We start from the raw sequence: 41100 nt of genomic DNA on the forward strand, positions 1-41100 counted from the left end.
CGACAGGCAACCTATGGCAGCAATGGCTACACGAAAGGACCGCGTTGGTTGGTTCAGGGCAGACGCTATCTGGCGTGGAGACCTCATTACCGTTCCCTGATCCGCTGCTGCCTCTGCTGCCCGTGTCTATTGAGTGCTCACCGGCCAGCCGCGCAAGTGTGTTCGCTTTGTGGCTGTTCACGGTGGCGGCTCTGATCGCTCTGGTCAGCTCGGCGTGGCAGAACAACAGACTGATACGTCAGGTCAGTGATGACCTGCATCGCTACACGTCCATTCCCGAGTCATTACATCGTAATCAGCGCGGCGCTTTCGCGCGGGAAGAGGCAGTGACGACACTTCGCCAGCACGCCACACGTCTGGACAGCCACTACCGATACGGTGAACCCCTTGGTCTTGGCTTGGGCCTGTATCGCGGCGAGCGTCTGCGTGTGCAGCTGTTGGACGTGCTTGCCCGTCACCGCGAGCCTGCGCCTGCGCCGATGAAGATTCAAGAGCCGGTGCGTTTGAACAGCCTGTCGCTATTCGCCATGGGCAGTGCCCAACTCAAGCCTGAGTCGACCAAGGTACTGATCAACGCGCTGGTCGATATCAAGGCACAACCGGGCTGGCTCATCGTTGTCACCGGGCATACCGATGCCACCGGCAACCCTGAGCAAAACCTTCAGCTGTCCCGTGACCGGGCTTCTGCAGTGCGTGACTGGATGCAACGCATGGGCGAGATCCCCGACAGCTGTTTTGCGGTTCAGGGCTTTGGTGCCAGCCAACCGATTGCCAGCAATGACACCGAAACAGGACGCGCAACCAACCGTCGCGTCGATATCCGTCTGGTTCCGGAAGTGGGGGCCTGCGTGCTGCTCACTGCGGGGCCGGACAGACAACCCCCGTCGCACACTGCGACATTCAATGACTGAGAAAAAGGAGCTTCACATGGCTATTCCCGTTTACCTGTGGCTGAAAGATGACGGCGGCGCGGAGATCAAGGGTTCCGTCAACGTGCAGTCGCGCGAAGGCACCATTGAGGTGGTCGCTCAGGACCACAGCCTGTACATCCCGACCGACAACAACACAGGAAAATTGACGGGTGCTCGCATCCACACGCCATTCCTGTTCACCAAGGAGATCGATTCCAGCAGCCCTTACCTCTACAAAGCCGTAAGCACTGGCCAGACGCTCAAGAGTGCGGAGTTCAAGTGGTACCGCATTGACGATGCGGGCCAGGAAGTCGAGTACTTCAACACCCTGCTGGAGAACGTCAAGGTGGTGAAGGTCGCGCCGAAGATGCATGACATCAAGGATCCGAGCAAAGAGAAGCACAACCACCTGGAAGAGATCGAACTGCGCTACGAGAAGATCACCTGGACCTACAAGGACGGCAACATCATCCACTCGGACGCCTGGAACGAACGCCAGAGCGCCTGACGTGACAAGGCCAGCAGACTGATTGCCATCTGCTGGCCCCCGGTGTGCCGGGTTGAGCGTCCGTTCGCGGGCGTTCAGCCAGACACATCGCGTTCAGGCCCAGCACTTACGCCTACTGACACGCCCAGAATCCACAACAAGGACGCCCTCTGCATGGTACAGAATCCCACTCGTTTACTTCGCCGCCTCAATCCCTACTGCGCACAGGCCCTGAGTACAGCGGCTTCGCTGTGCCAAAGTCGCGGCCATGCGCAGATCAGCATCGAGCACTGGCTGCTCAAGCTGCTGGGACGCGGCGAGGGCGATCTGACGCTGATCGCTCGCCGCTACGAATGGGATATCGACGCACTCTGGAGCGGGCTGCTCAACCATCTCGACACCCTGCCGCGCAGCGTGCAAGGCAAGCCGCAGTTGTGTGAAAAATTGCAGCAACTGATCAAGAACGCCTGGCTACGCGCATCGCTCGACGAAAATAACGACAACCTGCGCTCCGCACATTTGCTCGGCGCATTGTTAGAGACCCCGGGCCTGCTCGAATGCGAAGCTGCATGGCCTCTGTTGAGCATCAGTGAAACGCAGTTGCAGCATTTGCTGCCGTTACTGGATCAGCATTCCGTAGAGCGTGCGCAGGTGCAGCAGGAAACCATCTTGTACCCAACCGACGCGCCTGTAGATTTACTTGCAGCGCCTCCTTCCAGCAGCCAGCAAGATGCCGTGCTGGACAAGTTCACTCAGGACATCACCGCCAAGGCTAGGAACGGGCAGATTGACCCCGTGTTCGGTCGTGACGATGAAATCCGTCAAGTCATCGACATCCTCAGTCGTCGCCGCAAGAACAACCCGATCCTGGTCGGCGAACCGGGCGTGGGCAAGACCGCGCTGGTTGAAGGCCTGGCCTTGCGTATTGTCGAAGGTAATGTCCCCGACAGCCTCAAGTCGGTCAGCGTGCGCACCCTTGATTTGGGCTTGTTGCAAGCGGGGGCCGGGGTCAAAGGCGAATTCGAACAACGCTTGAAAAATGTCATCGATGCCGTGCAGCAGGCCGAAAACCCGGTGCTGTTGTTCATCGACGAAGCCCATACATTGATCGGTGCCGGCAATCAGGCCGGCGGCGGCGATGCCGCGAATCTGCTCAAACCCGCCCTGGCCCGTGGTGAGTTGCGCACCATCGCCGCCACCACTTGGAGCGAGTACAAACAATATTTCGAACGCGATGCCGCGCTGGAACGTCGCTTTCAAATGGTCAAGGTCGACGAACCGGACGACGCCAACGCCAGCCTCATGTTGCGAGGCCTGAAAGAGCGCTATGCCAGCCACCATGGTGTGCATATTCAGGACGCGGCGATCCAGTCAGCCGTGAGCTTGTCGCGCCGTTACCTGACCGGCCGAAAACTGCCGGACAAAGCCGTCGACCTGCTCGATACCGCCAGCGCGCGAGTGCGCATGAGCCTCGATTGCGAACCTCAGGCGCTGGTTCGTCTCAGAGCGCGCCAGACCGCACTGGAACTGGAGCGTCAGGCCCTTGAGGAAGATGCCTTGCTCAGCGGCGGTAATGCGGGCGAACGTCTGGCGATAATCGCTGTGCAACTTACCGACCTGCATCAGCAACAAACCCTACTGGACCAGCAATACCGGCGCGAACTCGACCTGACCCGGCAACTGCTTGACGCGCGCAAGGCCCTGCCCCTGCGGATGGACACCTGCGCACGGTTGCAACAGCAACTGGCCGAGACCCAAGGCAACCAGCCGCTGCTCTCCCTCGACGTTGACAGCCGCAGCGTGGCCGAAGTGATCGCCGACTGGACCGGTGTACCACTGGGCAGCCTGCTCAAGGACGAACACGCCAACCTGCTGGCGCTGGAACAACAATTGGCTGAGCGGGTCATGGGCCAGGACCCGGCCCTCAGCGCACTGGCCCAGCGCCTGCGCGCCGCCAAGACTGGCCTGACCGAAGAAAAGGCACCGCTGGGCGTTTTCCTGTTGGTCGGCACCAGCGGCGTCGGCAAGACCGAAACCGCCCTGGCCCTGGCCGACAGCCTGTTCGGCGGCGAGAAATCCTTGATCACCCTAAACTTTTCCGAGTACCAGGAAGCCCACACCGTCAGCCAACTCAAAGGCTCGCCGCCGGGCTACGTCGGTTACGGTCAGGGCGGCGTGCTGACTGAAGCCGTACGCCAGCGGCCTTACAGCGTCGTGTTGCTCGACGAAGTGGAAAAAGCCCACCGCGACGTACTAAATCTGTTCTATCAGGTCTTTGATCGCGGCTTCATGCGGGATGGCGAAGGGCGCGAAATCGACTTCCGCAACACCGTCATCATCATGACTTCCAACCTGGGCAGCGATGAACTGCAAGCCTGTTTGCAGGAACAGCCCGACGCCGCCGACAGCGACCTGCACGAAGTACTGCGGCCGATCCTGCGCGAGCACTTCCAGCCAGCCCTGCTGGCCCGCTTCCAGACCCTGATCTACCGCCCACTGCAAGCCGACGCCCTCAAAGGCATCGTCGCCCTCAAACTGGCCAAGGTCGGCAAACGCTTGCAGCGTCACTACGGCTTGACCTGCCAGATCGACGAGCGCCTCAACGACGCTTTGGTCGCCGCCTGCCTGCTGCCCGACACTGGCGCGCGCAACATCGACAGCCTGCTCAACCAGCAGATCCTGCCAGTGCTCAGCCAACAATTACTGCAACGACAAGCGGCCCAGCTGAAAACGCGCGGCGTGACCTTGGGTTATACCGACGAAGAAGGCATCACGCTGAGCTTCATCGATGCGCTTGATGCCACGGAGGCCTGACCATCATGGCTAACCCACTCAACCTCTTCTTCGACCACAGCCGCCACAAACTCGAAGTCCACAACCTCAAGGCGTCGCTCGACGTCCTCGCCTTCAAGGGCGAAGAGGGCCTGAGCCAGGTGTTCACCTACACCATCGAGTTCACCAGCAGCGACCACGACATTGCCGCTGAGCATATGCTCGGCAAGCGCGCCAATTTCATCCTCCACGGCATGCCGCCCAAGCGCCCCCGGCGCAGCGCTGATTTTCTCACCCTCATTCCCGAGCCGCCGTTGCGCACGTTGCATGGCGCGATTACCGGCTTCAAGCGCCTGTCGGGTTCCAACGACGAAGCGCGCTATGAAATCACCCTGCAACCCCGCCTGGCCCTGCTCGACAAAGGCAAACAATTTCGCATCTACCAGCACCAGTCGGTGCCACAGATCGTCGAGAGCATCCTGCGCAAGCGCCACAACTTCGAAGTGCAGGACTTTCGTTTCACGCTCGTGCGCGACTACCCTAAGCGCGAACAGGTCATGCAGTACGACGAAAGCGACTTTTCCTTTATCGCTCGCCTGCTGGCCGACGTCGGCATCTGGTACTGCTTCAGCAGCAACGAACAGCTGGATATCGACGTCGTTGAATTTCATGACGACCAGCGGCATTACCAGTTCGATATCGAACTACCCTACCGCCCGCAATCGGGGCTGGGCAGCAGCGGCCAGGACGGCGTGTGGAACCTGCAAGCCAGCCATGAAGTGGTGGAGAAAACCATCAACTTCCGCGCCTATCACCACCGTGACGCCAGGGCCTGGCTCGATGGCGAAGTGGATCAGACGCGGGGCGCCCAGACCACCTACGGCGAGGCCTACCACTACGCCGAACCCTACACCGTGCTCGGCGACCGCCTGCGCCAGGACGAAGACCTGCAAAGCGAAAGCGGTTTCTTCTATGCGCGCCTGCGTCACGAACGCTACCTCAACCAGCAGACCCGCCTCAGCGGCACCAGCAGCAGCGCCACCTTGGGCCTGGCCCAGGTCCTGACCATCTCCGGTGGCGCCCCGCAAGCCTTCGAACCCGGCGCCGTCATCACCCGGCTGACCACCCAGGCCAGCCGAGACAGCAGCTTTTTGGTCAACTTTGAGGCCATCCCCTATACGCACTTCGTGTGCTTCCGGCCGCCGCTCCTGCCCAAGCCGCAAATTGCCGGCACCGTCCCGGCCCGCGTCACCAGCCCCGAAGCCAACGACCCCTACGCCGAAATCGACCTGCAAGGGCGCTACCGGGTCCACTTCCTGTTCGACCTCGACACCTGGAAACCCGGCCTGGAAAGCATGTGGCTGCGCCTGGCCCGGCCCTACGCCGGCGACACCCACGGCCTGCACCTGCCACTGATCTGCGGCACCGAAGTGGCCATCGCTTTCGAACAAGGCGACCCCGACCGCCCCTACATCGCCCACGCCCTGCACGATAGCGAACACCCCGACCACGTCACCCTCGGCAAACGCGACTACACCCGCAACGTGCTGCGCACCCCGGCCAACAACAAACTGCGCATGGAAGACCGGCGCGGCGAAGAACACGTCAAGCTCAGCACCGAATACAGCGGCAAGAGCCAACTCAACCTCGGGCATCTGGTCGATGCGCAGAAGAAAAAGCGCGGCGAAGGGTTTGAGCTGCGTACTGACGGCTGGGGCGCGATTCGCTCAGGTAGAGGTCTCTTCATTAGTACCGATGTGCAACCCAAGGCGCAGGGCCAATCGTTAGAGATGAGCGCCGCGTTAGCTCAATTGACTAACGCCATGCAGTTGGTGAGTTCCCTGGCACAAAGCGCGAATGTATCTGGGGCGTTACCTGCGGATAAGGCGTCGCAGCAAGGCTTGCAAAATGCCCTGACCAGTCTCAAAGAGGCCGGGATACTTGCCTCGGCTCCTGCGGGTATCGCGTTGACGACCCCGGAAAACATTCAGCTGTCGGCCGGTCAGACCCTGACTGCAACGGCCGGAGACAGCGCTGATATCAGCGTATTGAAGCGCTTTAGCGTGGCAGCGGGTGACGCCATCAGCCTGTTCGCCCACAAATTGGGGGCCAAACTGTTTGCCGCCCGTGGCCCGGTGGAAATCCAGGCACAAACTGACGCCATGACCTTGCAAGCCGATAAAGCCCTGACGCTCAACAGCGTCAATGGCGAAATCACGCTTAACGCTGCGCAAGGCATCACTCTGGTCAGCCAGGGTGCCTACATCAAGATCAAGGATGGATCTATCGAGATCGGCGCACCGGGTGAGCTGCGGATCAAGAACGACCATATCGCTTGGGGTGGCTCGGCCTCGCTCGATAAGGCGCTGACGCCGATGATGCTGGAGGACCCTGTTTATAAAAAGCCCTTACGGGCTGGATTCCAGGTCATGAACAAACCGAACAGCGCCGCCAAACCCTTTCTGGCTTATCGCATGGAAGCCGCCGATGGCAGCGTTGTCCGTGGGGTTACCGATGAGAATGGCTACACCCAGAACCATCACGGTATCGATCCGCAAAACATCAAGTTGTTCTTCGAGGAGTAATCATGGAGTCCGAAAACATGAGCGAAGTCGAGGCCCACGTAGCCGAAAATCAGACGAGTAAAGAGGGCTCCATTGTTGTCGTGCACCATGAGTCGGCGCAGTGTTATTTCCGCCCGGAAACCGAAGAGTTAGTCTTCATTGCCGGCGACGAGGCAACCGCCTTCGAAAACCACTGGCGCGATATGGCGTTCACCATGGATGAATTTCATCAGGCCAATGCCAACTATTCCCGCGTGCTGGAAAACTATGCGCAGGCAGCTATAGCCGATGCGATGGCAGCCGTTGCGCAGATTAGGGAGGTGGATGCGGCGGAGAAAGAACTTGAGGACAAAAGAAAGAAGATACAAGACAAGCTGGCAGATCTTTCTCATAAAGGCTTGGGCTATAAGGATGTGGTCGAGCTTATTCCCGTTGGTGGGCAAGGGGCGAAGAATAAGGGCGGAGGTAAATCGCCTCGACTCGCCTATGTCAATAAAGGTTATTTCAGCCAAGCCAAGGATGGTCTCAAACTGCATACCATCTCTTTGAACGCTGATGAAAAGAAAGGGACCGCACAAAGCATCTACAGCAAAGATAAAAACGGTAACACCCTAATTGATACTGACAAGCTCACCAAAAAGTTGATGACGCTGAAACGTCCCAAGATCAAGCTTGATTTGAAAGATGCGCTTAAATGGGCAGGCATGGATGAGGCCCTGAAAAATCTAAAGGAGGACTACGTTCTATACGATTGGGCAGAGAGTTGGAATAACAGCCTGCATGGCGAGAAAGAGGGTTTTATTTTTTCCAACCTCGATGTTTCAGGCGCCGCACAGTTTATGCGTTTCGCTTCCAACGCCGGAGGCAGTGCTGAGTTTGACGTCGAAAAAAGGCAGCTTTCCATCAAGGGCGAATACAAGCGCACCCTGACCGTGGCCTCGGGAGTTGCCAACCTGACGTTATACGTCCCGGACCGCACGGGCTGGGGCCTTAAAATGAAAGTCGCGGATATGGGCACCGTTGACCTGGGCCTGCTCCGTCTCTGTCTTGACGTCCAGGCCAGCGGTTTCGTCGGCGGCTCGCTGCAGCTTGAAGCGCAACTGCAAGTGATGATGCAGGGTGACCAGCAAATGATCGCCGGGCAGCCGGGCGGACGTCTACCGCGTTTTAGTCAACGCAAAAACGACGTCGAGTTTTACCAGACCATGAAGAAGGAAGAGGAAGGCCTGCAAGCGACTGCCGAGTTCTTTCGCGGCGGTCGTGTGGAGGTGGCCCTTAAAGGGTCCCTGCAATGGATGAAACCAACGCCGCCGCCTGGCGATCCGGCGGCACCCACTGGAATATTGAAGTCCAGTGGCCAGTTCACTGACTTTTGCAGCATTGGCGGCAATATTGGAGGGATGGTTGGGATTGGCGCCGGGGGTAAGTTTCATTGCACCTTTATTAATGGGAAGTTCTGCTTTCATATTGCTGCAAGCCTGTGTTGGGGTTATGGGGCCAAGGGCGGACTGATTGCGGAAGTGGGGGCGGCTAATATTGTGGAGTTTGGGGCTTGGCTGGTTTATCAGTTGTATAGTCTGGATTATGGATTTTTTGAGATTGTTGATGAGCAAACATTTAAAGCTTATAGCCTGTATTGCGTTATGGCGATGGATAAAGTCGGTGAAAAAATTTATGCGGGGTTTGATAAGGCGCTAAAAACTCCGGAGGATGTCGCTGGCAGATTTGAGCGCTTTATGAAAGATATCGAGAGTGAAGCCAAGAAAGGCATGGAGGCTTCAAAGGGTCGCAATCGCCTGGCCAAAAATATCATCGAGTTCAAGCGGGACTTGTTGCAGCATACCCCCGAGGCGAAAGGTATTCTTCTTTACCTGCTGACGTGCCATGGCAAGCTTGATCATATTGATCCGGATAATAGAAGTCTTCTGGGTGATATCTATCGTGAGCGAAAAGAGGCGGTGATCTGCGTATTGACCAGTGTTCAGACGGTTGCCGAATGGAATAAGGTCATGTGCCGCATTACCGTGGATGGATCGAGTCTGCGCGGCGACGAGAGTGAGGCCCAGGTGGTGGAACAGCAGGTGCAGCATTTGGTGCACTTTCTTCAAGAGGGCTATAACCGTGATCAGGACCTGCATGATATTTATAAACGCTTGAAAAAGAATATTGCCTTCGGCTACGCCCTGGATATGAACGATACGCTATTTTATCGGCTGCATGATTTGCCCAATCCGCATTTCCCTCGGCGCTGCGAGTTCGGTCCCTGTGGCACGGATTCGGCTCAATTCGTCTAAGTACAAGAGGTTGATATGAATAAAATGATTTTGCTGCCGAGTATATTGGCCGTTTTGGCTATGTACGGCTGTGAGCAAACGCCGACACCGGTTGAGCCGGAGCCGCTCAATATTTCCCCGGAGCAATTGCAGGGTTTTATCCAGGCAATCAAGGCCAATCTGGTTTTTGTAGACGGTGGGGATTTTTTAATGGGTGACTTTGGGCCGCAGTATGGTGCCGAACGTCTGCCCTTTGACCGTGAGCCTCACAGCAAGCCTTTGCATCAGGTAGCGCTGACGGCCTATTCCATGGGCAAGTTCAAGGTGACCAATGCCGAATTTCAGTTTTATCTGAAATACAATGGGATGATGCTGAGGAAAGATGGCACGGCATACAAAAAAAATGGGATGATATAAATACTCCGCCTAATAATCCGGCGCATGTGGACTGGTATGAGGCTGAGCAATATTGTAACTGGCTTGGATCTGTCACCGAGCTGCCTTTTGCCCTGCCCACCGAAGCACAATGGGAATACGCCGCACGCAGTCGTGGTCAATTTCTGATTGTTGCCACGGATGATGGTACCTATAAAGCAGAACCTCGTAGCTTGCGCACCGAAACCTATTCACCAAAAGGTATAAATATTTCCAGCAGCGGAGATAGAGCAAGCTTCGCTAAGGAGATGGGCTGGAAGACGGAGTTTGGTACACCTCTTCCCGTAGATAGGTTTCCGCCTAATCCATTGGGAATGTATTCGATGTCAGATAACGGCTATGAGTGGGTCAAGGATTGGTATGATCCTGACTACTATAAATACTCTCCGTTAAAAGACCCGCAAGGGCCGGATAGTCCGGTGTTCAAGGATTCTTTCGGGCATTATACAAAAGTGGTTCGGGGGCAAGACAATGCTAACCCCTATTGGGGCGGAGGTGTCAATGTCTTTAGAAGAGCAATGGATCCATTGGGCCGTTTTACGGAGGACGGTGCGATTTTCCTGAGTAGCAAGACCACGCGTTGCGTGCTCAATAGTCCGGAACCTGTAGCGGTATCCTCATGATGAGCACTATGCCCGGCCCCTATGTTCCGCAGCGCTATGCTACGTTGATTTTTCTTTTTCTCCTGAAAGGAGTGAGGGTATGCTGAAAGATAATATCGGAAAATATATTCTTTGGGTTTTTGGTGCTGTTTGGCTCGTGGCCGGCTTTATGGCCTTTCGCGAATCCTTCCCATTTTTAATCAAAGGGGAACTTGCGTCAGGCAGGGTGTTTGAATTGGCGGTTGATCAGAGTGGCGGATCGTTGGTTTACAAGCCTGTCATACAGTTCGAAACACATGATGGTCAACTCGTTGAGTTCACATCCTCCGTCGGCAGTTTTCCAGCGTCGCATTCTGTAGGTGAGCGGGTGGAAGTTGTCTATATGCCATCCAATCCTGATAGCGCGAAAGTGAATAGTTTTTTTGAGCTGTGGGTAGGAGGGGCACTTTGTTTTGTGGCAGGCATTTCCATATGTGGTTTTATGTTCTGGTTGGAGCGGTCTGCAAAGCGGCAAAGGGAGAACCTGCTACAGAATGGGTTGGTTGTTGCGGCCCAGTTCCAGTCAGTGGAGTATGATTTAAATCTCTACAGCAAGGGACGTTATCCCTTTGTGATTGAGTGCTGTTGGGTAGATCCAGAAACTTCTGAAACTCATTTTTTCAAAAGCGAGCCTATCTGGTTTGATCCTACGGACTATATCGACTCAGAAACGCTCAAGGTCTTTGTTGAAAAGGACTGTCCCCAAATATATCACGTTGATATTTCCTTCCTTCCCAAGATGGCGCGTTAAACGCGGATCATTGTATTTAAACAGGAGGTGCCATGCGAGGCGTTATTCGCGAAGGCGATAAACTTTCATCGGGCGGTAGTGTGCAGGCCGGCGTCAGTGGCATGCAGTTTATGCGGCGTGCTGTTGCCTGCAAGGGCGATCCGGTCTTTTGTCCGTTGCCAGGGCATGGGGTCAATGAAATAGCCGAGGGTGACGAGGGCTCGCAGCATTTGGGCCGCCCGATTGCTCTGGATGGCCATCGCTGTGCCTGCGGTTGCACGTTGATTACTTCATTGGCCCAGGCTGGGAGGTCGTAACGTGCCTGTCGACCTCAAAGCCTTGCCAGAGAAACGCGCGCTACCTCAGCCACCTCATGCCTGGCGCTGGTGTCTGATCGTTCTTCTGTGTTCGTTGCTGGTGGGCGCTCTGGTCGTTTTGTTATGGCCGGGCGATAGCTGGCGACTCTCGCCGTGGTTCTGGTGTTGTGCGCTGGTACTGCCCTTGATGTCGGGGCTGGCGCTTTATGCATTGCGCCGACTGATCTATGAGAGGCGTTGCGAGTATCTGGATAGCTGGAACCAGACTCATGCAGAGCAAGAGCAAGTGCTTATTAAAAAAGGCCAGCGTGCCATTGCGTTATTGGCCACGTCCTATTGCTGCGGGGCCGGTTATAACCTGATCGCTCAGGCGCTGCTGCGGGGCAGTAAGCCCTTGCACCCGGTTTATATCAAGTCGAAAGCGCAAACACTGCGTTTAAGTCAACTGGAGCCTTCAGCGAGTCTTTATACCGAGGACGAATACACACAGCGGCTGACGACCTCTTTGCAGCAGGTGATGCGCGGTCTTGAACCGGAGATGGAGCGCTATAGGCGCAATAGACCTTTGTGCGTTCGCATCCGACATAACCAGGTGCTTGGCGATGAGCAGGTCCTGTCGTTATGGCGCTCTTGTCGAGGTAGTGAGCAGTCTGCTGATCAAGTGGTTTTTGCCACGCAGGACGACGGTCTTCTCTGGTTGGATACCTGGCTGGATGAGCATGAGCCAGATCAGTTGCTGCTGTCGCTAGAGTTCAATCTGTTCCTGGATCCTGTCGCGGAGCATGCCGAATCAATCTCGGCAGTATTACTGGCGCAACCTGACAGGCGCGCAAAGCAGCGTTTGACGCCAATAGCCTGGGTTCACCGGCCTGTGCCGATGACTGAGCCAGCGGGCGGTGTGCTGGACGCGCTTTTTTGGGGGCAGGTCGCCGCTGAGAACAACGAATTTTTTACCTGGCAAACCCAGTTACCCAGTGAATTGCGAGCTGATGTAACGGTCGCGATGAAGGCTGCCGGGCGTTCGCTTGATAGCGCCCGCTGTCACTCGCTGGATGGCTCGTTGGGTTTACCAGGGTGTGCGGTGGGCAACATGGCGTTGATTATCGCCAGTGAAAACGCCGCGATTGAAGGTCAGGCGCAACTGTTGATGTTGCAGGACGCTTCGCCGCAAGCCTGCGTTATTCAACCGGTTTGCAACGCTGAAGGGAGGGATTGATTGTGCAAAAGATGCGTACCAGTGGATGGGTTTTAGTGCTTTGCCTGCTGGTTATTGGCGGGATATTTATTTGGATCGATAACCCGATATTTCCGCAGGAATACGCGGCCGATAGATTCAAGTTGTCGGCTGGGTTATTGCTTGTTTGCCTGGCATTTCTGTTTATTGAAAGTATCGGTGGGCTGGTTGATAGAACGTTGGGGGCCATGGACTTTCTTTCATTCTGGAAGAAACAAGCTGGCATTCCGCGCAGTGATTTAGTTCACAACAAGACTGATCCTGGTGTTCTGGACACATGTAAAGGGCACCTTCGCGAACACTACGGCTTCTTCTGGCGCCGCCAGACCCGCCTGCTGCTGATCGTCGGCGAACCCGCGCAGATCGAAGCCATTGCCCCCGGCCTGACGGTCGAGCAACAGTGGCTGGACGTGCAGGGCACGTTGCTGCTGTGGGGTGGCAGTGTGCAAGGCAAGCTCAATGAGCCGCTGATTGAACAGTGCCGCGGGCTGTGTCGTTGGCGGGGCCTGGACGGCGTGGTGTGGGCGCTGGACAAAGACCAGAGCGCCAACACGGCGGCGATGAGTGCTGGTGTGACCCAGCTCAAGCAGCGGGCTCGTGGTCTGGGTTGGCAGTTGCCGCTGCACCTGTGGCAGGTTTGCGCCAGTACATGGCCGCAAACCGAGCGCCAGACCCAGCCGGTTGGCGTTGGTTTGTCGCCGCGCCTGAGCGCTGCGCAGGTGCAGACCCGCCTGGAGGAGCTGGTGCAACCTCTGCGCCAGCACGGTTGGGCGCAAGTGTTCGAGAATATTCCCCATGACTTTCTGTTGCGCCTATCCCGTGATTTGCATGTCGAGGGTATCGCCCGCTGGCGTCGGGCGTTGGCGCCCTTGTTGGGTGGTTCGGCCCGTGGTCTGCCGCTGCGCGGACTGTGGTTCAGCCCACCGTTGATCCGGCCTGAAAGCCAGTCGGCCTCCCATTGGCCGCTGGACCCGGCGTGGCAGGGTGTCGTCGATGACAAGAATGTACGCGCTCGCCGTTTGGGCTGGCCCGCCCCACGCATCGCTTATGCCGCGATCATGACCCTGGCCTTGCTCTGGGGGGCCGGCCTGCTGCTGTCCTTCACCAGCAACCGCGCACAGATCAGCCATCTACAAACCTCACTGGCCACTGTGCAGCAACCGGGCAACACGGATCAGCAACTGCTGGCCCTCAACGAACTGGCCCGTGAACTCGGCCGTCTGGATTACCGCGCCCAGCACGGCGCGCCGTGGTATCAGCGCTTTGGCCTGAACCGCAATGACGCACTGCTTGACGCCCTGTGGCCGCGTTATGTCGAGGCCAATCAGCGGCTGGTCCGTGACCCGGTGGCGGCGTTTTTGCAGGCGCAACTGCGGGCGTTAGTGGCACTCGAGCCCGGCAGCCCGGAGCGGGCCGACGCGGCGCGCAAGGCGTATGAGCCGCTCAAGGCTTACCTCATGATGGCCCGCCCGGAAAAGGCCGACACGGCTTTTCTGGTCAAGGCCCTGGCCAATGCCGCCCCCGTGCGCGATGGCGTGATGCCCATGCTGTGGCAGTTCTATGCCGAACAACTGGCCGCCCACCCGGCCTGGCGCATCACGGCCGACCCGGCACTGGTCGCGCAGGTCCGTCAGGTGCTGCTGGGGCAGATGGGCCAGCGCAATGCGGTCGCCAGCCAATACCGCAAGGTGCTCGACGCTGCGGCCCATCAGTACCCGGATCTGGACCTGCGGCAGATGGTCGGCGACACCGAGGCCTGGACGCTGTTTTCCACCACAGCCACGGTGCCGGGGGTGTTTACCCGGCAGGCCTGGGAAGGTCAGGTGCGCCAGGCCATCGATGACATCGCCAAGGCGCGCCGTGAGGAAATCGACTGGGTGCTCAGCGACAGCCGCACCGAGATCGCCAACGAGCTGACCCCGGACGCCCTCAAGGAACGCCTGACGGCGTTGTACTTTCAGGACTACAGCGACGCCTGGCTGGACTTCCTCAACAGCCTGCGCTGGCACCGCGCCAATGCCCTGGGCGACGTGATCGACCAGTTGACCCTGATGAGCGACGTGCGCCAGTCGCCGCTGATCGCCTTGATGAATACCCTGGCCTGGCAGGGCAAGGCCGGGACGCGCACACAGGCGTTGGCTGACTCATTGATTGACTCGGCGCAAAAGCTGATCGGCCAGGACAAGGCGCCGCTGATTGATCAACTGACGCAACTGCCTGCCAGTCCCCTGGACCCGACCTTCGGCCCGTTGCTGAGCCTGCTGGGCAAAGACCCCGAAGGCAAGAACACCAACGACAGCCTGAGCCTGCAGGCCTTTTTGACCCGGGTCACCCGCGTGCGCCTGAAGCTGCAACAAGTCAGCAGCGCCGCCGACCCCCAGGCCATGACCCAGGCCCTGGCGCAGACCGTATTCGAAGGCAAGAGCGCCGACCTCACCGAGACCCAGGCCTATGGCAGCCTGCTCGCCGCCAGCCTCGGCGCCGACTGGGCCGGGATCGGTCAGACCCTGTTCGTGCAGCCGCTGGACCAGGCCTGGCAACAGGTTTTGCAACCGTCGGCGCAGGGCCTCAACAGCCAGTGGCAACGCGCGGTGGTCAACCCCTGGGACAGCGCCTTCGCCAGCCGCTACCCGTTCGCCGCCACCGGCAGCGATGCGTCGTTGCCCATGCTCGGGCAGATGATCCGCGCCGAGTCCGGGCGCATCGAGCAGTTTCTGCACAGCCAACTGGGCGGTGTCCTGCGCAAGGAAGGCAGCCGCTGGGTGGCCGATCCCCGGCACAGCCAGGGCCTGCGCTTCAACCCACAGTTTCTTGCGGCGATCAACCAACTCAGCCAACTGGCCGACGTGCTCTACACCGACGGCGGCATGGGCCTGAGCTTCGAACTGCAAGGCAAGGCGGTACGCGACATTGTCGACACCACCTTCATCCTCAACGGTGAAAAGCACCACTACTTCAACCAACGGGAAAAATGGCAACGCTTCGACTGGCCGGGCCGTAGCGACCATCCGGGCGTCACCCTGACCTGGACCAGCGTCATCGCCAGCGAACGCCTATACGCCGACTACTCGGGCACTTGGGGCTTGATCCGCCTGCTGGAAAAAGCCCAGGCCACGCCCCTGGACGACGGCGACAGCCGCTACCGCCTGGAAATCAAGGCCCCTGATGGCCTGAACCTGACCTGGCACCTGCGCACCGAACTGGATGCCGGGCCGCTGGCGTTGCTCAAGTTGCGCGGCTTCAAGTTGCCCAAGCAGATTTTTCTCGAAGGTGGTGGGGCAGCCGAGCCCTATGCGCAGAACGGAGGTTATGAATGAGCCTGCACAGTTTGGTCACGCTGTGTTTGGGCGAGCGCGATGCTTTGGCGCTTGCCCGTGAGCAGTCGGCGAGCTGGTCGGATTGGTTGATGCCTATCAGCGGGGATTGCCCAGTGGGGCAGGACCCTGGTTACGACGATGACTTCCAGCGCATGCGTGAAGAGGTCAATAAATTGTCCGGCGCGGATGCCGATCAGGTCGTGCAGTTGGCGGAGAAACTGCTCAAACACAGCTGCAAGGATTTGCGGGTGGCGACCTATTACTTGTGGGCACGCTTGCACAAAGACGGTGAGGCGGGGTTGGCCGACGGCCTGAGTCTGCTGGCAGCCTTGGTTGCGCGTTATACCGGCGATGTGCTGCCGGTGAGGCCCAACAGCCGCAAGATGGCGCTGGAGTGGTTGGCCAGCAGCAAAGTGCTGGACAGTCTGTCGCTGTATCCCGAAGTGGTGAGGAGTGAGACTGAACGCACGGTGGCGGCGCTGGCCTGGCTGGAACATGGCCTGGAAGGTTGGCCACAGGATCAACGTCCGGCCTTGGGTGCGCTATATGGCGCGCTATCCGCCCGGTTGGCGCAGTCCGGTGGGGTGGATGCACTGGTACCGCAAAAAAGTGCCCATCATGAGTCGGGCGCGCAATCGGCTGCGCCGCCTGCCGCGAACATAAGGTCCGGACGCGATCTGTTGGATAGCGGCCGAACCCTAGCGGGTTATCTGCGCGAGCAACCTCAGGGCTGGCTGGCCGCCCACCGGCTGATGAAGAGCCTGCGTTGGGACACCGTGCATCAGCCGCCGCTTCAGGACGCCAGCGGCAAAACGCGTCTGGATCCTCCGCGTGGTGACTATCGGGTACAGCTCAAGCGGCTGTATCTGCAACAAAGCTGGGGTGAGTTGCTCGATCAGATCGAACGGATGTATGCCGAGGGCGTGAACCATTTCTGGCTGGATTTGCAGTGGTATTTGTATCAGGCATTGAGCAAACAACCCCCGCCTCAAGACGGCTGGGCCGATATTGCCAAGCGCGATTTGGGCATGTTCCTGGAGCGTCTGCCGGAGCTGGAAACGTTGTGTTGGAGCGATGGCAGCCCATTCGCTGACGAAACCACGCGCGAATGGATCTCCCAGCACGTCAGCGGCAATCGCCCTCAGCAATGGTTGCCTGCCCCTACGGCTGTAGTGACGAGCGCAGGTGATAGCGACATCCTCTCACTGGAAAGCGAAGCGCTGGCCCAGGCCGACAGCGACGGCGTCGAAGCAGCACTGGCCTGGCTGGCCGCGCGGCCCGGCGTCGAGACCGGGCGGCAGCGCTGGCTGCTGCGCCTGTTGATGGCCCGAGTCGCCGAGCAATACGGCAAGAGCGATCTGGCCGTGCATCTGCTGGGCGAACTGGATGCCACGGCGCAACGCCAGGCACTCGCCCAATGGGAGCCGGAGCTGAATTTCGAGGTCAAGGCGCGCCTGCTCAAGTTGCTGCGCGTGAAAGCCCAGCGCACCGATGCCGACAAAACCTCCCTGGCCCGGCGGATGGAAGAACTCTTGGCTGCGCTGGTCGCCCTTGACCCGGTACGCGCCGCAGTGCTCTGCGGCTAAACCCTATTTATCAGGATTCCTTTCATGAGTACCGACAACCTGACCCTGCGTTACTTCGACGCCGAGATGCGCTATCTGCGCGAGGCCGGCAAAGAGTTCGCCGAAGCCTTTCCGGACCGGGCGGCACAACTGAACCTGGACAAGCCGGGGGCGCAAGATCCTTATGTGGAGCGGCTGTTCGAAGGCTTTGCATTCTTGATGGGGCGGCTGCGCGAGAAGCTCGACGATGACCTGCCGGAGCTGACCGAAGGCCTGGTCAGCCTGCTATGGCCGCATTATCTGCGCACCATTCCATCGCTCTCGATTGTCGAGTTGGTCCCTGAGCTTGACCAGATGAAGCGCAGTGAGGTGATCGGCAAGGGCTTCGAAGTGCTGTCGCAGCCCATTGGGCCGCAACGTACCCGATGCAGCTACACCACCACCCAGGACCTGACGCTGCTGCCGCTCGCGCTGGATTCTCTGCGGCTGGCCCACGAGCCGGATGGTCGCTCTGTGTTGCGGCTGCGTTTTTCCCGTGGCGCGTTGACGGACTGGAGCCAGATTGACCTGAGCAGCATTGCGCTGTACCTGAATGCCGATGCGCCGTTGGCCAATGCGCTGCATCAGGCGCTGACCCTCAACACGCAGGCGCTCTATGTGCGTCTGCCAGGGCAGTCGGGGCGCCATGCCCTGGACGGTTATTTTTCGCCCAAGGGGTTCACGGATGACGATCGCCTGTGGCCCAAGGGAGACAGTGCTTTTAGCGGCTATCAGTTGCTGCTGGAGTATTTCACCTTTCGCGAGAAGTTCATGTTCGTGACCCTCCGTGGACTGGAGCAGATGAGCATTGAACCCGCCATGCCGTGGTTTGAGCTCGACGTGGTCTTGCGTCAGTCATGGCCCCACGAATTTGATCTGAAAGCCGAGCACCTTTGCCTGCACGCCGTTCCGGTGATCAATCTGTTCTCGCTGGATGCTGACCCGATGACGCTGGATCCCTTGCAAACCGACTATCTGCTGCGGCCCAAGCGTCTGCAAGACGGTCATACCGAGATTTATGCGGTGGATCGGGTTACGGCATTGAAGAATGCCGAGCGCGAGGACTATGTGCCGTTCACCAGCTTTCGGCACAAGGGCGGCATGCTGCGTGACGAGGCGCCGGAGCGTTATTTCCATACCCGTTTGAAGCGCGGCGCCAATGGTTTGCATGACATGTGGCTGGTCCTTGGAGGCGAAGGTTTCGACGATGATCGATTGCAGCAGAAAACCAGCCTGTCATTGCAGTTGACCGGCACCAACGGCCAACTCCCACGCAAGGCCCTGCAAAGCACGTTGCTCGATACGGTGGTGCAATCCACCCAGACCGGCTTGCGCGTGCGCAACCTGTGCGCCCCGACTTTGCCGTGCTATCCGCCGAATCGTGATCGGTTTCATTGGCGCGTGCTCAGCCATCTGGGCTCGAACTTCCTGCCAATGCTGGACAGCGCCGAGGTGCTGCGTGGCACGTTGGCGTTATACGACTGGGCGGGCACAGAACTGAACCGGCGTCGCCTGGAGGCGATAGTCGAAGTTCGCCATCACCTGGTCCAGCGTTTCGAGAAAGGCTTTCTGCTACGCGGGGTGGATATCGAAGTCACCCTGGACGCCAATGGCTTTTGCGGTGAAGGCGATATCAGCCTGTTCGGCGAGATGCTTCACCGTTTCTTCGGCTTGTACGCCGACATTCACCTGTTCAACCAACTCACGTTGATCCTGCAACCAACTGGAAAGTGCCTGCGATGGAACGAGAACCACAGTCAGCGAATTCCCGGTTGAAGACCGGCGGTTTACTGGAGGCGCTGGAGGGGCGGGTGGCCGAGGCCAATCTGTATCGCTTTTGCCAGTTGCTGGAGCAGTCCTTGCCCGATCATCCGCCCTTGGGTAGCACGGCGAGCCCGGCGGATGATCCGGTGCGCTTTCGACCCGACCCCGGCATGGGCTTTCCTGCCAGCGAATTGAAGGCTATCGAGATCGACGGGGAGCATCCGCACAAACCAGCGACGGTGCGCACGCGTTTGCTTGGCTTGTACGGTGTCGATTCGCCCCTGCCGACAGCTTATCTGGATGATATTGCCCAGCGTCGGGAGGGACATGAGGCGCTGGAGGGGTTTCTCGATATCTTCAACCATCGAATCTTTACCCAGTTCTACCGTATCTGGCGCAAGTATTCGTACCCGGCAACGTTCGAACCTGGCGGCAGCGATGCGACCTCGCAGTGCCTGTTAGGGCTGATCGGTCTGGGGATTCCGGGCACTGCCAAGCAGATCGCTACGCCGATGTCGCGCTTCCTGGCGCTGCTCAGCGTGATGCGCCTGCCGACCCGCAACGCCGAAGGCATTGTCGCGCTGGTCAAGCTGTTGGCGCCCAATACCCAGGCACGGGTAATACCGCACTGGCCGCAGAGAATCCCGCTCGCACACCCCGCCAGTTTGTCCGCGTGCCGCCCGGTGAGCTTGTCCCAAGGCATGCCGCTGGGTGGTGTCGGACACGATGCCAACAGCCAATTGCAACTGGCACTGTTTACCGAGGATCAGGGCGAGGCACGGGGTTGGTTGCCGGGTGCCCAACTGCACACCGACCTGCTGGTGTTGCTGCGTGTGTACCTGGGCTGGCGTTGCACCGCGAAACTGCAATTGTCGCTACCGGTGCGCAGCTTGCCCAAGCCGGTGCTGGGGCATACGCCGGTCATGCTTGGCATGACCGCTGCGCTGGGGCTGGGCGTCGATGCCCGACAGGAAGACGACACCATCACGATCAATCTGGGCCGCTATCAAGGCCTGCACTGCAATCCTCACGACAGAGAAATACACCATGTCACCTACCGTTTTTAATCCACTGATGCTGGCTGCGCTCACTGTGTTGCTTGGCGGCTGTGGGTTGACCCAAACCGTCGCCGACAGCACGACATCAGTCGCCAAAGCGGTTTTCTACAAGCAGATCAACACCCTGCATCTGGACGTGAGCAGCCGGGTGGCAATGAACACGGATGAGGTGGATATGAACGCCTTGTCGGTGCCGACCTTGGTGCGGGTCTACCAATTGCGCGACAGCCGAGCGATAGAGAGGGCGAGTTACGACAGCCTGTTGAACAATGATGACAGTAAGCTCAACAGTGATTTGTTGGACATGCGAGCCCTGCTGGTGAAACCGGGCGAAGGGGTGCAACTGAGCGTGCCCATGGACAAGGATGCCCGGTTCGTCGCGGTGGTGGGGTTGTTCCGTCAACCCGACATTCAGGCCGATACCTGGCGCCTGACATTGACGCGTGATGACCTGGACCCGGACCGCGCACGCCTGATCGAGCTGGGCGATAACCGACTGACCCTGCGAACTTTGGTCAAGGAGTGAGGATGACCGAGTTCAATCCTTCGCTCTACGAAACGCTCCTGCAGAACTTCGATGGCGAGTTGGATCTGTGTCAAGTCAATGAGGAGGACCAGCACACTTTATCGGTGCTGGACAACATGCAACGCATCCTCAACAGCCGGGCTGGCGCGCTCAGCCATCTGCCGGATTACGGGTTGACCGATATGAGCGTTGTTCTGCAAGGACTGCCCGCCACGGCGCACGATCTGATGACCACCATGACCACGACATTGCTCAAGTACGAACCGCGCCTGGAGGCGGTCAGCATCGAGTTGCTGCCGCAAACCTTGCCGGGGCATCTGGAGTACGCCTTGGACATGCAGCTCAAAGGCGGCCAGCGGGTTACTTTTGGCACGAGCATGAACCCTGAGGGCAAGGTGCTGGTGCGTCATTTGAAGCGGCAGAATTACCTGTCGAAACCAGGAAGGTCGTAATGGAAGGGATGTCGACGTTGTTTGAAATGCGTGTTCGGGTGGGTGGTGATCCGCGCGGTTTCAGTGAGTTCCAGGCGCTGGGCGATGAGCTGGCCAAGTTGAGCCACCCGGCGTGCCCCGATGTGGACTGGATCAAGATTGAGCAACTGTGCCTGACACTGTTCAACAAGAACGGAGCGGAACTGCAAACCGTGGCTGCCTACACACTGGCCCGCAGTCAACGCGATGGCCTGGCCGGCATGGCGGGCGGTGTGGCGCTGATAGAAGCACTGGTCGGTGAATGGCCGCGCTTGTGGCCCGCCATGGCGTCAGCGCGCCTGGATATCCTGGCCTGGTTGTTCGCTCAATTGCAGCCGCTATTACGTAGGCTGGAGATACAGGTCTGGAGTCTGCCGGCACTGCTCCAACTGGATGCCGGGCTGGAACGGTTGAGTGAACAATTGAATCGCCAGGCTCAGGTGCCGCTCGTCATGCTCGAGGTGCTGCGTCAGCAGGTCGGCAACCTGATCCAGCGTTTGCAGCGAACCAGTGCCCCAATTGAAACCACGCCGCCGAGGATGAGAGGGCCAGAACCGACCTTTATGCCGCCAGTGGTGATCCTGCCAAGCCCGCCGCCACTCGCAGCGTTCAAACCCAGGAAGCGGCGTATCGGCGCTTGGCTTTGCGCCACAGCGGCAGTCATTCTATTGGCCTGCGGATTAGGCTGGTGGGGCGGGTTGGTGGGGCCTGAGAGCGAGGGTGTGTATCGTCAGGCGAGCATTTTTCAGCGGGAGAAGATTCCCGAGCCCGTGCAACTGGACAACTTAAGGCTGTTCGATGCAGGCAGCGTCGAGCTCAAGCCAGGTTCGACCCGATTACTGATCAATGCTTTGGCCGAGATCAAGGCCCGACCGGATTGGCTGATTGTCATCACCGGGCACTCCGATACCACGGGCGATGCCGGGCAGAATCTGCAATTGTCACAAGCTCGTGCTGCCATAGTGCGGGACTGGATGCAACGCATGGGCGATATCCCCGACAGTTGCTTTGCTGTCCAGGGTGTCGCAGCCAGCCAACCCATCGCCAGCAACGAGACCGATGCCGGGCGAGCGGCTAACCGGCGTGTCGATATCCGCCTGGTACCGGAGGTGGGTGTTTGTGGGTAGGTTGCCGGACTATTCAGGCGTCGCCTGATCGGTAACACCGGCTGGTTAAATATTTTTTGGTTTCTTTAGATCGAAGAAATCGCCGGCCTCACCTGGTCTGGTAAGGCCGGTTAAAATAGTTAGCCCCGTGCACAAGGAGTTTTCACGGGGTATTCATTTGTTGTTTACCCGTAACCCGCGCACGCTTGGCACATCGAAAACCGTCCTGCATCCCGGGGCTTTTTCAACGTGCCGAGGTTCGTATCATGAAAGCCAAATCCCTATTGATGCTGCCGCTGTCAGGTCTGGTGGCTTTGCTCTGCGCCTGTGCCGGGCCGATGCCCAAAGCCGATCCGAACGAGGCCTGGATCGGTCTGCAGGAAGAGCCGTCCGCCACGCTGATGGCTCAAAGCCTGGACGGCAAACGCCTGGACGACGGCCGCTATTTCGACGTGAAACCCGGTTCGCACACACTGGATCTGAATCTGATTGTCGAAGGCAATGGTGATGACAACCCAATCAATTGTGAAACAGGCATCACCTTCAGCTCGTTCAAGGCGGGCCAACACTACACGCTGATCGAATCCAGCATCGGCGAGGAATACCGCGTCAAACTCGAAGACGCCCAAGGCAAACAACTGGGCCACAGCCACGATTTCACCTGCATGCCCGGTTAACAGAACGCTCCCTTGAACGGTCTTCGTTGAGCCCATGGTTAATGTCATGGGCTTTTTTTAAGTTAACTTGCGTCAAGGCTGCAAGTGTATGAATAAATGACCTTTGCTCACAGCAGGGTTTGGTTACGGCCAAAACATTGCGTTGGTGTACCGGCCTTGGATGTGTAAAGTAATTCATCGATGGCAACCTTTTGCCGCGCAATGACATTGTTGGTTTGGAATTCTATTTCTTCTTTGAATCTACCTGCATCTATATCTTTCCCGTTTTCGAAAAACCAGTTAACTCGGCTTGAGTAATAGGCTGCTAGATCGCGGGTTGCTCCATACATCCAGGGGGACGAGTCCACGGTCATATTCACCGTCCCGTATTGTGGGAATTCAGGGCAACCATCTTTACTGATTGCACTGCTTGCGAGTCCATTGTTCGCTATGAAACCATACAGTTCGCAAGAAGCAGGCGGGGCGTTATCCCACATCGGGCTTTTATCGCTGAAGGATGTGCTGCACGCTTCGCTGACGGCTTTGACACACTGGCTATCGTTCTGGGCGCAGGATTTATTGATGCCAATAATTGAGTTGGCGACTGCTTTACTCCCCAGCGAGGGTTTAATGACAAAAACTCTGGCGTAATAGCTATTTTTGTCCGAACCCTCTGCGGTTGGCGGGGTGCAATCTTTAGAGCGGGTAGAACTGTCCACGATACAACCCAGCAAGACCGGATGACGCCAGTTGAAAACGTCATAACCTTGGCTGTCCTCTTTTTTATTACTCAAGTCTGCGCATTGCTGATCAAGGTCTTGTAGCCCTGGCAGTCGTAAGTCCAGTTTTTGGTCTTTTATTTGAAGTTTTACTCTGCAAATATCCACCATTTGCCCCGCTCGGTCTTGTGCGTGATCGGCGATGATTATTTGCGGTACGCCTCGTCGAATCAACGCATAAACGCCCAGGTTCTCAGACTGGCCGCCGTCGGACAGGTGGATGTAGCTGGATTGACTTGTGTCTTTAAATCGCTGTCCGTAATACAGTGGAAAAGGGAGAAATTTATGGCTGTAGTAACTGGTATCGCCGATGTTTGGGTTTCTGTAGGACGTACCCCAACTGAACGTAGAGATCTTCATGAGTGCCGCAAATAAATTACGGACAGGAGGCGAACTCGTTGTTTTTTGTTGGTCATCAAAAAAGGCGGCAGCGGAGACAGTCGCTTCAGTCGGCGTGATGCCGTCAAGTTGTCCAGACCTATAACCGTATAGGCCAGACCCATATCCATAAGGTGTAAATTCGAATGAGGTGAAACGTATGTCTTTCTGCTTACCCTTGTCGAATACCGAGCGGTCTTCCCCGGCGGTCGTATTTATAATCCAAAGCGGCGCACGCTTCGCTTCATAGGCGCTTCTCAGATCGTCAAACGATAAGGTCTTGGCTTTGGCGATGTCGCCTTCTTTACGAATGTAATTTCCCGTGAACCATTGCGTTCGACACCCGTTACCGTTGCAAGAGGGAGGCGTGGCTCCGTAGGTACGCGCAATGCCTTTTGCATAGGCTGCGCGGGTAGGCGATACGTTTATTTCCCAATCGAAAATAAAATTTGGCAAGATATTTAAAACCATGGCGCCGGTCGTCAATACCAGTTGTTCAGGGATCTCACCGTTGATTTGATTGTCCGCGGTTGTAGGCTGGTAATTAAAAGCGTACCCGCCTGAAAGGCTATAGCCTGTGCTAAATAGATCCTGATAGGCCCGGAGGTAGTTTTGATAACGGTACGGATCATTATCTAAGCCGGCTCTTTGCAGACGGGTCGATTCATCACCTAAATAGTTGGCATAATTGTTACCTGCCGGGCATGGCGGAGGAGAAGGGTAGGTAGCAGATGCATACTTTTGATACTTTGCAGGTAGGCAGTCCGCAAAAAAACGTTTCGTATCGTTGGGGTCGTAAATTTTTTGACCGTTAGTATTTTCACGGGTGTCACGTGCTATTCGAGAAAAGTACCAATAACCCGCATATCCCCCGCCTGATACAGTCGAGATAATATCGACCTTAGGCATCAGTTCTGAGGTGGTTAGCCCCTGAAGGACCCCCATCGCGAACCCCGCTGCTTTTGTTCCACCTCCCGCTAAGGCGACCCCCAGTTGTGGGCTGCCTGGACGCAGGGCCGTCTCGCGCTCGTTCGGGAAAAGTGTTTTGAGATGCGCCGGCGAGTAATAACTCCCATGATTAATCAGGGTGCCGTTTTTTATCAATGTGTCATCTTTGGGCTGGGACGTATTACAACCGGCTATTAGCAGTGTCGTCATGCTTAGCGACCAATACCGGGTCGACTTTTGTTTTGAATTCATCAGGAACATACCCCCGCATGGAATGAGTATGAGCAGCGTAGGCTAATAAATACGCTTTGCGATGCGGGGTAAAAATATAAAAAGTGATTGGGTGTACGTAACTGTGGCGTCAGGGTTTTGCCGGGTAAAACGGTTTTTTCAACCCAGCGCCAGTACCTGCCGACACTCCAGTACCAGACTCGCGCCGCCGGAGGGGCTGGTGCCGATATGCAGTTTGAAACCGTGCAGGTTAACGATGGCCGCGACGATGGACAGGCCCAGGCCGAACCCGCTTTGCTGATTGCCGCTTTCGCTGCGGTAGAAGCGTTTGAACACCGCTTCGCGTTCGGCGGTGGGGATGCCGGGGCCGGTGTCCTGAACTTCGATGAAGGTCGCGTCGGCTTCGGCGCGGGCGATCATTGTGACGTTGCCACCGGGCGGGGTGAATTTGATCGAGTTACTCAGCAGGTTCGACAGCGCCTCGAACAGCAAGGCCCGATCCCCCACGAGTGGTGGCAAGTCCTCGGCTATTTTCAGCTCCAGTGACACACGACCTTCTTCGGCCAGGGGCAGGTAAAAGTCATAAAGCTCTTGCAGCAGCAGGCGCGGGTCGAGTCGATCAAAGGCCGACCGGCGTTGGTGGTCCTCCAGCTCGGAAATCCGCAGCAGCCCACGAAAGCGCGCCATCAGGGTGTCGGCGTCGGCGATCACCTGGGCCATTTGCTTGCCTTGCGGTGAATCTTCGGCTGACTGTTGTTGGATGCGATACAGCTGCGCCCGCAGACGAGTCAGGGGCGTGCGCAGGTCATGGGCGATGTTGTCGCACACGCCCTTGACCTCGTTCATCAGCCGCTCGATTCGATCGAGCATGGCGTTGACGATGTCCGCCAGCATGTCCAGTTCGTCGCGTCGGTCAGACACCGGCAGACGTCGGGTCAGGTCGCCGGTGACGATGGCCTCGGCGCTGGCCTGAATTGCGCGAATGCGCTGCAACGGACGGCGACGCAACAGGTGCCAGCCGGCGATGCCTGGAAGAATCGTCAGCGAAACGCCCCACAGCAAGGCGCGCAAAATCAAAGTGGTGACGGCAAATAGCGAGCCGTTGTCGCGCACCAGGATCAGCCAACGGTTATCCAGGGTATGAATCGCCACCGCATCACAACTGGCCCGTGGCAGGTCCGGGTCATCGGATTCGATGCAGGTGTCCAGCTCCTGAATCTGCCCGTTCAACTGTAGGCCGTCGGGCAGCGCGCGGATGGGTCCGCTGATGGGGTGCAGATCCTTGTCGAACAGGCCGTAGGCGTCCACCGAGCGCATGTCGAATTTGTCGCTGTTGGCCAGCGCATCATCGAGCTGTACGCCTTGAAAGCGCGAAAACAGCTGCTGGCGCTGCATCAATGAATGGCGGGCGAGGGTGTTCAGGTAGCTGGTGACTTCCCAGTACAGCACCCCCATGAGGATGCTGCTCCAGGCCACGAACAAGAAACTGTAGAGCGCCAGCAGGCGGCTGCTGGAAGAACGCCAGCCCTTAGACGGGTTCGGCAATGACATATCCTGAGCCTCGAACGGTTCGAATCAGGGGCGTCAGGGTAGGGGGATCGATTTTCTTGCGCAAGCGACCAATGTGTACGTCGATAAGGTTGGTGCCGGGATCAAAGTGATAACCCCAGACTTCCTCGAAAATCATCATGCGGGTGATGATCTGTCCGCTGTTGCGCATGAGGAATTCCAGCAACTTGTATTCGGTGGGCAGCAGGTTCAGCGGTTGTGCGGCACGACTGGCCTCGCGGGTGATCAGGTTCAACTCCAGATCGGCGACCCGGAGCATGGTTTCGGCCTGGGTGCCGGGGTTGCTGCGACGCAGTAACACTTCGACCCGGGCGGCCATTTCATCGGATGCGAACGGCTTTGACAGGTAGTCGTCGCCGCCAGCGCGCAGGCCACGTACGCGCTCATCGACGTCCGACAGGGCACTGATCATCAGGATCGGCGTGGAAATCCCCAGCGCACGCATCGTCGTGACAATGGCCAAGCCATCCACTTCGGGCAGCATGCGGTCCAGGGTGATCAGGTCGTAATCGCCACTGACCGCGCGTACCAAGCCTTCGCGGCCGTTATCGACCCAGTCCACTTGAAGACCATGGCTGCTTAACTCGGCCACGATTTCCTTCGCCGTTACGGCATCGTCTTCGATCGTCAGAATTCGGGTCATTGGGGTGCCTGAAGCAATTGCGACTGGAGGCGGTATTTTGCCTTTAAAAGTCGCGAGGATTCCTGAAAAAAAGTTTAAGAAGGGAGTGCTGTCGTGGTTTTAGCCCTGCAGGAGCGAACGTGTTGGCGAGAAATTGAGGCGTCGATTCAGGCCCGACGCCTCGCGAATAAATTCGCTCCTACAGAGGCGGTTGGCGTTACTGCTGGGGTAAGTGTTCCTTTTCGGTCGGGTTTTTTTTGTCGGGACTGTTTTTTTCCCTCTTCGGCGTGCTGCTTTCGCTGCGGATCTGCGCGTGGCTGATCAAGGCAAAGATAAAGCTGCCGCCAATGATGTTGCCGGCCAGGGTGGGGCCGGCGAAGACCAGCCAGAAATCCTTCCACGCCAGCTCTCCGGCGAACACCAGGTAGGAGACTTCCGCCGAGCCTACGACGATGTGAGTGAAATCCCCCAGCGCCATCAGGTAGGTGATCATCACGATGATTGCGACCTTGGCGCTCTCCATCGAGGCAATCATCCACACCATGGTGGCGATCATCCAGCCGGAAATAATGCCCTTGGAGAACATGGTGCCGATGTCGTTTTCCATGATCTTGCGGCCGATTTGCAGAAAGGCCAGATCAGTCTTGCTATCGAAAATCGGCAAATGCAGCATCACGTACGCCACCAGCAGCGTGCCACACAGGTTGCCGACCAGCACCACGGTCCACAGTCGAAACAGACGGCCGATGTTGCTCAGGGTGAACTTGGTCATGACCGGCAACACTGCCGTCAGGGTGTTTTCAGTGAACAGTTGTTGCCGCGCCAGAATCACCGCCAGAAAGCCCGCGCAGTAACCCAGGCTGGCGATGGCCTTGAAGCCTTCACCGTCTGGCAGCCTTGAATTGAGCAGCCCCATGGCCATCAACGACAATCCCATGGTCAAACCGGCGGCCAATGCCGACCACCAGAGCGCGGTCACGCTGCGTTCGAGTTCCTGATCACCCTGGGCACGAATGGTTTCGTGCAGCACGGCGGCCCGCGGCGGTTGATTTTCGTCGATGTCCCGTTCTTCCTTGGCGGTGAGTCCGGGGGTCTTGCCGTCTTGTTCCTGATGCTCCATGGGCATTCCTTAACGCTGGTCGTGAACGAAGAGGGTGGCGTCGCGTATTCAATGCTGCGCCGGGCTGTTGCTTGAGACACAATCGGTGCTGGGTCGTTCGCTGTTGGACGATGCCGTTTCGATCTCACACAGGAGAGCACGCGTGACCCTTCATATTCGTGACGCGACCAGGGCCGATGCCGCCGTGATTCTTGGTTTCATCACTGAACTGGCGATCTACGAAAAAGCCGAGCATGAGGTGTTGGCCAGCATTGCCGATATCGAGCGCAGTTTGTTTGACGAAGCCGACTCACCGGCCAAGGCATTGATGTGTTTGTTAAACGATGAGCCCATCGGTTTTGCCGTGTACTTCCTCAGCTATTCCACCTGGCTGGGGCGCAAGGGGGTGTATTTGGAGGACTTGTACGTCTCGCAGCAGCATCGCGGTGTTGGCGCAGGCAAGCGGTTGTTGCGGCATTTGGCGAACATCGCCGTCAATAGCGGTTGTGGGCGTTTAGAGTGGAGCGTGCTGGACTGGAATCAGCCGGCCATCGACTTCTATAAGTCTATTGGCGCCGAACCGCAGGATGAGTGGGTGCGGTATCGGATGGAGGGCGAGACACTGAGTGATTTCGCCGTTGGAAAGCGCTGATCCGTCATACGATGGCACGCCTCGCAAGATTTGAGTCTTCGCCAATTGCGAGTAAGGCGAACGACCTGTAAGCGAACTTGTTCGCGAAGCGTCCTGCCTGATGCACCACATTGACGGCGTAGGCGCCGGGCTTGCCCGCGAGCGGCGGGGAATCCGTCGTAAAACCTGCACCCGCGGTGTGACAGGCAAACCGCGCACACCGGGTTTACTGCCGCTGCGCGCCAGGTCGCGGGGCAAGCCGCACTCCTGCCCGCCACATTGAAGGCATACACCCTGCACAGCGGTGAAGCATTTGATACGGCCACGCTTTTCAGCAAAAAGCACCTGCCGAAAGCTTGACCGGGACCCGAGTATCTACAGGATTGTGTGCGTGCTGGATAAGCGGCGTTGACAGGTGATTTGTTAACGCAAGGCTGTTACAGCAACCCCGCGCTGTCGATCCGACCAACCCCAGCGGCCAGCATCTCTTTCCATGCCTTGTCGAGCGATCCACCCAGATCAATCGCTCGGCAGGCATCCTCGATCACCCACGTATTGAACCCGGCTGTCCGTGCATCCAGCGCCGACCAGGCCACGCAGAAATCCAGCGCCAGGCCGACCATGAATACACTGTCGATGCCGCGCTCCTTGAGATACCCCGCCAAACCTGTGTGTGTCGTGCGATCACCTTCGACGAACGCCGAGTAGCTGTCGATCCCGGTATTACAGCCTTTGCGCAGGATCAACTGCGCATGAGGCAGGTGTAAATCGGCGTGCAGCTCGGCGCCATGGGTAGCCTGAACGCAATGGTCAGGCCAAAGCGTCTGCGGACCGTAGGGCAGGGTGATGCTGTCGAACGGCGCACGACCCGCATGGCTGGACGCGAAGGAGATATGCCCGGTCGGGTGCCAATCCTGGGTGATTACTACGTTGCGAAAGCGTGCGCCGAGGCGATTGATCAATGGCACCAGCGCATCACCTTCGGCCACCGCCAGTGCGCCCCCGGGCATGAAGTCGTACTGCATGTCGATGACCAGCAGGGCACTGCGCGGGTTCGAGGGTAAAAGGGAAAGCGATGTAGGCATCATCAAAGGTCCTTGAGGAAATGATGGCAACGACAAAAAAAACAAGGTCTGCGTTTACCCTGAGGGTGTGGTCAACCCGTTAAGCAAACAACCGAATCGGTGAACCGGCATGCCACGCCTGTATGTCTTCGATCATCTGAGTAAAGAACATCCGGTAGTTATTTTCCGTCACATAACCCACGTGCGGGGTAGCCAGCAGGTTCGGCAGCGAGCGCAAAGGGTGGTCTGCCGGTAATGGCTCCTGGGCGAACACATCCAGCGCGGCACCAGCGATTTTCTTCTGCTTGAGCAACTCGACCAATGCGTCTTCGTCGACAATCGGCCCGCGTGCGGTGTTGATCAGATAGGCCGTTGGTTTCATCCGGTTGAGCGATTGCGCGTCCACCAGACCGCGACTGCGATCGCTGAGCACCAGGTTCACCGAAACGATGTCCGACTGCTCGAACAGCTCAGCCTTGCTGACATAGGTCACGCCATGTTCGGCAGCGCGTTCGGCGGTGAGGTTTTCGCTCCAGGCGATGACTTTCATGTCGAACGCAAGGGCGTACCTGGCGACCCTCTGGCCGATACTGCCCAGCCCAACGATGCCCAGCGTTTTGCCGTACAGATCACTGCCGATGTCGACCTGCCAATTGCCGGCACGCAATGAATTGGCTTCCTCAACGATATTGCGCGTCACGGCCATGATCAGCGCCCAGGTCAACTCCGGCGCAGCATGTTTGTAACTCTCGGTGCCAGCGACTTGAATGCCCAGACGCTTTGTGGCCGCCAGGTCCAGCGCTGCGTTGCGCATGCCTGCGCTGACCAGCAATTTCAGCTTGGGCAATTGGCTGAGCAGCGGCTCATCGAAGAGCGTGCGCTCACGCATCACGCAGATCACGTCGAAATCCTTCAGGCGCGCCACCATGGTCGCGGTGTCGGCAGGAAATTCGTGCAGAAAACTCACTTCGCCGATCGAATCCAGCACAGTCCAGTCCACGACATCGCTGGCGACGGACTGCCAGTCATCAAGTACGGCAATTCTCACCGCAGAATCCTGAGTCATTTCGGGTAGGCCTCATTCAAGGAATACATTGGATTTGTCGCGCCCACACTACGCCCCGGCTGCGCCGAGGGAAACAAGGGGCCGCGCGATTTCATGTGTGTTTGTCCGGTTAAAAGGTGGTGCGTCAGCCGAACAGTCCAGCGGCGATGTTAATGGAGAAGCCAAGAATAGCCGTGTTGAACAGAAAGCCGATCAGCGATTGCGCCAGCACCACTTTGCGTAACCCGCGGGTGGCGACGCCAACATCTGAGGTCTGCACGGCGACACTGAGGGTGAACGAGAAGTACAGAAAGTCCCAGTAGTCTGGGTTCAGTTCGCCCCCGGCGAAGCGCAGCGCCGGTTCTTTACCGCGCCAGGTATAAAACAAGCGCGCGTAGTGCAGGCTGAAAATCACCCCGGTTATCAGCCATGACCCGACGATGGTCAGCCCGGTGAAGGCGTAGTGCATGGCCTTGTCTGAGGGGGCCATGGCTTTGGCGCCGGACAGCTCCAGGACGATGGCCGCCAGACTGGCAATCGCCGCCACGCACACCATGAACAGTACCAGGCCGGCGTTTTCGTCTTCGATCTCGGCGATGCGTTTGACATCCTCGGCTTGGGAGCGAAAGGTGCGCAGCATGATCAGCACCAGATAGATCCACACACCGACGTTCCAGGCGATCAGGCATTTGCTGGTCAGCGTGATGCTCGGGGCGATTAAGGCTGCGACGATGCCGGCCACAACACCCAGCGCTGCGGCAATGGACAAGCGAGGGTGGGTCTGGGAAAGAAGGGGCATGATGGGCTTCGCGGCAGTGACATGCGGGCACATTAGCACGCAGTACCGGCGCAAAGAAAAACGGCGCGCAAGGGATTACGCGCCGTGCAAACCGGATTCGACCCGTTCGCGGGCAAACCGTGCTTCGACAAACGAGGGGGTCGTTGTGGGTGAGGCGTGGTTACGGGCTGACGGGTGCGGTTTTTTTAACCAACGCTTGTGGATCACTCAAGACCTGCATCATCACCTGCGATTGCCAGTCGAAATAGGGGTTGAACGTCAGGCGCGCGAACACTTTGCCCGGCTCGCGATGGCCCCAATCCGAATACCAGACTTGTTCACCGTTCAGGCATTTGTGCATGGCGACGGTGTCCTGGCCGTTCCAGCAGATGCGCTGGGTGCCGTCTGTGCCATACAAGGGGTTATTCGCTGAAAACATCAGCCCCATGTGCGAAAACTGCGCGATGCGGTATTGCGGCAGGTAGTCGTTGCGCACTAATACCCGCGAGGTTGTCGCGGTAGGCGCAGGATTGTCGCCATACCAGATCAGGCGACTGGCTGGGTTACTGAAGCGCTGATTGAAGTTGTCCAGCACGTAGGCCGTGTCTAGCACCGAATCGTGCTGGGTGATGGCGATGAATACTGGCTTGTCGTAGACCCGCTGCGTCAGGCGTTTTTGTGCCATCAACGCGCTGCGATAAAACTGTGCGAAGCCATTGGTGGGTACGTTGAGGTAACGCACTGGCGTTTGCATCGGTCGGATGCCGTCGTTGGGTTTTGCCAGCCACGGCCGAAACCAGCCGATGTACTGGGTAATCCAGGCGTAGGTATTGTCCGGGCGAAAGGCCGGGGAAAACAGCACCAAGCCTGCGATTTGGTCATGGTCGTAAGCGTAATCCAGTACCAGATTGGCCCCCGTTGAGAACCCGCCCAGATACACTTTTGGCACCTCGCGGCTCAGGATTCGGGTCTGTTCGCGTACCACTTGCTGCCACTCTTTAAGTGTTACATCGAGCATGTCCGACGGCTGTGTGCCGTGTCCGGGCAATAGCACCGTGCGTACCAGAAACCCTTGCGCTGCGAGTTTCATACCGACGTCATTAAACGACCATGGCGAGTCGCCAAGCCCATGCACCAGTAGTATTGCGCCTTTGGGCTGGCCCATTGGCCGCCATTCGTGAGGTGCGTTCCACTCAAGTTCGGCTGGGTGATCATGAGTCTGAAAGCTGCGGTGTTGCTGCATCCATTCGACGGTTTGCTGGCGGTACTGGGCAAAGCTCGACTGCCCCAAAGGTGCGCTGGTCGAGGCGCAAGCGTGCAGGGCAAACAGTGGCAGGAGCAATGCAAGTCGGTTTTTTGCCAAGGGCCAATGCGCTCCGCGAAAGCAAGTCGGTTCGGGTGTGATTCAGGGGCAGAATGGCTAAACGGCAAATGATTCGTCCATTGTTATTTGCTTTTTAACTGTCGGGTATCTGGTTACAGTCTGCGTTGCGAACCGATCAAGCGGTCGCCCCTCAATAATAAAACTGGCCAGGAGACGTTTCGTGTTCGATTCCCTGCACCGTTATCTGTCCCTACATGATTTTGAAAAAGGCGCCCAAAAAATACTGCCCAAACCGCTGTTCGCCTACGTGAGCGGCGCCGTGGAGGACGGGCAGTCGCTGGAGGCCAATCGCAGTTCGTTCGCTCGTTATGGGTTCAAACCTGATGTGCTGGTGGATGTGTCGAAGCGCGACATGAGTGTCGAGCTGTTTGGCCATCGCTACAGCGCCCCGGTCGGCATTGCACCCATGGGCATTTCGGCACTGACCCGTTATCGCGGTGATCTGATCATGGCGCAGGCGGCGGCTGAGGCGAACGTGCCTTGCATCATGAGTGGCTCTTCGCTGATTCGGCTTGAGGAGGTCATAGAAGCCGCGCCGCGCACCTGGTTTCAGGCGTATTTGCCGGGTAAGCAGGATCAGATCGATGCATTGATCGACCGAGTGGCCCGGGCGAAAGTGCAAACCCTGGTGATCACGGTCGACACCCCGGTGTCCGGCAACCGGGAAAACAACCTCCGCGCCGGTTTTTCCACGCCGCTGCGGCCCAGTGTTTCCCTGGCCTGGCAGGGCGCGACTCACCCCCGTTGGTTGTTCGGCACCTTTCTCAAAACGCTGCTCAAGCACGGCATGCCGCATTTCGAAAACAACTACGCCACGCGCGGCGCACCGGTGTTGTCATCCAGCGTGGTGCGGGATTTTTCCGACCGTGGTCATTTGCACTGGAAGCATCTGGCGTTAATCCGCAAACGGTGGAACGGTCCGATGGTGGTCAAGGGCGTGCTCAATGTGGCGGATGTGCTGCGCTGCAAAAGCCTGGGAATCGATGGCGTGGTGGTGTCCAACCATGGCGGGCGACAACTTGACGGCAGCGTCGCGCCCTTGCTGGTGCTCCCGGAAATCGTCGATGCCGCAGGCGATATGCTGATCCTGCTCGACAGCGGCGTGCGACGCGGCACCGACGCCCTCAAAGCCCTGGCCCTGGGCGCCAAGGCGGTGCTGATCGGACGCCCCTTCAACTATGCCGCCGCCATCGCCGGCCAGCGTGGCGTGGCCCATGCGTTGCAACTGATCACCAGCGAAGTCAGCCGCGACATGGGGTTGCTCGGGGTCACTTCGCTGGCGGCCATCGAGAGGCGGCATTTGGCGTTGAGTTAACAGCCGTAGAGGCTGCTCTCAAATATCCAGCTGATCCGCGCTGATACCAAAGGCTTTGGCGATCGTTTCACGGGTAATCTTGCCCTCAATCGCACTCTCCAAAAGAATCAGGCAGACTCCGGTCATGCCCCATAAAAACCAGATCGTGACCCGCATGAATCGCACTCTAATTACTTCGCAGGACCTCTCCCATGTTCGCCATTGATCACGCATTGGCGCAGGACATCGTCGACCGGGCGATGGCGATTCTGCCGTGTAACGTCAATGTCATGGATTACCTGGGGATCATCATCGGCAGCGGCGAAGCGGAGCGGTTGTATACGCGGCACGAAGGTGCGCAGTTGGTGTTGGCCAACAGCCGCGTGGTGGAGATTGACTCGCACACCGCCAGGCAACTAAACGGCGTAAGGCCGGGTGTGAATCTGCCGTTGATGCTCGATCAGAAACTGGTGGGCGTGCTGGGGATTACCGGCGAGCCCGATGAGGTGCGGGTTTACGCCGAGCTGGTGAAGATGACTGCCGAAATGCTCATGGAGCATCGTCGTCAGCAGGCCGATCAGCAGTGGCGGCAGCAGCGCAGCGAGGATTTGCTGGCGCGCCTGTTGCTGGGCGACAGTCCGGACAGTCTGGTCGACGAGGCCGAGCAGTTGGGATTGCAACCGCAGTTGCCGCGTCAGGCGGTGTTGATTGAGGTGGCTGCCAATCTTGGCGTGACTGACAAAATCGCCAGTTGGCTGACCGGGCGTTACGTCAACAGCTGGTGCGTAGCCTGCGAGCCGACACTGTTGTATTGGTGCCGTGCAGTGGGCAAGGATCGCGATGACGCACTGTTGTTGGAGCAATTCGACGAACAGGGTTGGTCGGTCTCGCGCATGTGTACGGTCGAGCCTTCGCCTGATCTGGCTGCACTGCGCCATGCCTGTGTCGCGGCCCGTGACCTGCTCGATTACGCTCGTCACGTCAAACCGCAGCACACGCTGCTGCGCCTCGAAACCCACCGCCTGGCGGTGCTGTTTTGGCGTCATCGCAATGATTGGCTGGCACAAGGCGTCGCCGAGCCGATTCAACGACTGGGCGGGCAGACGCAATTGCTGGAAACCCTGCGGTGCTGGTTGGACTACAGCGGCGAAAGCCAGGCTTGCGCCGATGTGCTGGGTATTCACCGCAACAGCTTGCGTTATCGGCTGGAGAAAATTGCCGAGCTCAGCGGCTGCGATCCGTATCGGACCGATGACCTGTTGCGCCTATACCTGGGGATGCAGATGACACCACGGGTGCTGGTGGGCTGAGCGCTTTCGTCATGTGCGCAGCGTGTTACGCCAGCAATCACCGATACGCCAACGCAATACAGTGCCTGTCCACCAATGCCTCATCGATTGATGCCTGACAGCTTGGTTTTGTTCGAATGACCAATCATCGTCGCGCCGGATTGTGCGAAGAGTAGGCGGAAAATGCCGGCAACAATGCGAACATCGGCCATCGAAAAAGGAGAACACCCATGAAAATCGTCATCGCCCCCGATTCGTTCAAGGACAGCCTCAGCGCGCAAGGCGTGGCCCAGGCCATCGCCAGCGGGCTGGCAGATGTTTGGCCGGACGCCGAACTTATCGAGTGCCCCATGGCTGATGGCGGCGAGGGCACCATCGAAGCCGTGTTGGCAGCCTGCGGTGGGCAATGGATGACGACCCCTGTCAGCGGCCCGCTGGGTAAAAAGCTCGACGCCCAATGGGGTTGGCTGCCTGAGACGCGCACCGCGATCATCGAAATGGCCATGGCCAGCGGATTGCAATTGCTGACCCTGGAACAGCGTGATGCCACTATTACCAGTACTCAGGGCACGGGCGAGTTGATTCGGGCGGCGCTGGACGCCGGTGCCCAGCGAATCATTCTGGCCATTGGCGGCAGTGCGACCAATGATGCCGGCAGCGGCATGCTCTCGGCGTTGGGCGCACGCTTTCTGGCTGACGACGGCCAGCCCTTGCCGCCGGGCGGTCTAGCGCTGGCCAAGGTTGCGCGGATTGAACTCGGCCAATTGGACGAACGCCTGCACGACGTACAGTTCGAAGTCGCTGCCGACGTCGACAACCCGCTGTGCGGCCTCAACGGAGCGTCGCATATCTTCGGGCCGCAGAAAGGCGCATCGCCTGAACAGGTGCTGGCACTGGACGCGGCGCTCGGCCATTTCGCCGATCAGTCTGCACGGGCCTTGGGCAAGGACGAACGTGACCATCCCGGCTGTGGCGCGGCAGGCGGCATGGGCTTCGCGGCCAGGGCGTACCTGAATGCGTCGTTTCGCCCTGGGGTTGAAGTGGTGGCTGATTTGACCGGGCTTGCCGAAGCGCTTGAAGGTGCTCATCTGGTGATCACCGGCGAAGGCCGTTTCGATGCACAAACACTGCGCGGCAAGACGCCGTTCGGCGTGGCGCGGATCGCTCGGCGTAAAAACGTGCCGGTGATTGTCCTGGCCGGCACCTTGGGCGAGGGTTACGCAGATTTGTATGAACACGGCATCAGCGCAGCCTTCGCCCTGACCAGTGGACCAATGACCCTGGACCAGGCCTGTCGCGACGCGGCGAATCTGCTGCATGACCGCGCGCGGGATCTGGCGCGGGTGTGGCGATTGGCGGCGCGATAGTCGGGCGCGAACTCCTGCGGCCAGAATCAAATTCAGATAACTGGCCCAGTTTGCAGCGCGGCTCAATTGTCGCCCAGACAGGCGCTTCCCGTGGCTTCGTAACGTAGGGTATGCGAGTTGCCCATGTGGTCGACGTAGCTCATCTGCACCGGCCGCACACCGCAGAAATTCAGCATGGGCGTATGTGTCACTTGGGCGATGTCGAGCTTGCTGCCATAGGTGTAATCCTGCACCGATGGCATGTTTTTCATGTCGGCGCTGGCGGTCATGGCGAAGGGGCTGAGGGCGGTCAGGGTCAGGGCGGTCAGGGTGGTTTTCAGGGACTGTTTCATGATTGGCTTCTCTTCATATCATAGTGGGTGATCAACTTTCTTGAGCCCGTATGACGAAGCGCGTGGAGGGTTATTCCACGGTGGGAAAAAAATTGCCCCTGACGTAATGCGCAATGTTGTAGCGACGCGATCAACCTCAACCCGCTAACACGTGGCGTATCTGACCTTGGAGAGGGCCTGCCGCCTGGCGAGTGGCGGCAGGATTGATTCAGGCGATTTTCAGGTGCATGGCGGGGATCGGCTTGCGCATCAGCGTGCCGACCACTACAGCGCCGAGCAAGCCCATCCACCCGGCGACCCAGAGCACCGATCCGAAGCCTGAGATGAACGCTTGTCGCGCCAACGGCTCGACGATCAGGCGGGCGCTCACGTCCAACGGCTGCATCGCCGCCGCCATGTCCCCGGCAACCACCCGACTGGCAATGTGTTCGGCGATATCCAGCCAATTGGGCGCTGCATTTTCCAGGCGCAGGTTCAGTGAGTGCAGGGTATGGCTGGCGAGCAGTGCGCCATACACGCCGATGGCCAGCATGATCGAGCTGAAACGCATGGTGGTGCTCATGCCCGAAGCCATGCCGGTACGCTCGCGGGGGACGCAGGCCATGATGTTTTTCTGCGTGTCGCCGTTTAGCAGCCCAGCGCCTGCGCCAGTGACCGCCATCGCCGCCGCGAAGACGCGATAGCCGCCGACCGAGGTTGCCCAGGCGCACAGCAGATTGCCCAGGCCCACAAGACTTAGTCCCAACGCCATCATCGCCGCGGGCGACAAGTGGTGAGACAGTCTCGGGCCAAGATATGGGCACAGCAGCATGGTGATCGCAAACGGCAGCATCCCCAGCCCCGAGGCGATGGCGCTAAAACCCAGGCCGTTTTGCAGGTAGAACGGCAGCAAGGTCATCATCACCTGAGCGCAGCCAGCGTAGGCGAACATGCCCAGCAGCGCGCCGATGAAACGCGGGTAGCGAAACAGTTGCAGGTCGACCATGGGCCGTCGTTGCAGACGCTCGGCCAGTACGAACAGCCCCAGTAGCGCGCCGCCGCCAATCAGCCGCGCAAAGGTCAGCGGGTTGTCCCAGCCGACGCGGTTGGCCTCGATCAGGCCCCAGATCAGGCACAGCAGGCTGGCGCTGAAAAACAGGCTGCCCCACGGGTCCAGACGCGCCGATTGTTCATTGCGCGATTCGCCGATGTTGCGCACCACCATCCACAGCAGTGCCAGGCCGACTGGCAGGTTGAGATAGAAAATCCAGCGCCATCCCACCAGCTCGGCAATCAGGCCACCGACGGTGGGCGCGGCGGTCATCGCCACGCCCATGCACGCGCCCCAGAACGCCCAGGCTTTGGCCCGTTCGGCTTCGTCGTGAAATACATGACCAATGGTGGCCAGCGCCGAGGTCAACAACAGTGCCGCGCCAATGCCTTTCACGGCGCGGGCGATATCGAGAAACAGGATGTTTGGCGCGGCGCCACAGCCGACGGAAGCGAGGATGAACAAGACCAGGCCGCAGAGCAGCATTTTCTTGCGCCCGAAGCGGTCAGCGAGACTGCCGGCGGGCAGCAAGAAGGCTGCGAACGCCAGCATGTAGGCGCTGACGACCCATTCGATGTCGGCAAACCCGGCACTTAGATCCCGGGCGATACTGGGCAGGGTGACGGCGACAATGTTGGTGTCGAGCACGATCAGCGCACACACGCCGCAGGCGGTAAGCAGTGTCATGCGCGGGCTAGGTGATTTCGTTTGAGCGATCATAAGGCAGGCTCCAGAGGTGCCGTTTAGGTTTCAACTAATGCCATGCGATTCTCTGTAGGAGCGAACGTGTTCGCGAGGCGTCATACCCAACGCACTTCATTGTCTTCTCGCCAACAAGTTGGCTCCTACAGCCTTTCGGTGGCTGCCCCACAATATCCCCGGATGGCATATGCTTTATTACCTGAGCGCAGTCACTTCATTACCTTTGAGCTAATGCTGTTATGGACATCCGCCACTTCCGTTACTTCCTGGCCGTCGCCAAGCACAAGCACTTCACTCGTGCCGCCGAGCAATTGGGCATCGCGCCGCCCACCCTGACCCGTCAGATTCAAGATTTGGAAAGCGCGTTGGGCACCCGGTTGTTCGTGCGTGAGCAACGCGAAGTGCGGCTGACCGATGCTGGACGTGCGCTGCAGATCGAGGCTGAGCTGGCGGTGCGTCAGTTTGAGTCAGCGACGCTTAACGTACAGCGCGCGGGCCGTGGCGAAGCCGGACGGATCGAGTTGGGCTATGTGGCTTCGGCGGTGTTTTCCGGCGTCTTGCAGCGCCAGGTCAGTCAGTTTCGGCAACGTTATGCTGACGTCGATTTCACCCTCACCGAGTACCTGATGCCCGCCTTGCCGCGCATGATCGAAGAAGGCCGGCTCGACCTCGGTTACATCCGTTCGCCGATGAAATTGCCAGCCTCGCTGGAGGCGCTGAAACTGTTGACCGAAGGCTTCGTTCTGGCGCTGCCCGACAGCTCTTGGCTGTGCAAGCTCAAGGCCGTCAACGCAGTGCATTTACAGAACGAAACCTTCATCCTCCCGGAGCAGATTTCCGGAACGCTGGCGGTTGCGGCCCACGGGAATTTTGCCCCGACACTTGGCCCGCAACCCGGTGGCCTGGTATCGGTGGTGGCGTTGGTCAGCCTGGGGCAGGGCATTGCCGTGGTGCCGGAGTCAGTGGTCGATCACATTCGGCTACCCAACGTGGTGTACCGACGCATTGACGACTGTCAGCCGTCGTCGTACCTGTCGTTGATTTATCGGCGTCACGAAAAAGCCCCCGCCGTCGCACGTTTTATCGAGCACGTGAAGGAATACACAGAGGCATGATCAATGGTTTCAGCACATGAGGATGGACCTGCACGCATGAAGATGCAGCGGCTTATTGACGATGCCGGGTGTTTTCGATCCGGTGGCGTAGGGATTTATCGCGGGGATCGATTGCTGCATATGGCGCCCCCCGCCAGCCGTCTCAGCGCACTGATGCAAGATCTGCTTGATTGGCTCAAGGGCTCTGATCTGCATCCGCTGATTGCGAGCTGCGTTTTTCATTATGAATTTGAATTCATCCATCCTTTTGCCGATGGAAACGGGCGGATTGGGCGCCTTTGGCAAGCCCTGATACTGAGCCAGTGGCGACCGATACTTGCATACCTGCCGGTGGAGACCGTTATTCGGGACCAACAAGAGGCTTATTACGGTGCGTTGTCGGCGGCGGATCAAATGGCTGAAGCAACGCCTTTCGTGGAGTTTATGCTGAGTGCGCTTGCTCAAGTGGCTTATTGGCAAGCCGGCCCTTCGGTCTGGCGCGCAGCGGCAGTAAACCCGGCATGCGCGGTCGGCGAGGCGAGCAACGTGGCGCCTGAGACTTCGCCTCGCGAACAAGTTCGCTCCTACAACTGATCAAC

32 protein-coding genes and 2 pseudogenes (1 of these 34 cut by a window edge) are annotated in these 41100 nt (G+C 58.4%); 23 read left to right on the forward strand and 11 right to left on the reverse strand.

What is annotated here, in order from left to right; translation table 11 throughout:
- The 17 genes and pseudogenes from VGC62_RS20620 to VGC62_RS20700 all read left to right on the forward strand — a co-directional run.
- Window positions 1-911, forward strand: the 3' portion of a protein-coding gene (locus tag VGC62_RS20620) for an OmpA family protein (RefSeq protein WP_331188927.1). 811 nt of this gene lie to the left of the window's left edge; only the last 911 of its 1722 coding nucleotides appear in the window; its start codon lies off the left edge, out of view; it ends in the stop codon at window positions 909-911.
- A gap of 16 nt (window positions 912-927) precedes the next feature.
- Window positions 928-1419: an Hcp family type VI secretion system effector gene (locus VGC62_RS20625; protein WP_331188928.1), complete on the forward strand. Its 492-nt coding sequence runs from the start codon at window positions 928-930 to the stop codon at window positions 1417-1419.
- 153 nt (window positions 1420-1572) lie between these two features.
- The gene (gene tssH, locus VGC62_RS20630; RefSeq protein WP_331188929.1) at window positions 1573-4212 is read left to right on the forward strand and encodes a type VI secretion system ATPase TssH; all 2640 of its coding nucleotides are present in this window, start codon (window positions 1573-1575) and stop codon (window positions 4210-4212) included.
- Window positions 4213-4217: 5 nt separating this feature from the next.
- Entirely contained in the window at window positions 4218-6755 is a 2538-nt protein-coding gene (locus tag VGC62_RS20635) for a type VI secretion system tip protein VgrG (RefSeq protein ID WP_331188930.1), read from the forward strand.
- Between the two features lie 17 nt (window positions 6756-6772).
- Window positions 6773-9028: a hypothetical protein gene (locus VGC62_RS20640; protein WP_331188931.1), complete on the forward strand. Its 2256-nt coding sequence runs from the start codon at window positions 6773-6775 to the stop codon at window positions 9026-9028.
- A gap of 189 nt (window positions 9029-9217) precedes the next feature.
- Window positions 9218-10065 (forward strand): annotated as a pseudogene (locus tag VGC62_RS20645) (formylglycine-generating enzyme family protein).
- 79 nt (window positions 10066-10144) lie between these two features.
- Window positions 10145-10834: a DUF3592 domain-containing protein gene (locus VGC62_RS20650; protein ID WP_331188932.1), complete on the forward strand. Its 690-nt coding sequence runs from the start codon at window positions 10145-10147 to the stop codon at window positions 10832-10834.
- Between the two features lie 32 nt (window positions 10835-10866).
- A complete protein-coding gene (locus VGC62_RS20655; RefSeq protein ID WP_331188933.1) occupies window positions 10867-11130 on the forward strand; it encodes a PAAR domain-containing protein in 264 nt (87 codons plus the stop codon).
- Window position 11131: 1 nt separating this feature from the next.
- Window positions 11132-12346: a hypothetical protein gene (locus VGC62_RS20660; RefSeq protein ID WP_331188934.1), complete on the forward strand. Its 1215-nt coding sequence runs from the start codon at window positions 11132-11134 to the stop codon at window positions 12344-12346.
- Window positions 12347-12357: 11 nt separating this feature from the next.
- Window positions 12358-15681 carry an ImcF-related family protein gene (locus VGC62_RS20665; RefSeq protein WP_331188959.1) on the forward strand — a complete coding sequence of 1108 codons (3324 nt, stop codon included), beginning with the start codon at window positions 12358-12360 and terminating at the stop codon, window positions 15679-15681.
- Window positions 15678-17267 (forward strand): type VI secretion system protein TssA, encoded by a 1590-nt coding sequence (gene tssA, locus VGC62_RS20670; protein ID WP_331188935.1) that lies wholly within the window; start codon window positions 15678-15680, stop codon window positions 17265-17267. Before VGC62_RS20665 ends, tssA begins: the two co-directional genes overlap by 4 nt.
- Before the next feature lie 24 nt (window positions 17268-17291).
- Entirely contained in the window at window positions 17292-19061 is a 1770-nt protein-coding gene (gene tssF / locus VGC62_RS20675) for a type VI secretion system baseplate subunit TssF (RefSeq protein ID WP_331188936.1), read from the forward strand.
- A complete protein-coding gene (gene tssG, locus VGC62_RS20680) occupies window positions 19025-20116 on the forward strand; it encodes a type VI secretion system baseplate subunit TssG (protein ID WP_331188937.1) in 1092 nt (363 codons plus the stop codon). The genes tssF and tssG overlap by 37 nt, the downstream gene beginning before the upstream one ends.
- Window positions 20097-20633: a type VI secretion system lipoprotein TssJ gene (gene tssJ / locus VGC62_RS20685; protein WP_331188938.1), complete on the forward strand. Its 537-nt coding sequence runs from the start codon at window positions 20097-20099 to the stop codon at window positions 20631-20633. Before tssG ends, tssJ begins: the two co-directional genes overlap by 20 nt.
- 2 nt (window positions 20634-20635) lie before the next feature.
- Entirely contained in the window at window positions 20636-21085 is a 450-nt protein-coding gene (gene tssE / locus VGC62_RS20690) for a type VI secretion system baseplate subunit TssE (protein ID WP_331188939.1), read from the forward strand.
- A complete protein-coding gene (locus tag VGC62_RS20695) occupies window positions 21085-22230 on the forward strand; it encodes an OmpA family protein (RefSeq protein ID WP_331188940.1) in 1146 nt (381 codons plus the stop codon). Before tssE ends, VGC62_RS20695 begins: the two co-directional genes overlap by 1 nt.
- A gap of 245 nt (window positions 22231-22475) precedes the next feature.
- Complete coding sequence (locus tag VGC62_RS20700; RefSeq protein ID WP_331188941.1) at window positions 22476-22886, forward strand: hypothetical protein; 411 nt, start codon at window positions 22476-22478, stop codon at window positions 22884-22886.
- Window positions 22887-22993: 107 nt separating this feature from the next.
- Here the strand turns inward: VGC62_RS20700 and VGC62_RS20705 are convergent, their stop codons facing one another.
- From VGC62_RS20705 to VGC62_RS20720, 4 genes are all read right to left on the reverse strand, one after another.
- The gene (locus tag VGC62_RS20705; protein ID WP_331188942.1) at window positions 22994-25180 is read right to left on the reverse strand and encodes a patatin-like phospholipase family protein; all 2187 of its coding nucleotides are present in this window, start codon (window positions 25178-25180) and stop codon (window positions 22994-22996) included.
- A 180-nt stretch (window positions 25181-25360) separates the two neighbouring features.
- Window positions 25361-26752, reverse strand: a complete 1392-nt coding sequence (locus tag VGC62_RS20710) for a HAMP domain-containing sensor histidine kinase (RefSeq protein ID WP_331188943.1) — start codon at window positions 26750-26752, stop codon at window positions 25361-25363.
- A complete protein-coding gene (locus VGC62_RS20715; RefSeq protein ID WP_331188944.1) occupies window positions 26730-27413 on the reverse strand; it encodes a response regulator transcription factor in 684 nt (227 codons plus the stop codon). Before VGC62_RS20715 ends, VGC62_RS20710 begins: the two co-directional genes overlap by 23 nt.
- Window positions 27414-27609: 196 nt before the next feature.
- Window positions 27610-28512: a formate/nitrite transporter family protein gene (locus VGC62_RS20720; RefSeq protein ID WP_331188945.1), complete on the reverse strand. Its 903-nt coding sequence runs from the start codon at window positions 28510-28512 to the stop codon at window positions 27610-27612.
- Window positions 28513-28654: 142 nt separating this feature from the next.
- Here VGC62_RS20720 and VGC62_RS20725 point away from each other — a divergent pair, with 142 nt between their 5' ends.
- Complete coding sequence (locus VGC62_RS20725) at window positions 28655-29143, forward strand: GNAT family N-acetyltransferase (RefSeq protein WP_331188946.1); 489 nt, start codon at window positions 28655-28657, stop codon at window positions 29141-29143.
- Between the two features lie 416 nt (window positions 29144-29559).
- Here VGC62_RS20725 and pncA read toward each other — a convergent pair whose 3' ends face one another.
- The 4 genes from pncA to VGC62_RS20745 all read right to left on the reverse strand — a co-directional run bounded on the left by pncA (window position 29560) and on the right by VGC62_RS20745 (window position 33372).
- Window positions 29560-30207, reverse strand: coding sequence for a bifunctional nicotinamidase/pyrazinamidase (gene pncA, locus VGC62_RS20730; protein WP_331188960.1), 648 nt, complete (start codon window positions 30205-30207; stop codon window positions 29560-29562).
- Window positions 30208-30286: 79 nt separating this feature from the next.
- Entirely contained in the window at window positions 30287-31252 is a 966-nt protein-coding gene (locus tag VGC62_RS20735) for a D-2-hydroxyacid dehydrogenase family protein (RefSeq protein WP_331188947.1), read from the reverse strand.
- 124 nt (window positions 31253-31376) lie between these two features.
- Window positions 31377-32030 (reverse strand): DUF1345 domain-containing protein, encoded by a 654-nt coding sequence (locus VGC62_RS20740; RefSeq protein ID WP_331188948.1) that lies wholly within the window; start codon window positions 32028-32030, stop codon window positions 31377-31379.
- Window positions 32031-32190: 160 nt separating this feature from the next.
- Entirely contained in the window at window positions 32191-33372 is a 1182-nt protein-coding gene (locus VGC62_RS20745) for an alpha/beta hydrolase (RefSeq protein WP_331188949.1), read from the reverse strand.
- Window positions 33373-33553: 181 nt separating this feature from the next.
- Between VGC62_RS20745 and VGC62_RS20750 the strand changes: the two genes are divergently transcribed.
- Window positions 33554-34708, forward strand: coding sequence for an alpha-hydroxy acid oxidase (locus VGC62_RS20750; protein WP_331188950.1), 1155 nt, complete (start codon window positions 33554-33556; stop codon window positions 34706-34708).
- A gap of 18 nt (window positions 34709-34726) precedes the next feature.
- Here the strand turns inward: VGC62_RS20750 and VGC62_RS20755 are convergent, their stop codons facing one another.
- Window positions 34727-34864: a hypothetical protein gene (locus VGC62_RS20755; RefSeq protein WP_331188951.1), complete on the reverse strand. Its 138-nt coding sequence runs from the start codon at window positions 34862-34864 to the stop codon at window positions 34727-34729.
- A gap of 35 nt (window positions 34865-34899) precedes the next feature.
- Between VGC62_RS20755 and VGC62_RS20760 the strand changes: the two genes are divergently transcribed.
- Both VGC62_RS20760 and VGC62_RS20765 read left to right on the forward strand, forming a co-directional pair.
- Window positions 34900-35997: a sugar diacid recognition domain-containing protein gene (locus VGC62_RS20760; protein WP_331188952.1), complete on the forward strand. Its 1098-nt coding sequence runs from the start codon at window positions 34900-34902 to the stop codon at window positions 35995-35997.
- A gap of 209 nt (window positions 35998-36206) precedes the next feature.
- On the forward strand, window positions 36207-37343 hold the full coding sequence (locus VGC62_RS20765) for a glycerate kinase (RefSeq protein WP_331188953.1): 1137 nt from the start codon (window positions 36207-36209) through the stop codon (window positions 37341-37343).
- 62 nt (window positions 37344-37405) lie between these two features.
- On the opposite strand, the gene VGC62_RS20770 is transcribed toward VGC62_RS20765, so the two are convergent.
- Together VGC62_RS20770 and VGC62_RS20775 are read right to left on the reverse strand one after the other, a co-directional pair.
- The gene (locus VGC62_RS20770) at window positions 37406-37675 is read right to left on the reverse strand and encodes a DUF2790 domain-containing protein (protein ID WP_331188954.1); all 270 of its coding nucleotides are present in this window, start codon (window positions 37673-37675) and stop codon (window positions 37406-37408) included.
- Between the two features lie 208 nt (window positions 37676-37883).
- Window positions 37884-39425 carry an MFS transporter gene (locus VGC62_RS20775; RefSeq protein WP_331188955.1) on the reverse strand — a complete coding sequence of 514 codons (1542 nt, stop codon included), beginning with the start codon at window positions 39423-39425 and terminating at the stop codon, window positions 37884-37886.
- 221 nt (window positions 39426-39646) lie between these two features.
- Between VGC62_RS20775 and VGC62_RS20780 the strand changes: the two genes are divergently transcribed.
- Window positions 39647-40522 carry a LysR family transcriptional regulator gene (locus tag VGC62_RS20780; RefSeq protein ID WP_331188956.1) on the forward strand — a complete coding sequence of 292 codons (876 nt, stop codon included), beginning with the start codon at window positions 39647-39649 and terminating at the stop codon, window positions 40520-40522.
- 42 nt (window positions 40523-40564) lie between these two features.
- A pseudogene (locus tag VGC62_RS20785) lies at window positions 40565-40966 on the forward strand (Fic family protein); the annotation flags it as partial.
- Window positions 40967-41100 lie beyond the last annotated feature (134 nt).

Source organism: Pseudomonas sp., assembly GCF_036404235.1.
Classification (GTDB): Bacteria; Pseudomonadota; Gammaproteobacteria; order Pseudomonadales; family Pseudomonadaceae; genus Aquipseudomonas.

Bases quoted from the DNA above. Each gene is read 5' to 3' on its own strand.
- VGC62_RS20625 (WP_331188928.1), top strand. From the start codon at position 928: ATGGCTATTCCCGTTTACCTGTGGCTGAAAGATGACGGCGGCGCGGAG.
- tssH (WP_331188929.1), top strand. From the start codon at position 1,573: ATGGTACAGAATCCCACTCGTTTACTTCGCCGCCTCAATCCCTACTGC.
- VGC62_RS20635 (WP_331188930.1), top strand. From the start codon at position 4,218: ATGGCTAACCCACTCAACCTCTTCTTCGACCACAGCCGCCACAAACTC.
- VGC62_RS20640 (WP_331188931.1), top strand. From the start codon at position 6,773: ATGAGCGAAGTCGAGGCCCACGTAGCCGAAAATCAGACGAGTAAAGAG.
- VGC62_RS20650 (WP_331188932.1), top strand. From the start codon at position 10,145: ATGCTGAAAGATAATATCGGAAAATATATTCTTTGGGTTTTTGGTGCT.
- VGC62_RS20655 (WP_331188933.1), top strand. From the start codon at position 10,867: ATGCGAGGCGTTATTCGCGAAGGCGATAAACTTTCATCGGGCGGTAGT.
- VGC62_RS20665 (WP_331188959.1), top strand. From the start codon at position 12,358: ATGCGTACCAGTGGATGGGTTTTAGTGCTTTGCCTGCTGGTTATTGGC.
- tssA (WP_331188935.1), top strand. From the start codon at position 15,678: ATGAGCCTGCACAGTTTGGTCACGCTGTGTTTGGGCGAGCGCGATGCT.
- tssF (WP_331188936.1), top strand. From the start codon at position 17,292: ATGAGTACCGACAACCTGACCCTGCGTTACTTCGACGCCGAGATGCGC.
- tssG (WP_331188937.1), top strand. From the start codon at position 19,025: ATGGAACGAGAACCACAGTCAGCGAATTCCCGGTTGAAGACCGGCGGT.
- tssJ (WP_331188938.1), top strand. From the start codon at position 20,097: ATGTCACCTACCGTTTTTAATCCACTGATGCTGGCTGCGCTCACTGTG.
- tssE (WP_331188939.1), top strand. From the start codon at position 20,636: ATGACCGAGTTCAATCCTTCGCTCTACGAAACGCTCCTGCAGAACTTC.
- VGC62_RS20695 (WP_331188940.1), top strand. From the start codon at position 21,085: ATGGAAGGGATGTCGACGTTGTTTGAAATGCGTGTTCGGGTGGGTGGT.
- VGC62_RS20700 (WP_331188941.1), top strand. From the start codon at position 22,476: ATGAAAGCCAAATCCCTATTGATGCTGCCGCTGTCAGGTCTGGTGGCT.
- VGC62_RS20705 (WP_331188942.1), bottom strand. From the start codon at position 25,180: ATGACGACACTGCTAATAGCCGGTTGTAATACGTCCCAGCCCAAAGAT.
- VGC62_RS20710 (WP_331188943.1), bottom strand. From the start codon at position 26,752: ATGTCATTGCCGAACCCGTCTAAGGGCTGGCGTTCTTCCAGCAGCCGC.
- VGC62_RS20715 (WP_331188944.1), bottom strand. From the start codon at position 27,413: ATGACCCGAATTCTGACGATCGAAGACGATGCCGTAACGGCGAAGGAA.
- VGC62_RS20720 (WP_331188945.1), bottom strand. From the start codon at position 28,512: ATGGAGCATCAGGAACAAGACGGCAAGACCCCCGGACTCACCGCCAAG.
- pncA (WP_331188960.1), bottom strand. From the start codon at position 30,207: ATGCCTACATCGCTTTCCCTTTTACCCTCGAACCCGCGCAGTGCCCTG.
- VGC62_RS20735 (WP_331188947.1), bottom strand. From the start codon at position 31,252: ATGACTCAGGATTCTGCGGTGAGAATTGCCGTACTTGATGACTGGCAG.
- VGC62_RS20740 (WP_331188948.1), bottom strand. From the start codon at position 32,030: ATGCCCCTTCTTTCCCAGACCCACCCTCGCTTGTCCATTGCCGCAGCG.
- VGC62_RS20755 (WP_331188951.1), bottom strand. From the start codon at position 34,864: ATGCGGGTCACGATCTGGTTTTTATGGGGCATGACCGGAGTCTGCCTG.
- VGC62_RS20760 (WP_331188952.1), top strand. From the start codon at position 34,900: ATGTTCGCCATTGATCACGCATTGGCGCAGGACATCGTCGACCGGGCG.
- VGC62_RS20765 (WP_331188953.1), top strand. From the start codon at position 36,207: ATGAAAATCGTCATCGCCCCCGATTCGTTCAAGGACAGCCTCAGCGCG.
- VGC62_RS20770 (WP_331188954.1), bottom strand. From the start codon at position 37,675: ATGAAACAGTCCCTGAAAACCACCCTGACCGCCCTGACCCTGACCGCC.
- VGC62_RS20775 (WP_331188955.1), bottom strand. From the start codon at position 39,425: ATGATCGCTCAAACGAAATCACCTAGCCCGCGCATGACACTGCTTACC.
- VGC62_RS20780 (WP_331188956.1), top strand. From the start codon at position 39,647: ATGGACATCCGCCACTTCCGTTACTTCCTGGCCGTCGCCAAGCACAAG.